At 41.6% G+C, this 57,671-nt stretch carries 47 protein-coding genes, 6 tRNA genes and 1 riboswitch (1 of these 54 running past the window's edge); of the genes, 23 read left to right on the plus strand and 30 right to left on the minus strand.

Going from position 1 to position 57,671, the window contains the following annotated elements; genetic code table 11:
• The first annotated feature begins 411 nt into the window (after positions 1 to 411).
• From FTT72_RS09925 to FTT72_RS09935, 3 genes are read left to right on the plus strand one after another with little or no spacing between them, the layout of a single operon-like run.
• A complete protein-coding gene (locus tag FTT72_RS09925) occupies positions 412 to 912 on the plus strand; it encodes a YfiR family protein (protein ID WP_180055830.1) in 501 nt (166 codons plus the stop codon).
• Positions 909 to 2,126, plus strand: a complete 1,218-nt coding sequence (locus FTT72_RS09930; RefSeq protein ID WP_180178295.1) for a diguanylate cyclase domain-containing protein — start codon at positions 909 to 911, stop codon at positions 2,124 to 2,126. Before FTT72_RS09925 ends, FTT72_RS09930 begins: the two co-directional genes overlap by 4 nt.
• An 8-nt stretch (positions 2,127 to 2,134) precedes the next feature.
• Entirely contained in the window at positions 2,135 to 2,614 is a 480-nt protein-coding gene (locus FTT72_RS09935) for an OmpA family protein (RefSeq protein ID WP_180059412.1), read from the plus strand.
• A 112-nt stretch (positions 2,615 to 2,726) separates the two neighbouring features.
• On the opposite strand, the gene FTT72_RS09940 is transcribed toward FTT72_RS09935, so the two are convergent.
• The 10 genes from FTT72_RS09940 to secA all read right to left on the minus strand — a co-directional run bounded on the left by FTT72_RS09940 (position 2,727) and on the right by secA (position 9,381).
• Positions 2,727 to 2,803: transfer RNA gene (locus FTT72_RS09940), tRNA-Pro, on the minus strand.
• Positions 2,804 to 2,820: 17 nt separating this feature from the next.
• Positions 2,821 to 2,896, minus strand: a tRNA-His gene (locus FTT72_RS09945).
• 105 nt (positions 2,897 to 3,001) lie between these two features.
• Positions 3,002 to 3,078, minus strand: a tRNA-Pro gene (locus FTT72_RS09950).
• 3 nt (positions 3,079 to 3,081) lie between these two features.
• Positions 3,082 to 3,157 (minus strand) — tRNA-His (locus tag FTT72_RS09955).
• 44 nt (positions 3,158 to 3,201) lie between these two features.
• Positions 3,202 to 3,278, minus strand: a tRNA-Arg gene (locus FTT72_RS09960).
• A 45-nt stretch (positions 3,279 to 3,323) separates the two neighbouring features.
• Positions 3,324 to 3,400, minus strand: a tRNA-Pro gene (locus FTT72_RS09965).
• 154 nt (positions 3,401 to 3,554) lie between these two features.
• Positions 3,555 to 4,622 carry a quinolinate synthase NadA gene (gene nadA / locus FTT72_RS09970; protein WP_180178296.1) on the minus strand — a complete coding sequence of 356 codons (1,068 nt, stop codon included), beginning with the start codon at positions 4,620 to 4,622 and terminating at the stop codon, positions 3,555 to 3,557.
• Positions 4,623 to 4,775: 153 nt separating this feature from the next.
• Complete coding sequence (argJ, locus tag FTT72_RS09975; protein ID WP_180178297.1) at positions 4,776 to 5,996, minus strand: bifunctional glutamate N-acetyltransferase/amino-acid acetyltransferase ArgJ; 1,221 nt, start codon at positions 5,994 to 5,996, stop codon at positions 4,776 to 4,778.
• Positions 5,997 to 6,156: 160 nt separating this feature from the next.
• Positions 6,157 to 6,513, minus strand: a complete 357-nt coding sequence (locus tag FTT72_RS09980; RefSeq protein WP_180055834.1) for a hypothetical protein — start codon at positions 6,511 to 6,513, stop codon at positions 6,157 to 6,159.
• Positions 6,514 to 6,657: 144 nt separating this feature from the next.
• Complete coding sequence (gene secA / locus FTT72_RS09985) at positions 6,658 to 9,381, minus strand: preprotein translocase subunit SecA (RefSeq protein ID WP_180089790.1); 2,724 nt, start codon at positions 9,379 to 9,381, stop codon at positions 6,658 to 6,660.
• A gap of 337 nt (positions 9,382 to 9,718) precedes the next feature.
• On the opposite strand from secA, the gene FTT72_RS09990 reads away from it, so the two are divergent.
• The 3 genes from FTT72_RS09990 to FTT72_RS10000 all read left to right on the plus strand — a co-directional run bounded on the left by FTT72_RS09990 (position 9,719) and on the right by FTT72_RS10000 (position 12,063).
• Positions 9,719 to 10,354 (plus strand): peroxiredoxin, encoded by a 636-nt coding sequence (locus FTT72_RS09990; RefSeq protein ID WP_111885391.1) that lies wholly within the window; start codon positions 9,719 to 9,721, stop codon positions 10,352 to 10,354.
• Positions 10,355 to 10,646: 292 nt separating this feature from the next.
• Positions 10,647 to 11,474: an MBL fold metallo-hydrolase gene (locus FTT72_RS09995; RefSeq protein ID WP_180118295.1), complete on the plus strand. Its 828-nt coding sequence runs from the start codon at positions 10,647 to 10,649 to the stop codon at positions 11,472 to 11,474.
• 49 nt (positions 11,475 to 11,523) lie between these two features.
• On the plus strand, positions 11,524 to 12,063 hold the full coding sequence (locus FTT72_RS10000) for a dual specificity protein phosphatase family protein (protein ID WP_373683458.1): 540 nt from the start codon (positions 11,524 to 11,526) through the stop codon (positions 12,061 to 12,063).
• A 20-nt stretch (positions 12,064 to 12,083) separates the two neighbouring features.
• Here FTT72_RS10000 and FTT72_RS10005 read toward each other — a convergent pair whose 3' ends face one another.
• The 4 genes from FTT72_RS10005 to trpA are packed head-to-tail and all read right to left on the minus strand — an operon-like array spanning position 12,084 to position 16,070.
• Positions 12,084 to 13,103, minus strand: a complete 1,020-nt coding sequence (locus FTT72_RS10005; RefSeq protein WP_373683938.1) for an SPOR domain-containing protein — start codon at positions 13,101 to 13,103, stop codon at positions 12,084 to 12,086.
• Positions 13,094 to 14,377: a bifunctional tetrahydrofolate synthase/dihydrofolate synthase gene (gene folC, locus FTT72_RS10010; protein WP_180065258.1), complete on the minus strand. Its 1,284-nt coding sequence runs from the start codon at positions 14,375 to 14,377 to the stop codon at positions 13,094 to 13,096. Before folC ends, FTT72_RS10005 begins: the two co-directional genes overlap by 10 nt.
• Positions 14,374 to 15,270 carry an acetyl-CoA carboxylase, carboxyltransferase subunit beta gene (gene accD / locus FTT72_RS10015; RefSeq protein ID WP_168378778.1) on the minus strand — a complete coding sequence of 299 codons (897 nt, stop codon included), beginning with the start codon at positions 15,268 to 15,270 and terminating at the stop codon, positions 14,374 to 14,376. The genes folC and accD overlap by 4 nt, the downstream gene beginning before the upstream one ends.
• Positions 15,267 to 16,070, minus strand: a complete 804-nt coding sequence (gene trpA / locus FTT72_RS10020) for a tryptophan synthase subunit alpha (RefSeq protein WP_078191221.1) — start codon at positions 16,068 to 16,070, stop codon at positions 15,267 to 15,269. The genes accD and trpA overlap by 4 nt, the downstream gene beginning before the upstream one ends.
• Before the next feature lie 363 nt (positions 16,071 to 16,433).
• On the opposite strand from trpA, the gene FTT72_RS10025 reads away from it, so the two are divergent.
• The gene (locus FTT72_RS10025) at positions 16,434 to 17,768 is read left to right on the plus strand and encodes a Na+/H+ antiporter NhaC family protein (RefSeq protein WP_180178298.1); all 1,335 of its coding nucleotides are present in this window, start codon (positions 16,434 to 16,436) and stop codon (positions 17,766 to 17,768) included.
• An 84-nt stretch (positions 17,769 to 17,852) separates the two neighbouring features.
• Here the strand turns inward: FTT72_RS10025 and FTT72_RS10030 are convergent, their stop codons facing one another.
• Positions 17,853 to 18,881, minus strand: coding sequence for an AraC family transcriptional regulator (locus tag FTT72_RS10030; protein WP_180074279.1), 1,029 nt, complete (start codon positions 18,879 to 18,881; stop codon positions 17,853 to 17,855).
• Positions 18,882 to 19,026: 145 nt separating this feature from the next.
• Between FTT72_RS10030 and FTT72_RS10035 the strand changes: the two genes are divergently transcribed.
• A complete protein-coding gene (locus tag FTT72_RS10035) occupies positions 19,027 to 19,902 on the plus strand; it encodes a metal-dependent hydrolase (RefSeq protein WP_078191325.1) in 876 nt (291 codons plus the stop codon).
• Between the two features lie 51 nt (positions 19,903 to 19,953).
• Here FTT72_RS10035 and FTT72_RS10040 read toward each other — a convergent pair whose 3' ends face one another.
• The 6 genes from FTT72_RS10040 to FTT72_RS10065 all read right to left on the minus strand — a co-directional run bounded on the left by FTT72_RS10040 (position 19,954) and on the right by FTT72_RS10065 (position 26,448).
• Complete coding sequence (locus tag FTT72_RS10040; RefSeq protein WP_180040652.1) at positions 19,954 to 20,946, minus strand: DUF2804 domain-containing protein; 993 nt, start codon at positions 20,944 to 20,946, stop codon at positions 19,954 to 19,956.
• Between the two features lie 139 nt (positions 20,947 to 21,085).
• Entirely contained in the window at positions 21,086 to 21,610 is a 525-nt protein-coding gene (locus FTT72_RS10045) for a DUF1543 domain-containing protein (RefSeq protein ID WP_180178299.1), read from the minus strand.
• Between the two features lie 22 nt (positions 21,611 to 21,632).
• Positions 21,633 to 22,358 (minus strand): CPBP family intramembrane glutamic endopeptidase, encoded by a 726-nt coding sequence (locus FTT72_RS10050; RefSeq protein WP_180009072.1) that lies wholly within the window; start codon positions 22,356 to 22,358, stop codon positions 21,633 to 21,635.
• Between the two features lie 209 nt (positions 22,359 to 22,567).
• Positions 22,568 to 23,794, minus strand: coding sequence for a tryptophan synthase subunit beta (trpB, locus tag FTT72_RS10055; protein ID WP_180024528.1), 1,227 nt, complete (start codon positions 23,792 to 23,794; stop codon positions 22,568 to 22,570).
• Positions 23,778 to 24,419: a phosphoribosylanthranilate isomerase gene (locus FTT72_RS10060; RefSeq protein ID WP_180022408.1), complete on the minus strand. Its 642-nt coding sequence runs from the start codon at positions 24,417 to 24,419 to the stop codon at positions 23,778 to 23,780. Before FTT72_RS10060 ends, trpB begins: the two co-directional genes overlap by 17 nt.
• Before the next feature lie 160 nt (positions 24,420 to 24,579).
• Entirely contained in the window at positions 24,580 to 26,448 is a 1,869-nt protein-coding gene (locus tag FTT72_RS10065; RefSeq protein WP_180178300.1) for a TonB-dependent receptor domain-containing protein, read from the minus strand.
• Between the two features lie 128 nt (positions 26,449 to 26,576).
• Positions 26,577 to 26,733, minus strand: a riboswitch (cobalamin riboswitch).
• 236 nt (positions 26,734 to 26,969) lie between these two features.
• Here FTT72_RS10065 and FTT72_RS10070 point away from each other — a divergent pair.
• From FTT72_RS10070 to FTT72_RS10080, 3 genes are all read left to right on the plus strand, one after another.
• Complete coding sequence (locus FTT72_RS10070) at positions 26,970 to 28,823, plus strand: TonB-dependent siderophore receptor (protein ID WP_180178301.1); 1,854 nt, start codon at positions 26,970 to 26,972, stop codon at positions 28,821 to 28,823.
• Between the two features lie 47 nt (positions 28,824 to 28,870).
• Positions 28,871 to 29,455, plus strand: a complete 585-nt coding sequence (locus tag FTT72_RS10075) for a cob(I)yrinic acid a,c-diamide adenosyltransferase (protein ID WP_111885379.1) — start codon at positions 28,871 to 28,873, stop codon at positions 29,453 to 29,455.
• A gap of 185 nt (positions 29,456 to 29,640) precedes the next feature.
• Entirely contained in the window at positions 29,641 to 30,354 is a 714-nt protein-coding gene (locus FTT72_RS10080) for a glycerophosphodiester phosphodiesterase (protein ID WP_180005543.1), read from the plus strand.
• A gap of 66 nt (positions 30,355 to 30,420) precedes the next feature.
• Here the strand turns inward: FTT72_RS10080 and FTT72_RS10085 are convergent, their stop codons facing one another.
• Positions 30,421 to 30,954, minus strand: coding sequence for an META domain-containing protein (locus FTT72_RS10085; protein WP_180160323.1), 534 nt, complete (start codon positions 30,952 to 30,954; stop codon positions 30,421 to 30,423).
• Positions 30,955 to 31,144: 190 nt separating this feature from the next.
• Here FTT72_RS10085 and FTT72_RS10090 point away from each other — a divergent pair, with 190 nt between their 5' ends.
• The 5 genes from FTT72_RS10090 to FTT72_RS10110 all read left to right on the plus strand — a co-directional run bounded on the left by FTT72_RS10090 (position 31,145) and on the right by FTT72_RS10110 (position 37,114).
• On the plus strand, positions 31,145 to 32,305 hold the full coding sequence (locus tag FTT72_RS10090) for an acyl-CoA desaturase (protein ID WP_180055849.1): 1,161 nt from the start codon (positions 31,145 to 31,147) through the stop codon (positions 32,303 to 32,305).
• A 121-nt stretch (positions 32,306 to 32,426) separates the two neighbouring features.
• Positions 32,427 to 33,872 carry a YdiU family protein gene (locus tag FTT72_RS10095; RefSeq protein ID WP_180178302.1) on the plus strand — a complete coding sequence of 482 codons (1,446 nt, stop codon included), beginning with the start codon at positions 32,427 to 32,429 and terminating at the stop codon, positions 33,870 to 33,872.
• Between the two features lie 112 nt (positions 33,873 to 33,984).
• Entirely contained in the window at positions 33,985 to 34,590 is a 606-nt protein-coding gene (locus tag FTT72_RS10100; protein WP_180178303.1) for a murein L,D-transpeptidase family protein, read from the plus strand.
• A gap of 36 nt (positions 34,591 to 34,626) precedes the next feature.
• On the plus strand, positions 34,627 to 34,998 hold the full coding sequence (locus tag FTT72_RS10105) for an MmcQ/YjbR family DNA-binding protein (protein ID WP_168378763.1): 372 nt from the start codon (positions 34,627 to 34,629) through the stop codon (positions 34,996 to 34,998).
• Between the two features lie 196 nt (positions 34,999 to 35,194).
• Complete coding sequence (locus tag FTT72_RS10110) at positions 35,195 to 37,114, plus strand: acyltransferase family protein (RefSeq protein ID WP_180178304.1); 1,920 nt, start codon at positions 35,195 to 35,197, stop codon at positions 37,112 to 37,114.
• Between the two features lie 658 nt (positions 37,115 to 37,772).
• On the opposite strand, the gene FTT72_RS10120 is transcribed toward FTT72_RS10110, so the two are convergent.
• From FTT72_RS10120 to baeS, 4 genes are all read right to left on the minus strand, one after another.
• A complete protein-coding gene (locus FTT72_RS10120) occupies positions 37,773 to 39,128 on the minus strand; it encodes an amino acid permease (RefSeq protein ID WP_180022415.1) in 1,356 nt (451 codons plus the stop codon).
• Between the two features lie 357 nt (positions 39,129 to 39,485).
• A complete protein-coding gene (locus FTT72_RS10125; RefSeq protein WP_180022416.1) occupies positions 39,486 to 41,183 on the minus strand; it encodes a carboxypeptidase regulatory-like domain-containing protein in 1,698 nt (565 codons plus the stop codon).
• 233 nt (positions 41,184 to 41,416) lie between these two features.
• Entirely contained in the window at positions 41,417 to 42,103 is a 687-nt protein-coding gene (locus FTT72_RS10130; RefSeq protein ID WP_111885370.1) for a response regulator, read from the minus strand.
• A 12-nt stretch (positions 42,104 to 42,115) separates the two neighbouring features.
• Positions 42,116 to 43,792, minus strand: coding sequence for a sensor histidine kinase efflux regulator BaeS (gene baeS, locus FTT72_RS10135; RefSeq protein WP_180135743.1), 1,677 nt, complete (start codon positions 43,790 to 43,792; stop codon positions 42,116 to 42,118).
• Positions 43,793 to 43,926: 134 nt separating this feature from the next.
• On the opposite strand from baeS, the gene FTT72_RS10140 reads away from it, so the two are divergent.
• From FTT72_RS10140 to FTT72_RS10150, 3 genes are all read left to right on the plus strand, one after another.
• Positions 43,927 to 44,556, plus strand: a complete 630-nt coding sequence (locus tag FTT72_RS10140) for a hypothetical protein (protein ID WP_180040673.1) — start codon at positions 43,927 to 43,929, stop codon at positions 44,554 to 44,556.
• A 318-nt stretch (positions 44,557 to 44,874) separates the two neighbouring features.
• Entirely contained in the window at positions 44,875 to 46,677 is a 1,803-nt protein-coding gene (locus FTT72_RS10145) for an acyl-CoA dehydrogenase C-terminal domain-containing protein (protein WP_078194152.1), read from the plus strand.
• A gap of 193 nt (positions 46,678 to 46,870) precedes the next feature.
• Positions 46,871 to 48,652, plus strand: a complete 1,782-nt coding sequence (locus FTT72_RS10150) for an acyl-CoA dehydrogenase C-terminal domain-containing protein (RefSeq protein ID WP_078194153.1) — start codon at positions 46,871 to 46,873, stop codon at positions 48,650 to 48,652.
• Between the two features lie 44 nt (positions 48,653 to 48,696).
• On the opposite strand, the gene FTT72_RS10155 is transcribed toward FTT72_RS10150, so the two are convergent.
• On the minus strand, positions 48,697 to 49,332 hold the full coding sequence (locus FTT72_RS10155; RefSeq protein WP_180022436.1) for an FMN-binding negative transcriptional regulator: 636 nt from the start codon (positions 49,330 to 49,332) through the stop codon (positions 48,697 to 48,699).
• Between the two features lie 170 nt (positions 49,333 to 49,502).
• Between FTT72_RS10155 and FTT72_RS10160 the strand changes: the two genes are divergently transcribed.
• Positions 49,503 to 50,000: a phosphate-starvation-inducible protein PsiE gene (locus tag FTT72_RS10160; protein ID WP_180026737.1), complete on the plus strand. Its 498-nt coding sequence runs from the start codon at positions 49,503 to 49,505 to the stop codon at positions 49,998 to 50,000.
• 68 nt (positions 50,001 to 50,068) lie between these two features.
• On the opposite strand, the gene FTT72_RS10165 is transcribed toward FTT72_RS10160, so the two are convergent.
• Positions 50,069 to 50,542, minus strand: a complete 474-nt coding sequence (locus FTT72_RS10165; protein WP_373685278.1) for an RcnB family protein — start codon at positions 50,540 to 50,542, stop codon at positions 50,069 to 50,071.
• 183 nt (positions 50,543 to 50,725) lie between these two features.
• Between FTT72_RS10165 and FTT72_RS10170 the strand changes: the two genes are divergently transcribed.
• Positions 50,726 to 51,184 carry a hypothetical protein gene (locus FTT72_RS10170; protein WP_168378753.1) on the plus strand — a complete coding sequence of 153 codons (459 nt, stop codon included), beginning with the start codon at positions 50,726 to 50,728 and terminating at the stop codon, positions 51,182 to 51,184.
• A gap of 89 nt (positions 51,185 to 51,273) precedes the next feature.
• Here FTT72_RS10170 and FTT72_RS10175 read toward each other — a convergent pair whose 3' ends face one another.
• Both FTT72_RS10175 and znuD read right to left on the minus strand, forming a co-directional pair.
• Complete coding sequence (locus tag FTT72_RS10175; protein WP_180178305.1) at positions 51,274 to 52,740, minus strand: phospholipase D family protein; 1,467 nt, start codon at positions 52,738 to 52,740, stop codon at positions 51,274 to 51,276.
• Positions 52,741 to 52,849: 109 nt separating this feature from the next.
• Positions 52,850 to 54,934: a zinc piracy TonB-dependent receptor ZnuD gene (znuD, locus tag FTT72_RS10180; protein WP_180178306.1), complete on the minus strand. Its 2,085-nt coding sequence runs from the start codon at positions 54,932 to 54,934 to the stop codon at positions 52,850 to 52,852.
• Positions 54,935 to 55,081: 147 nt separating this feature from the next.
• Between znuD and FTT72_RS10185 the strand changes: the two genes are divergently transcribed.
• Both FTT72_RS10185 and aspS read left to right on the plus strand, forming a co-directional pair.
• A complete protein-coding gene (locus tag FTT72_RS10185) occupies positions 55,082 to 55,861 on the plus strand; it encodes a DUF4184 family protein (protein ID WP_180004577.1) in 780 nt (259 codons plus the stop codon).
• Between the two features lie 160 nt (positions 55,862 to 56,021).
• A protein-coding gene (aspS, locus tag FTT72_RS10190) for an aspartate--tRNA ligase (protein WP_180178307.1) crosses the window boundary here: on the plus strand, positions 56,022 to 57,671 show its 5' portion. 135 nt of this gene lie beyond the right edge of the window; only the first 1,650 of its 1,785 coding nucleotides appear in the window; it begins with the start codon at positions 56,022 to 56,024; its stop codon lies off the right edge, out of view.

Consider the following 57,671-nt stretch of genomic DNA (forward strand, 5'->3'; position numbering starts at 1 on the left):
TCGATCAATCAGTAAAAATCCACACAAGTTGTTCTTCATAATCTCTTAATGATCTTCTTGTTGGTTCGTCACCAGCAAGCTAGGTCGGCTATATTACTCTTTATTTCTAAAGAGTCAACCGGTAATTCAAATTATTTTAAACTTATCAAATAAAACCCAACTTAATCAATTCAATCAAGTCATTGTTTTATCAGAAGTTTTAATCTTCATCACCGCCGATGGATGTGCATTCTACAGCATTTCATATTCGTTGCAACACCTTTTTTATGATTTATTTTACGCATGTCGCTTTTTTAAACACATAAACATTCTTTTGTATTATTATTGGGCTATATACGCCCTATTTCATATAATAAAACGTATATACACCCAATTTTCTTTCCATTTAATTTAAGACTTTTTTGATTTCGTATGGTTGTTTTTAAAAAAACTGCCTATTTAATAATGGCGTGCTCTATTTCCCCCTTATTATATGCAGCTCCCACAGCAAATATTTTCACAACCACTTTCTCTATTTTGAGTTATGCCAAGTGGGAAACCACTTCACCCAAATTTTGCGTAATTAATAATTCAAGTTTAGTCAATGATTTTAAAAAACTTGCGCCAACCCACAGCACTTATAAAATTACAGCCATCAATGTGAATGACATCAAATCCAGTCATTGCCAAGTTTTATTTTTTTCCAACCTAACAGCAAAAGAAGAACAGAGCATTTTAAACAATCATGTCAATTTCCCTGCCCTCTCTCTAAGTAGCAACAATAGTGAGTGTGAGTCGGGCAGTGCATTTTGTTTGTATAAAAAAAATCAGAGTTATTCGTTTAAAATTAATATGGAAAGCTTAACGCAATCACAAATACATATTGATCCACGGGTTTTATTACTGGCGAAGTCATCGGAGTCAGCTGAATGAAACAACTCTATAACCCAATTACATTACACCAATTATTTACACGTTCGCAGCTCACCATCTTTGCTTTAACTTTTACGATTTGTTCTGCGATTTTTTTGGTGATTTCCACCTATACCATGCATACATATGCAAAAAACAGCTTAACGATTTTATCGAACGCGATAAACGAACGCGTTCAACCTGCTGTGGTCTTTAATGACCAAACAACGATGCGTCAAATTTTAAATGAATACACCCAACTGTATCCTATTCGCTCTATTGAAATTACAAACCATCAAAATGCATCGCTTGCTCATGCCGAGCAACAAGAAATTTCAACATTTTCCAGCCAAGCGATTTTAGATTATTTCTTTTTTAGCCAACCGATTCGTTTAGATATCCATCATGATCAGAAAAGTTATGGCGAACTGATCGTATATGGAAACTCTTCAGATTTAGTTAGTTTCTTCCATAAAATTTTGCTGGGTTTATTTTTAGGTTTTATTCTTTTATTGGCTACTGTGTTTTGGTCGGTGAACTCTGTTTATCAATACTTAATGCAATCCGTTCGCTCTATTGTTGAATCAGCTCAAACCATTAGTATTAAGAAAGATTATAAAATGCGGGTTTCAAACTCTGATATTCAAGAATTACACGCACTCAGTACCGCCTTTAATGGTTTACTTAGTGAAATTGAACAGTCAAATAAAAACTTAATTTCAGAAAATGACAAGCTAATTCATCTAGCACGTCATGATGCATTAACCCAATTACCAAATCGCAATTATTTTTATGAAAAGCTGTTTGAGCTATTTGACTTACAAGCGAACGCTGCCGTGTTCTTTGTCGATATTGAAAACTTTAAACATGTGAATGACCAATATGGACACTTAGCTGGGGATGCTGTACTGCGCGCCTCATCACACTGTTTAAAGCAAGCACTGCCAGATGATGCTTTCGTTGCGCGACTCGGTGGTGATGAATTTGCAATTATTATCAATCGTTTAAATTTCTTGACAGAACTCGAAGTCTTTTGTCACAAAATACATGAATGCTATGGTTCCACATTTGTTTATGAGCAACATAATATTGCATTACAAGCTAATATTGGTGTGGCACTGATCCAAAATGCGAAATCACCAGGAGATCTGATCGCAGATGCGGATCGCGCCATGTATGATGCTAAACTTTCGAATAATCATTGGTGCATTGCACCACAACTCCCCAACTCATAGGATTTGCTATGTTAAAGAACGCATTTAAAGTTTTATTTATACTTGCATTCACGGCCACTATGACAGCCTGCATGAGTTTAGGTAATTTAAGCTACAAACAAGCACGCATGCTTAAAAAAGAAGGTTTTGTCTTAACCAATGATGGTTGGACACTTGCCTTACCAGAACGTCTTTTATTTGGTTTTGATGATTATCAAATTCAACCGCACCAACAAGGCAAGTTAAATACACTCGCCACTCAACTGATTAAATATGACCTAAATAAAATTAAGTTTATTGGTCATACGGATAATGTTGGACAAGCCAATTATAACCAACAACTGTCAGAAAAACGTGCGCAAAGCGTCGCAAACGTCTTCTTAAAGCAAGGTTATAACAGTTCAAATATTCAAATTATTGGTCGTGGTGCTGAACAGCCGATGGTCTCTAATGACACCGAAACAAATCGTGCCATCAACCGTCGTGTAAATATCACCATCGTTCCATAAATAGCGAAAAATAAAAAAGCCACCATAAGGTGGCTTTTTTATTTTTTATAAATTTCAGGCATAAAAAAACCGCTAAATGCGGCATCTTTTACAGTATTGCTTTTGAGATAAATGGTCGGAGCAGTAGGATTCGAACCTACGACCCCCTGGTCCCAAACCAGGTGCACTACCAGGCTGTGCTATGCTCCGCTTTCAACCTTAAAAGTTGGGGTGAATGATGGGATTCGAACCCACGACAACCGGAATCACAATCCGGGGCTCTACCAACTGAGCTACATCCACCATCATGTTCTTGCTTGTGAATAACCAATATAACGCATTTTAAATTACAGGCATAAAAAAACCGCTGTATGCGGTATCTTTTATCGACCGTTTTCTTTAAGAAAATGGTCGGAGCAGTAGGATTCGAACCTACGACCCCCTGGTCCCAAACCAGGTGCACTACCAGGCTGTGCTATGCTCCGAATTGGGGTGAATGATGGGATTCGAACCCACGACAACCGGAATCACAATCCGGGGCTCTACCAACTGAGCTACATCCACCATCACAACAAGTTTCAGATTCTAGTATCAGAACACCATTAAAATGGCGCGCCTGACAGGATTCGAACCTGTGACCATCCGCTTAGAAGGCGGATGCTCTATCCAACTGAGCTACAGGCGCATTACCGATGACATAGACTATCACGCGATTTTTGCCTTGAGAAATTGGTCGGAGCAGTAGGATTCGAACCTACGACCCCCTGGTCCCAAACCAGGTGCACTACCAGGCTGTGCTATGCTCCGTTTCATCTCAGCTTTCGCTGTATCGCATATCGTGCGGTACGGTGTGCATTCTAGGCGTGACGTTGATTAACGTCAACACCTATCTTCAAAAAAACATAAAAAATCATTTCAAGCGATTATTTATCAAGCACTTTAATCATTTTTCAAGCAAAAATTAACGTTTTAAACTGGCACTGAAATTCAACATCCGATCTAAAGGCAATTTAGCACGCTCAGCCAATGCCGGATCTACAAAAATTTCCTGATCACCTTTTTGTAAAACTTCCAGAATGCCATCCAATTCATTCATCGCCATCCAAGGGCAATGCGCACATGAACGACATGTCGCTCCCTCACCTGCCGTCGGTGCTTCGATGAGAATTTTATTCGGCACAGCTTGCTGCATTTTATAAAAAATACCGCGATCTGTTGCCACGATTAAACGTTCGTGTGGCAAGGTTTGTGCAGCCTTGATCAATTGCGAGGTGCTACCGACGGCATCTGCAATATCCACCACAGATTCTGGTGACTCTGGATGCACCAAAACTGCTGCATCGGGATACAGCGCTTTCATATTGGCAATACCACGTGCACGGAACTCTTCATGGACAATACATGCCCCATCCCATAGCAACATGTCTGCACCGGTTTTCTTTTGAATATAGCGACCGAGATGCTGATCGGGTGCCCAAATAATTTTTTCACCTAAACTATCTAAATGCTCAACAATTTCAACAGCACAGCTCGAGGTTACCACCCAATCTGCACGCGCTTTCACTGCTGCCGAGGTATTGGCATATACCACAACCGTATGATCCGGATGTGCATCGCAAAATTTGGTAAATTCATCGACCGGACAGCCCAAATCAAGTGAGCATGTTGCCTCCAGAGTAGGCATCAGTACGGTTTTTTCAGGAGATAAAATCTTCGAGGTCTCCCCCATGAATTTCACTCCTGCAACCACCAACGTCGTTGCTTGATGGTCACGACCAAAACGTGCCATTTCAAGTGAATCCGAAACGCATCCACCGGTCTGTTCTGCTAGTTCCTGCACTTCAGGATCACAGTAATAGTGTGCAACAAGGACAGCGTTACGCTTTTTGAGTTCCGCTTTAATTAATTCAAACTTTTCAAGCTTTGCAGCTTCCGTTAAGTGATGCTCTTTTACATCGCCCAAACGATCCAAATGCGCTTGTACAATTGATTTTGCTTCATTTGCAATTAAGTTGTTTGCATTATTCATCACAACGTCTTCTCTATCCTTAATGCCTGCTACTACACAGGTGCTTCACAACTGACCCATAAATATGGCACTTGGCTATTTTTTACCGGTCATTAAAAAGTTCCACTTATAAAAAAGCCTCACAACGGAGGCTTTTCAAAAACATCAAATATCTTATGAACGGTAATCTGCGTTAATCTTGACATAGTCATACGACAGATCACAGGTATACACAGTATCTTGAGCACTGCCACGCCCTAAATCTACACGGATCGTGATCTCAGATTTTTCCATCTCCGCAGCCCCTGCTGCTTCGGTATAATCTGCTGCGGCACCACCGTCTTTACAGATTTGAACATCACCCAACCAGACCTGAATTTTTTCAACATCTAAGTTTGGCACACCGGCATAACCAATTGCTGCCAAAATACGACCCCAGTTTGGATCTGATGCGAAGATTGCAGTTTTAACTAACGGTGAATGTGCAATGCTATAAGCAATATCACAACATTCTTGAGTATCTGCACCGCCTTCTACCGCCACAGTAATAAACTTCGTCGCACCTTCACCATCACGGACAATGAGCTGTGCAAGACGTTTCATCACACGTGTTAACACATCTAAAACAGCAGCATAACGTGAATCAGCTTCTGAAGTAATTTCTACGCCACCAGCTTGACCCGTTGCAATCAAAATACATGAGTCATTCGTTGAGGTATCACCATCCACCGTAATACGGTTAAACGACAGGTTAACAGTGGTTTTCAAAAGCTGTTGCACCATCTCACGGCTAATGGGTGCATCAGTTGCTACATAACTCAACATGGTCGCCATATTTGGACGAATCATGCCTGCACCTTTAGAAATACCCGTCATGGTATACAGAACCCCATCTAGCTCAAACTGCTCAGATGCACCTTTAGGTGTGGTATCTGTGGTCATAATGCCTGTTGCCGCATCCAACCAAGCATCTTCTTGTAAACTATCTAATGCGGGTTGCAAGCCTTGAACCAAACGATCAATAGGTAATTGCTCGCCAATTACACCCGTTGAAAAAGGAAGGACTTCTGTATTTTGAACACCTGCCAGTTCCGCCAGTTTCGCACATGTCGCTTCAGCATTTGCCATACCGATTTTGCCAGTACCTGCATTGGCATTTCCGGTGTTAATCACTAAATAACGTGGATTACCTGCTAATAAGTGCGCTTTCGAAATATGGACCGGTGCTGCACAAAATGCATTTTGAGTAAAAACGCCTGCGACATTAGAACCTTCAGCAAATTCAAAAATGACAAGGTCACGTCGGTTCTGATAGCGCACATACGCTTCAGCCGAACCGATTTTTACACCTTTCACCACATGCATCTGTGGCATAGATACGTCACCAACTGCCATTTTTCAACGTCCAACTATATGAGTTATAAAAAATACAGCTTAGTGCAAAATCTATAAAAAATCGAGCAGAAGCACGGTTTTGCTGTAATTTTATTGTGCATTTCTTTTGCACATAAAAAAACCAGCCTTTCGACTGGTCTTTATCGCTGTTCGTCGTAAATTAGTTACGCGCAAGCTGAGTTGCTTCATCAAGAAGCACTTGTTTCGCTTTTTGTTGACTCGCAGCAGAAAGGGCTGGGTTTTCAGCCACAATACGGTCAGCATTCGCCGCATTGGCTGCTGCAATTTTTGCAGTTTGCAATACGATTGGACGATTTGGATTGGCAAAGGTATAACGAATACCCGTACGCGGGCTTGCTACAGTCACTTGACCGTCAGTACCAATCTGTACTTGAGTTGTTGTTGGACCAACTGCTTGTTGAACTTTCTCGACAGAAGTCGTCTGAGGAGCGTTTGCAAAGGTAAAAGTTGGCAAAGCCAAAGCAGCAATCATGAACGGTTTTAGTACTTTTTTCATTGTCTTTTCCGTCTTACGGTTATTGATAGAAACTAAATAACATTTAATCCGCTGCACTGCAAATACTATTCAGGTCAGATCAGCTGAGTAAATAAAAAATCAGAGCGCGATGGCTCTGATTTATTTGAAATTAAACAATGCTGTTTAAATTTTACCGTGACATTGTTTATATTTTAGACCTGAACCACATGGGCACGGTGAGTTACGACTTTCTGGCGGAACAATCACTTGCTCTGCAGGGGTATATTGCGCATCGATAACATCATTACCGTTGGCTTCAGCCAACAAATTATCAAAGTCATTGTGTGACAATTGAAGATTCATTGATTCAGCTTGAGCCTGTTTTTGAGCTTCCATTTCTGCAAGCTCTTCGGCTGTAGGCACATGAATACGAGATAAATCTGTCACGACATCTGACTTAATCACAGCAAGCATGTTTACAAATAAATTAAAGGCTTCTTTTTTGTATTCTTGCTCAGGATTTTTCTGCGCATAACCACGTAAATGAATCCCCTGACGTAAGTAATCCATTGCTGCCAAATGCTCTTTCCAATGGCGGTCCAATGAATTCAACATAAAGTGACGTTCGAGCATTGCAGCCGTTTCGTCACCCATTTGCGTACGACGTGAACGGTAGTGCTGAAGAACTTCATCAGTAATACGTTCAACCAAAGCCTCTTCATCCAAACGACGATCTTGCTCTAACCACTGCGAAATTGGCAATTCAATCGATAGATCTTCACGTAGCGCCTTTTCAAGACCTTCTATATCCCACTGATCGTGAATAGACTCAGGTGGAATATATATTTCGATCATGCCTTTAGTCACATCCTGAATCATCGTTTCGATGTAATCTTGTAAAGACGGTTCAACAAGAATTTCATCACGCTGAGAGTAAATAATCTTACGTTGTTCGTTGTTTACGTCATCGTATTTCAATAGATTTTTACGAATATCGAAGTTACGTGCTTCAACTTTACGTTGTGCATTTTCAATCGAGCGTGAAACCATTTTATGCTCAATGGCTTCATCTTCTTTCAGCCCCATGGCACGCATCATTGCAACTACGCGATCACCTGCGAAGATACGCATCAAGTCATCTTCAAGCGACAAGTAGAAACGTGATACACCTGGGTCACCTTGACGGCCCGCACGACCACGTAACTGGTTATCAATACGACGAGATTCATGACGTTCTGAACCAATGATGTGTAAACCACCAGAGTTCAGCACCATTTCATGATTTTGTTCCCACTCTGCTTTCAAACGTGCTTCATCTGCTTCAGTCGGCTCTTCAATCTTCGCCAGCAACGCTTTCCAGTTACCACCTAACAGAATATCAGTACCACGACCGGCCATGTTGGTAGCAATCGTCACTGCACGAGGTGAACCCGCTTGCGCAATAATATCCGCTTCACGCTCATGTTGTTTCGCATTGAGTACTTCATGTTGAATACCAGCTTCTTTCAGCTTATCTGATAAAATTTCAGAGGCTTCAATGGTTGCTGTACCAATCAGGATCGGTGCAACACCCGCTTCATGAACACGTTGAATTTCTTGAATGATGGCGTTGTATTTACCTTCACGATTTAAATAAATTAAATCGTTTTGGTCATTACGAATCATCGGGCGATGGGTTGGAATCAGTACAACATCCAAGCCATAAATTTCTTTCATCTCTGCAGCTTCAGTATCTGCAGTACCCGTCATCCCTGATAATTTTTTGTATAGACGGAAATAGTTCTGGAATGTAGTCGTTGCTAGTGTTTGGTTTTCAGGTTGAATTTCCAAACCTTCTTTTGCTTCCACTGCTTGATGCAAACCTTCTGACCAACGGCGACCCGGCATGGTACGACCAGTGTTTTCATCGACAATGATCACTTCACCTTCGTGGATGATGTAATGCACGTTGCGTTGGTATAGGTAATGCGCACGAATGGCCGCAGAAACATGGTGCACCAAGTTTAAATTAGCAGATGAATATAGACTTTCACCTTCAGCAAGCAAGCCCATTTGAATCAATTCAGCTTCAACAGTTTCATAACCGACTTCGGTCATTTCTACAGAGCGCTGTTTTTCGTCAATCCAGAAGTGACCACCATCTGGTACCTTCTCTTCTTTTTGTGCATGAAGTTTTGGTGGAATGCTGTTAATTGCAGCATACAACTGAGATGAGTCTTCTGATTGACCAGAAATGATCAACGGTGTACGTGCTTCATCAATCAGGATCGAATCGACCTCATCGATGATGGCATAGGTTAAGCTGCGCTGTTTTTTCTCAGCAGCAGAAAACACCATGTTGTCACGCAAGTAATCGAAACCGAATTCGTTGTTGGTACCGTAAGTAATGTCAGCACGATACGCTTGAGCTTTTTCAGTTGGGTCTTGCATTGAGTAAATAATCCCAATGCTTAAACCTAAAAATTCGAATAATGGACGGTTTAACTCAGCATCTCGCTGTGCGAGATAGTCATTCACCGTAATCACGTGAACACCTTCACCACTAATCGCATTGAGGTAACAAGCAAGCGTTCCCATGAGGGTTTTACCTTCACCGGTACGCATCTCTGCGATCTTACCTTCATGCAAGGTAATACCACCAATCAGCTGTACGTCATAATGACGCATGCCCATGACACGCTTCGCAGCTTCACGACAAACAGCAAACGCTTCAGGTAATAATTTATCAAGGCTGTCGCCTTTTTTATAACGTTCTTTGAATTCTTCAGTTTTTGCAGATAAGTCTGCATCGCTTAGAACAGATATCGTCGGCTCGAGCGCATTAATCTTCTCTACGATTTTACGCATGCGTTTGAGTTCGCGCTCATTTTTGGTACCGAAGATTCCTCCGATCAGACTTGCCAACATGAATAGACTCTCTAAATCTTGCTTGTCAAATGAATATATTTTCTTAGTCGTTATTATGGTGCTAGAAATTCGAAGTACAAGGGTTTTGCACAAAAATCCCCTTAAATATTCTGCGCTCGGGTTCTAGCCCCGGAGACTTAAGGCAAGCTAATGTAACAAATTTTCTGCAGACAACATAGTGACTCTGTCGTGAGATATTTCGCATTTATCCCCCAATAAAACTGTTTTATATGAAATATATTCATAAAGAAATGAAAAAACACTATTTTTAATCATAAAAAAAATCCTTCATATTTATTTTCAAGTTAAACAAATTCAATAAATACGGGGATATTCCATGACGATTCGTTTAGGTGATACTGCACCAGACTTTACTCAAGACTCAAGCGAAGGCAGCATTCATTTTTATGACTTTTTAGGTGACAGTTGGGGCATTTTATTTTCGCATCCTGCCGATTACACCCCAGTCTGCACCACAGAACTTGGATTTACCGCAAAACTAAAAGATGAATTTAGCAAACGTGGTGTCAAGGCCATTGCCCTGTCTGTTGATGATGTTGAGTCGCATCATGGTTGGATTAACGACATTAATAATACTCAAAATACCACGGTGAACTTCCCGATCATTGCAGACAAAGACCGTAAAGTGTCCACCCTTTATGATTTCATTCACCCCAATGCCAGCGAGACATTAACTGTTCGCTCTTTGGTGATCATCGATCCAAATAAAAAAGTCCGTTTAATCATTACTTATCCTGCATCTACAGGGCGTAACTTCCATGAAATTTTACGTGTCATTGATTCTTTGCAACTGACAGACAACCATAAAGTTGCAACACCCGCTAACTGGCAACAAGGTGAAGATGTGGTAATTGTGCCGTCATTAAAAGATGAAGCTGAAATCAAACAACGCTTTCCTCAAGGGTATAACGCCGTTACGCCTTACCTTCGTTTAACGCCTCAACCTAAGTAAGGATAAAACGGAGCATTACGCTGTCCGAGCGCAAGATAAGAAGCTCTGCGGCGAGTGACCAAAGCGAAGGTACAACTTTAACTATTTTTAAGCGCGGCACCTGAGTCAACGATGGATCATAACCATAGTTAGTTTAGTTTTCCCCTCAGAACGAATGACGAGCCCGTTCTGGAATTCTCCAACCTGCTCATCTTCGGATGAGCTTTTTTTGATTACAAATTCCTCTCAGGGATTAGATTGGTTAAACCTCTCAAATCCGTTATAACTAAGAAAAACTTGAAAATAACAAACCGTGATTCATCAAATTCATCATTTACATTGTGGTAGTTTTTGTCCAACGTGTGCCCCTTTATTTGGACAGAAAGGCTTTCGCGCACATTTGGTTTGTCATTGCCTGCTCATTGAAACTGATAAAGGGCTCGTCTTAGTCGATACAGGACTGGGCTTACAAGATTATTTACATCCACAAAATCGTTTAGGTCGGTTTATTTCACGCACAGCGCAGATTAAATTTAATCCGCAACTAAGTGCGATTCATCAAATTCAAAAATTAGGTTTTAAGGCTCAAGATGTTCAACACATTTTGTTGTCACACTTAGATTTTGATCATGCTGGCGGGATCTCAGATTTTCCGCAGGCGACCGTGCATGTCTTAGCCAGTGAATATAATGCCACTCAAAATCTTCATAGCTTAAAATCACGACTGCGCTATCGACCACAGCAGTTCCAACAGCATCGTTATTGGAACTTTATCGAAAACATCGGGACGCAAGCATGGTTTAACTTAGAGCACACTGCCGGTCTATCTATTTTTCAAGAGGATATTTTAATGCTCCCACTTTTGGGACATACCGCGGGTCATGCCGGTATTGCGATTAAAAACAACCATCGCTGGTTGTTATATTGCGGCGATGCTTATTACTCACAGCATCAATTAAATCCAAATTTTCATTCGCGGGCCTTAAATCAGCTTGAGCGTTTATTTGCCACCGACAATACACAGCGACTGCACACACTTCATAAGATTCAGCAGTTAGCACAGCATCCGGACATCGATCTCATCTGCGCACATGACCCATTCGAACTCGCTCGCTATCAGAACACAAGCAATGACCGCTAAAATCCTGCCAATGATCCTCCTTAGTGTTAGCTTCAGCTTCACGGGTTGCATGACATCAAATCCATTACCGTTAAATGAACGTCCTAAGCATTGGGGAAAAGTCGTTCATCAACAGCATAATTTTTATCAGATCAGCCCAACAGTATTTCGCAGTGAACAACCTGATGCAGATCTCGCCCCTATTCTACGAGAACAGCACATCGATGTGATCATAAATTTACGTTCGCGGCATCATGACCCAGAACGCTTAGACAACGCTATTGATATGCAAAAGATTAATTTTGTACATATTCCGATACACACGTGGCAAATCGATCGTGAAGATTTATTGGCGGTGATGAAAACCATAAAAGTGGCTGAACAACAGCAGCAAAAAGTATTAATCTATTGCTACCACGGCTCAGACCGTACAGGCGCGAGTGCGGCCATGTACCGTATAATTTTTCAGCATTGGTCCATTGAGGAAGCAAAACGTGAAATGAAACAAGGTGGCTATGGCTTCCACCCTATTTGGAAAAATATTGACCGTTTATTCAGCCCTGAAAATATAAAATGGATTCAGCAACAACTACTGAATCCATCTTATTAAAGGTCATTTCTCAAATAAACTTAGCGTTTATCGAGAGGTACCCAATCAATCACCCAAGCCGATTTCATATTCAAACTTGCATCTGAATTGATCTTTTTACGTGTTGCGTCCGCAGCATCACGGTCCTTCGAAGGGCCAACCATAATACGAATGCCTTTAGATGTAGGACTCTTCGTCACTTTATAGCCTTTTGCACGTAATTTTGCAGCGACGGCATCTGCATTGGCTTCATTGGCAGCTAGAGCAACTTGTACCATCCATTGCTTATCGCCATTTTCCAACAGATCACGTGCTTTTTCAGCTTCAGCTTTTTTCTTGGCTTCGGCTTTACGCTTTTCTTCTGCCTTGTGTTTTTCTTCGGCTTTACGCTTTTCTTCTGCCTTGTGTTTTTCTTCGGCTTTACGCTTTTCTTCAGCCTGTTGCTTCGCTTCGGCTGCTTTCTTATCTGCTGCTTTTTTCTCAGCTTCAGCATGTGCTTTACGTTCAGCTTCTTTTTGAGCATCCGCTTTACGTTTTGCTTCGGCTTTTTGTTTATCTGCTGCGATACGTGCCTGATCAGCCTTTTGCTGCGCCGACTGAGTCTCTAACTTTTTTTGAGCCGCCAACTTATCCTCAGCTAAACGCTTTTGCTTGGCTTTTTCATCTTCAACCAATTCGGGAGGAATATTATCCGAACTTTGTTGAGCTGAACGATGTGCGTTTAAAGCTGCATATTCTTCTGCTGCTTTACGTGCTGCATCCGCTTCCGCTTGTTGTTGCATCGCTAAAAATTCTGCTGCACGTGCTTCTTGCTCCGCAACCGATTTTTCACGGGTACGTCGTTGTTCTTCGAGCAAACGCTTTTCAGTTTCAACATCAACAGTCAATGATGACATTTTACCCGCACCCTGACCTTGTTGCTCAACTTGAGCCATTTCAGGGGTTTGGCTTTGATTTTGATGTATTTCTTCTTTGCCTTTAAGTAAAAGTGCGGCCAGCAGTACACCACCACCTAATAAAACAACACCACCCATCCAGCGTTGTTTGTTATTCATTGACATTCTTCCAGATACTCCCATACCGCTTCTAAGGTATGAAATGAACCACATACCAGAATCAGCTGATTATTCTTTGTTTCTTCCAGCGCGGACTTAAAAGCTAATTGCACATTGTCATAATGTTCTACGACTTGATGCTGCAGTGCGCTATCCAATTGTGTGATAGATGCCGCACGTGGCACATTTAATTGTGCAATTTTCCACATTCTTACCGTATCTTTCAATAAGTTAACGACAGAATTTATGTCTTTATCAGTCAGCATGGAGAAAACGCTGATCACTTCTGTGTATTGTTTATTGTACTGGAGGAAATTTCGCAATTGCTTTAACAAAAATTCAACACCATGCGGGTTATGTCCCGCATCGAAAATCACCGTTTTACCTGCAATTTCTCTAACTTCAAAACGGCCTTGTAACTTGGCATTGATAATCCCCTGAGCGATCGACTGCTGAGAGACCACTAAACCACTGGCCAATATTGCTGCTACAGCCGTAGAGATATTTTCGAGCGCCAAAGAACCCACGGGCAGTTTTAAAGTTGTACCTGATGAAGCAAACATCCAAGATTGTCCGTCATCACTGTACTGATAAAAATAATCACGATTGAGTACATGTAAAGCAGCTTGGCAATCTTCTGCTTTTTGACGAATGGCTTCAGGCAAAACTTGCTGCCCGCCAAAAATTACGGGAATATTTGGACGAATAATTCCTGCTTTCTCAAAAGCAATTTTTTCAATGGTGTCGCCCAACCAATCGGTATGGTCTAAACCAATATTGGTAATCACTGCAACATCTGGATCGACGACATTGACCACATCAAGTCGACCACCTAGGCCTACTTCAAGTACCCATACATCGCAATGTTGCTGTTTAAAAATAACAAAAGCGGCCAAAGTGGTCGCTTCAAAAAAAGATAAACTTAATTCACATTCACGACGCGCCTGATCAACGGCTACAAAAGCATCAATCAGGATTTGGTCGGCCACTTCAACACCTTGAAGCTTTACACGTTCATTGAATCGATAGATATGCGGTGATTGGTATAGCCCCACGTTATACCCTTGGGCATTTAAAATCGCAGCCAAAGTGGTCGTGGTTGAACCTTTACCGTTTGTTCCCGCGACCGTCAGCACTTTCGCATCAGGCTGGGTTACACCGAGTCGTTCTGCAACAGGAATCACCCGTTCCAAACCTAAATCAATACCCGTAACATGAACATGGCTCCAATAATCGAGCCATGTACTTAAAGAATCAGATGCAAGTGGTGCTGTGTTCAAGTCAAATTCATCAATTTCGCTACAATACGATAAACTGTATCACGTAATGCATGACGGTGGACAATTTGATCGACTACACCATGATCAAGCAAATATTCCGCACGTTGGAACGGTTCGTCCAATTTTTCACGTACAGTTTGCTCAATCACACGCTTACCAGCAAAACCAATCATGGCTTTTGGCTCAGCCAAATGAACATCACCGAGCATTGCTAATGATGCAGTCACACCACCATAGACAGGATGTGTCAATACCACTAGATAAGGCAAGCCTGCATCTTTCATTTTTTGGATGGCAGCAGAAGTACGCGCCATTTGCATTAATGACAACATACCTTCTTGCATACGCGCACCACCAGAAGCAGCGAAGCAAATAAGCGGTTGTTTAGCTTTAATCGCAAGTTCAGCCGCTTGAACAAAACGGTCACCCACCACAGTGCCCATTGAACCGCCCATGAAATCAAATTCGAAAGCAGTCGCAATCATTGGAATGCCTTTCAGCGTTCCTTGCATTACCACTAAAGCTTCTGTTTCACCGGTTTTTTTCTGCGCTTCAGACATACGGTCTGGATACGCTTTGCTATCTACAAATTTAAGTGGATCTTTGGCTTTAAATTCTTGACCCAATTCTTTTTGTACTTGGTCAAAGAACCAGTTCAAACGATCACGCGCTTTCATTCGCAAGTGTTCATCACACTGCGGACAAACGTAGGCATTAAATGACATTGCAGTACGAGTCACAAGTGCATGACACTCAGGACATTCAATCGTCGGCTCAGTAAATGTCGCCTTTAATGCTTGCTGTTCATCAGGTACATGAATACCTGGTACCGCACGCTCTGTCCATGGCGTAGATGCACTCAGAATTTTGCCTGTTTTTGCGTCTTGACTCATACTAACTCATCGAGCGCAGCTCGAAGCTCCTTCACTTTATTCACTGTTTCGATTACAGCTTGTTCTGGCGCTAAGTTTGCAAATTGTTTAACAAAAGCACTACCTACAATCACCGCATCCGCAGCAACACCCATGGCTTTCGCCGATGCTGCATCACTGATACCAAAGCCAACGCCGACAGGTACCTGAGTATACGATTTGATTTTTTGAATACGTGCCGCAGCTTCAGCAACGTCTAAAGTCGCTGCACCTGTCACACCTTTCAAAGAAACATAGTAGATAAATCCACTAGCTTGTTTCACCACATGCTGAATACGTTCGTCAGTGGATGTTGGCGCAAGTAAGAAGATTTGATCCATGTCGTATTTTTTCAATACTGCATCTAGATCTTTTGCTTCTTCTGGTGGAAGGTCCACCAAGAGCACGCCATCTACACCGCATTCATGTGCATAGGCAACAAACTTTTCATAGCCGATTACTTCAACAGGGTTTAAATAGCCCATCAGTACTACTGGTGTTTCTGTATCGTTTTTACGGAACTCTTTCACCATGTTCAAGGCATCTAGAGTATTGGTTCCTGCAGCAAGCGCACGCTCAGCGGCAAGTGCAATAACAGGACCATCCGCCATTGGGTCTGAAAATGGAAGACCCAATTCGATCACATCTACACCTGCCTCAACCATTTGATGTAACAAAGGTACCGTTACTTGTGGATGAGGGTCACCAGCCATAACATAAGAAACCAAGGCCTTACGCTGTTGAGATTTAAGCGTTCCAAATCGAGTGGCTAAACGTGACATAGGGTTATACTTTCCTTGAATGAATCAAAACTATGATGTGGGTTTTGTCGAAATACAAGACATCGCATTGTAACGCTATTTTTTACCCATTGAACAGGGTATACAATCCTCCGTCGGCATTTCTCATGCAAACATAATTTTCCAGAACAACCCGAAAGCATCATTTACCGATATTTCAGTTTTTTTCACAATGATCAAAGATGCCTAATTTTAGGATCTGGCAAAATTATAAGGTTTTAGATTAACTTAATTTTATCATCAAAAAAATGTTAAAAATAACAGGCTTAGCATTTACATTTTAATTTTCCTTAAATTGCAAAACCTGCTTTATACTAGCCGCATACTTTTATTTTTTTATCTCCTATGTCCTCCGATTCACAAGTGAAAGTGCCTGCTCGGGCATTTGCACTGCTCCCGCTTATTGTTTTTCTGACCATTTTTTTGGGCAGTGGTATTTACCATTCCATCATTGGAACTGAGTTTGCGTTCTATCAAGTGAAAGCCCCAGTCGCTGCTCTTCCTGCAATTGTATTGGCAATTTTGCTCTATCGCGGCAAGATCAATGACGCGATTGATACCTTTATGAAAGGTGCTAGCCACCCGAATTTGATCTTAATGTTCATGGTCTTTATGCTCGCTGGTGCTTTTGCCAGTGTCAGCAGTGCCATCGGTAGTGTCGATGCAACAGTGCAGTTGGGACTATCGATGATTGCGCCTGAGTTCGTGCTGCCCATGCTGTTTATTATTGCGGCCTTTATTGCCACAGCGATGGGAACCTCCATGGGCACCATTGCAGCCTGCGCGCCAATTGCCTTTGGTTTTACACAAGTCACCGAAATTGAAGTGGTGTATGCCATTGGTGCTGTGGTCGGTGGTGCTATGTTTGGTGATAATCTGTCGATGATTTCAGATACCACCATTGCTGCAACGAACAGTCAAAAAGTTCAACTTCGCGATAAATTTAAGGTCAATGTCTGGATTGCTGTTCCTGCATCGATCGTCAGCATCTGTATCTATTTAATTATGAGTCAAGGTTCACAAGCGATTGAACACAAAGCTTATAATGCGTGGCTAATCCTGCCGTATTTAGCCGTATTTATTTTGGCCTTTTCACGTTTGCACGTGCTTGCTGTGCTGACTATTGGTGTCTTACTGTCTGGTTTGATTGGTTTGGTGATTCAACCTGAATTTAATTTTTTAAGCTTAAATAATTCTATTTATGAGGGCTTTACCGGCATGTTTGAAGTTGCCCTGCTTTCTATTTTCTTAGGTGGTATTTCTGCCATTATGCAAAAAGAAGGCGGTTTAGAGTGGCTGATTCAACGTATTTACAGCATTACACGCTGCTTTAAAGTTGGTGCTGAACGCGCAGGTGAAATTGGTATCAGTTTCTTGGTGATTTTCTCTAACCTATTTGTAGCAAACAACACTGTCGCAATTATTTTATCTGGTGACATGGCACGTGAAGTCGCCAAAGAATATGGTGTAGACCCTAAACGTGCTGCTGCGCTCTTGGATATTTTCTCTTGCGTAGTCCAAGGTCTCATTCCTTATGGCGCACAGCTGTTACTGGCTTGTTCGATCGCAAAACTTTCGCCTGTGGAACTGATTGGTAGTGTGTATTACTGTTGGGTCTTGGCAATCTTTGCCATCCTTGCCATTTTACTTCGGTATCCAAAATTAAAAGCTGCGGCATAAGTTTGGCTTTAAAGAAAAGCGGTCGTTTGACCGCTTTTTTTAATGTTGTTTGAAAGGCTTTTCTTAACGAGCAATCTGCACGTTTTATTCTAATCTCAAGGCTTTTTTTCGCGCTAATAATGTCTCTCCGCTATATGCCTTAAAAGCACGTGCCAAAGCAGACTGATCTGAATAACCTAGCTGTAAAGCGATATCTGTCAAATGGGTTTGTTGTGAAAGTAGATATTCACAGCGTTTCATCCGTTCAATCTCCAAAAGTCGTTTAAACGAGGTGTCTTTCTCCTGTAGCTGTCGTTGCAGGGTTCTCACTGACAGATGTAACTCTTCTGCTAACCACTCTATTTTAGGGGCTTGCTGTTGTAATTTGAGATAATCTGCGATGCATTGTTGCATCTGTAGAATTGGATCTGCATGTTGCGGACGCGCGGCTATCGCCTCTTCGGCCTGACGTAATAACAATTGCATCAGCGATGGGTCAGCAAGTTCTGACTTTAAATCCAAACTGTCTGCATGAATCACAAATGAATATTTAAGGGTCGAAAATTCCATTTGGCAGCCATAAAACTTTTCATAGTGATAACGTGCCATCCGCGGCGCATGGGCAAAATGAATGCGGAGTAACTTTAAAGAATCTGGAAAAATTTGCTTGGCCAAATGTGCCATACAGGCCATGGTCAACTCATTCACCAAAGCATATTCATCATCATGCTGTGGCCAAGACAGAATAATTTGATGATCTTGATGGCTCATATTCATTGGCACAATTTGCGCCCCATCAATCACCAAACGACTAAATCGCATCACATATTGCAAAGCATCTGCAACGCTATTACTCAGTGTCGCCATATAGCCTAACACCCCAAAATGCTCCGCACGAATATACTTGGCCATTTCAAAAACCAATTGCGGACAATCCAGATGCTGCTGAGTCAGTTGCATGATGCTGTTAAAAAAAGAATTCGGCGATTGAGAGTCGATCGGCAAAGACAGCACATGCTGAATTTGCGCAGCATACGGCGCAATCCATTCGAGCTGTGTATAGTTTAATTCACGCTCAAGTAAGACCATATTCCATAGTTGGAAGTAACCATTTGGGATCTGAATTTCAGCCATCTCGCCCCTCTTTCTGACCTGCCAATTCTGACATTTTATATTTTCTTCATGGCGTAAAATGTATAAAAATTGGCAATATCTGTCAAAACAAAGTGCAATTTCTCCGACATACTGCAATCAATACGACTCGCACAGAAAAAATATCATGAATGCTATCGTCAAATATCAAGTCGAACCCATTGTTCGCACAAAGCTAAATTTTAAGTTAGAAGAAATCCCGCGCTATTGGTTTGGCGGAGACCCCTTTTTAACACGTATGTTTGATGCCTTGAGCCTGACCTTTCCTGATGGCGAGCGCTATTTTATTGAATCTGTACGTCTGTTCCGCAGTCAAATTCAAGACCCTGATTTACAACAACGTGTCGCTGACTTTATTCGTCAAGAAGCGCAGCACGGTATGGCGCATGACAAAATGAATATGTTGATGAAACAACAAGGCATGCCTGTCGATGCGTTCATTAAACGTCTGAATAAAATTTTTAAATTTGAACTGAGCAAGCGCTCACCAGAATACAACATTGCCATGACGGCTTCCGCCGAGCATTTAACTGCGCTGATGGCTGAAACGTTCTGTAGCCAAAAGTCCGTCTTAGAATCTGCGCATCCTTATGTCCGTGCATTATTTATTTGGCATGCGATAGAAGAAATGGAACATCGCGATGTGGCTTTTGATGTGATGAAAGATGTGGCGAAGGTCGATGAAAATTTAAAGAAATTCACTTTGGTTTGGACCAGTGGATTGATGCTCGGCTTTACCTTATACCGTGCTAATGTGATGCTGAAACATGACGGGTTCAGCTTCACTGAACGTTTAAAATTAAATATGAAAGGCTTACCGTGGTTCTTTGGTAAAAATGGCACCCTCACCCGTATGAGCAAGCCATATCGAGATTGGTTTAAAAAAGACTTCCATCCGAGTCAGCATCCCATTGTGCAAAATTATGATCTTTGGTTAAAAACTTATGAAGAAACCAATGATCCAATTCAAGCTGCAGAAGTGTTTTGGCAAGCTGCAAAATAAAAATTGAATAAAAAAAGCCGCATCGATTGCGGCTTTTTTATAGGCTTAGACTTACCATTTTGCATAGTGCTGCTCAAGTAAACCATATTCATTTAAGAATACAATTTCTTCGCCATCACGTTGAATTGTACCGCTAATTTTTGCCTGCCATTGACTGAACTGACTCCCGACCAATCTTAAATTCAGGTTTTCATAGCGCCGCCAACCTGTGGTGACGATCAAATTTAAGCTGTTGTCTAATGAACTAATATTCCATTGATTATCGCCTTGTTGCTGGAACAGCACATCAGACATGGCATACAGATGTCCATTGACCCACAGACAATTTTCATTGCCAAAGCTTTCATTTACACCAGAGGCAAGATTGATCCCAACGCGTCGATTTTGACTGTCCCAAAAGTTACACGAAAGCCAAAACCATGCGGTTTCAGGACGAAGAAAACCACAGGTATCATCTAAAGACACCAATGTCCGGTCATGGAATTGAATGGTTTTGCCTTGCTTATTGATAAAGAAACCTTCACAGCCTAACGTCGTCAATTTTTGAGTATAGGTCCAACCATTAATCCCTGTGGGGCTACACATACTCAGCGGATCAGTCCCCGCACAAAACACTCGAGCGCTCAGTTTGAGTTCGCCATGTTTCGACATTTGAATGTATCGCACACCATTGGCATGCTGAATGTCCAGTTGAATCCCTGACTTAATAAAATGACTCTGATTAAATAAAGGTTGTTCATCTAAAACGGTATTGCGTGACAGGAAATTAATCGAATTCCATTCCAACACTTCATTCGTAATATGGTCATACACATAGACAAAACCGTGCCCTGCCCACGCGATATCGGCAATTGCTAGACCAATCGTATAATGTTCATGCTGAATACAACAAAATTTAAATTTTTTATATTTTAAACGCTTACGCCAACCTTCAAGTCGTTTTCCATACGGTGTCTTATATTCATACTTACTTAAATCGATGCGATTGGGAAGTTCACTAAAACGCCCATAATGCGGCTGTCCATTCGGCCGTATTAAATCCATATACGCCATTCCATTGAGGTTTAAGGTCTAAATCCTGAATGTTATTATGCCTATTATTTAACGCCTGAAAAGACAATCCATCTGATTTCAGGCGAATATCACAAAAAAATATAAAAGCTGACATTTCAGCTCTTAATCATCACAAATGTTCATTTATTAAGATGTAATCATTTTTCCATGAATTTTGCTGGCTATGCGGCGTTTCAACCAATTTGATATAGCGCCCATACACATGATCAATCGTAATAAAATCATCAACATCTAGGGTTCGGTCGGTATGCTGTTTTTGCCAATGTGACTCAAAAAAAGCCTTGCCTCGTTGTTTTGCAACAACGGCATTTTGTCCTGTCACCAAAACATAACGATGTAATTCACCAAATTCGCGGGCATCATATCCCCCGAGATTAATCAGCCATAATTTTTCATCTTCAGCTCGGGGCGCGGCATCACAAAATTGGATGCGATAATGCCGATTTTCAGTGCTGACTGTATGTACTTGTGCCCAAGCATCAATATGTAAGCCTTTTTGCTCACCAAACCATGCCGTTCTCAGTTGCGGATAAACCTCTTCTAATGCGTTACCCACTGCAAGAATGACGTCATGCACTTCAATATTTGCTCTTGGATGGCGTCCGCCGAGCATCACCATAAATAAACTGGACACAATCTTCCCCCTATTTTTGACTTCAACTGCCCACATAGGGCTGAAGCAATTTCAATAAAATCACGCCGCCTAAAGAGAGTACTGCATTGTTGACGAAATGAATGAGTAAGACATGCCAAATGTTACGCGTCCACAAATAGATGAGGTTGAGAAATAGACCTGCAACCATAAAACTGATGGTCGCAATCAAATCGCCATCGAAATTATGATAATGAATCAAGCCAAATAAAATTGAGTTCAGTAATACCAATATCAATCGCCATAGCCACGGCTGTATAAATAGCTTTTGTAGCAAGGTATAGCGGAAAATAATATCTTCGAGCAATGCGGTAAATAATGGCCCAAGGCTGATGATCAGCAAGCTAAAAAACGCAATCGTATTGGGATCAATGGTCGATTCTTTTTCAATGTTCTCACCAACGGGCAACAGACTGCGTGTAAAAGAAATCACCACTTGTAAGACGACTGCACCGACAACCACCAACAGGCTTGAGCGCCAAAAGGCCTGCTTATACTTTTGCCAGTGCGTATACAGCATCGTTTTATAGAGCCAACATACAGCAATAAATAAAATGCCGCGAAAAATCGAATCGCCCAAAGCAACTTGAACCGACGCACCGAACAATTGATCCAAGACAAAGCTATTCAGCAAAATCAAAGGAATGATGAGTACCGCAAAAGTATCCCGTGCATTCCAACTGATTTTTTGAGGAAATGATTCAGCACGAACCAAGTGTGTAAATGTCATTATTATTGAGTCTTTCAACGCTATAAATTTCAGCAATATTGTGACTTATCTCACTCTTTAACTTTGCTTGTTTTTTGTAGGCCTTTTTAGACTTACATTTATGGTCATAAAAAAAATCGCGCGGAATTGCTTCTGCGCGATTTTTTAATCCTCACCTTTAACAAAGCAGGGCTTTTCCCCTCTTTATTAAAGAGGGGTTGGGGGAGATTTTACATCTCAACCATTTCCACGCCATCAATGCGGGCAACGGTCATTAAGTCTTTATCACCACGGCCTGATACAGTCGCAATAATGATTTGGTCTTTGTCCATGGTCGGCGCAAGTTTCGTCACATAAGCCATCGCATGTGAGCTTTCCAATGCAGGGATAATACCTTCAATTTGGGTTAAATCACGGAAGCCTTGTAGCGCTTCAGTGTCATTGATTGGCACATAGTTCACACGGTGCATATCTTTGAGGAAACTGTGCTCAGGGCCTACACCTGGGTAGTCCAGGCCTGCAGAGATTGAATGTGTTTCAATGATTTGACCTTGATCATCCGACATCAAGTACGTACGGTTACCGTGAAGTACACCGACATGACCTGCGTTTAATGGTGCAGAATGCTTGCCCGTTTCAATGCCGTAGCCTGCAGCTTCAACACCGTACATTTTCACATCTTCATCATTTAAGAATGGATAGAATAAGCCCATTGCATTTGAACCGCCGCCTACACATGCAACAAGCGCATCTGGTAAACGGCCAGCTTGTTCCTGAATTTGTTTACGCGCTTCACGACCAATAATCGATTGGAAATCACGAACCAATTGCGGATACGGATGCGGACCTGCAACGGTACCAATCACATAATAAGTTGAATCAACATTGGTTACCCAGTCACGCATCGCTTCGTTCATGGCATCTTTCAATGTTTTTGAACCGCTTTCTACAGGTACAACTGTCGCGCCAAGCAAACGCATACGGTACACGTTCATCGCTTGACGTTTTACGTCTTCTGCACCCATGAACACTACGCATTCAAGGCCTAAACGCGCTGCAATTGTTGCCGTTGCTACACCGTGCTGACCTGCGCCAGTTTCCGCAATAATACGTTTTTTACCTGAAAGCTTAGCCAGCAAAGCCTGACCAATGGTGTTATTCACTTTATGTGAACCTGTATGGTTCAGGTCTTCACGTTTTAAATAAATTTGCGCACCACCCAACTCTTTCGACCATCGTTCAGCATAATACAAAGGACTAGGACGACCGACGTAATACGCCAAGTCACGGTCGAATTCTGCCAAAAACTGGGCATCATCTTTCATGCGGAAATAGAGCTTTTCTAAGTCCTTAAGTGCTGCCATTAGAGTTTCTGACACAAAACGCCCGCCATGAATACCGAAATGCCCTTGTGCGTCAGGGAATTGGGTATAGTCAATCTTATTTTGCTGATCCACGATGGACTCCTTGCATAAAGCGTTCTATGAGTTGTTGGTCTTTAATACCTTTTGCCGATTCTACACCACCACTCACATCTACGGCGTAAGCACCTGTGGTTTGAATCGCTTCTTCAATATTGTCAGGCTTTAAACCGCCCGCCAAAATTAAAGGAATATCGAGTTTTGGGAACTGTGCCCAGTCAAAGCTATGCCCTGTACCGCCTTTCAACTCTGGATGCCATGCATCCAATAGTACGGCACTTGCCCCTGCCTGCTGAAAAGCTTGGATTTCTGCAATCACATCCAATTCAGGTTTCATTTGAATGGCTTTATACCAACGGCGTCCAACGGACTTCGCAATCGTTTGGCACTGTTCAGGGCTTTCATCGCCATGAAACTGCAGTATGTCTACAGGTGAAATTTTTAAAATAGCCTGTATGTCCACAGCCGACGCATTCACAAATAAACCCACGGTCTGCACGTACGGCGGCACATGCTGAATCAGTTCAGCGGCCTGCACTGCCGTTACACTGCGCGGGCTGGGCGCAAAGAATACAAATCCTATCGCATCTGCACCAGCTTGGACGACAGACTGAATATCTTGAGTACGTGTAATTCCGCAGATTTTGGCACGGGTTCGCATGTTGTTTTGGCTCTGACTCCGCCCTATTCATAGCCTATCTATGAATATAAAGGCGAATCATTGTAATGCAATTTTCATGCATTGCGTGGATTTTCAGCATGATTACTGCGCAAAAATAAAAAGCCCTGAATGTTCAGGGCTTTTTGAATTATTGAATCGATTATTTCATCGCATAACGTAAAGTTACCCAAGCAGTACGGCCATCTTGGTTATATAAAGTGCTATTGCTGTAGTTTGTCGAATATTCTTTATCAAACATATTGGCAAGCTTGGCTTGAACACTGAATTCAGGCGTGGCTTGATAAGTTACTCGCGTATCCACTGTGGCAAAAGAGCCCAATTCAGCAGTATTTGCAGCATTGGTATAACGCTTATCTTCGGCATGAACTGAAGCACCGACAGTCCACTTATCCATTGTATAATCTGCTGAAGCATTAAAGATTTGCTTTGGTTTTAAAAACAACTGCTTGCCATGAAGTCCTGCTGTCTCGTTTTCAGGCTCTTGATAGGTATAATTGATATTCCAAAGAAAATTATTCAACTGCTGAGTAAGTGATAGTTCAGCGCCTTTAATTTTGGCTTTATCTATATTGCTTGGAACATAGTTCCCCGATGCATTTGGTGCCCATGCGATCATGTTTTCAATTTCATTATGGAAAGCGTTTAGCTCCCATTGAACATTGCTGACCACGCCCTTGAAACCAACTTCATAGTTTTCAGATTCCTCTGGAACCAATGTCGGGCTTTCACTTCCTGGCCAATACAAATCGTTGAATGTCGGGGCTTTGAATGCAGTGCCATAGCTGACATAAGTTTGTGTGGCATCATTGAAGCGATATCCTAAAGTTGCGCTTCCAGTCGTATGATTACCAAACTGCTCGTTATCTTCCTGACGGACTGCACCTTGCACATCGAAGTTACCAAATGAACCTAGATATTGCGCAAAATAAGCTTTGTTATCACGCTCTTTAACAGCATAAGCTTTAGTACCTGAGACTTCATCATTCTGATAATCAAAGCCAAGCATCAATGTATTTTGCTGATTAAAGTTCAATGTATTCAGCCAAGATAAGCTGTCCCGCTGAGTGTTGATCACTGATGGATAGCCATCTCGGCTATCTAACTTGTCTTCAGAGCGACCTAACTTTAATCCTGTAGTCCACACATCAAATGGCTTGTAGGTAGCACCAATGCTGTAAACATTTTGCTCGATTTTACTATGCACATTTTTTGCATCAATATAAGGAGAACCCCAGTCATCCCTATTATCATATTCATTTTCACCATCAACAACTAAAACACTTGCATCAATATCAAACTGATCATTGAATTTATGCCCCATACGTAAAGATGCTGACTTGTTTTCATAGCCATCTTTATCAAGGTCATAAGGCTCCGCAATATTTGTCGCATCAATGCCTTGAGTTTTTGTTCCTGCAACATTCAGTGTTGCCCAAGTATCATTTTGGCGAATATTTAAACCAACATTCCCTTGATACGTTTCATGCGAACCATAGGTAAAAGATGCAAATGGTTTTATGCCGTTTTGCGTGCCTTTACGGGTAAAGATTTGAATCACACCACTAATGGCTTCTGAACCATATAAGCTTGAACGCGGACCGCGTAAAACTTCTACACGTTCAATTTGATCAATTGGGAAGTGTTCAAAAGCAGTTTCACCAAGCGTTGCTGAACCTACCTTTTGACCATCCACCAAGACCAATGCATGACGATTACCCGTACCGCGAATTGAAACACTTGTAACTTTACCTAAACCGCCAGTATTGCTATACGTTACGCCCGGCACTGTACGAAGCAATTCTTGTAAAGAAGTAAATTGCTTACGTTCAATTTCTTCACGGTCAATTACAGTCACTGCTGCCAAAGTTTTTTGTGTGTCTTGCTCAACAATATTGGCAACCGTGTTGGTAATCACTGGAAGCTGATGAACTTGGTCTGCTGCCATCGCAGCAGAAAGTGGAGATAAAACAAAAAGCGACCCGATAAGAGTCTTAGAGAAAGAATGCATGCTGTATTCCCCGATCGCACCGCCCGTGCGAAATAAAAGTTGGATAACGCGAGGCGGTTTTGGGGTAAGACAAGGCTTGCCATTTTTCAGACAAAAGCATGCAATCCCGCTATAACGCCCGCCGCATTATGAATAGGTCTGCATCAGGCCGGTCTCCGGACTTACGTTATGAATAACGATTCACCGTTGCGGGGGCAGTGTCAGATAACAACAGCTCTATACTGCTGGACTGACTTCCCAGTTTCACTTCTCAATTAAGGAAGCACCTGAAGCATGGGCAGATTAGTTTCTGCCCCACAGCAAGTCAAGCTGAATATGCAGCAACACTAAAATGCCCGATAGATTTGATTGTTCGATAAATCGGAGTTCTCTATACTTAAGCCATTCACAACAGTTGGCATGGGAAGTTTCCACAACACTGCCCCCGCAACGGTGCGCAAGCAATGCCTTGCCAGTCCGATACCTGCTCACTGTGTTCTATCACTCAATCATTTACGTGGGGTAAATGCATGGAGCTTTGTATGCCTTTTCCTTTTCAGCCGACTGCTCTTGCAGCTGGCATATCTGCCCTTTGTATTTTTAGCTCCCAAATATCTGTTGCAGCAGATTCCATTGCACAACCTAAATTGGACACCATTGTCGTCACGGCAACACGCTCACAAGAAAAATTAGAAAATGTGCCAGCACGTATTTCCATTATTGATGAGTCGCTCATAGATCAATCACCAATTGCATCATTTCCACATTTATTAATGAGTGATGCTTCTATCAATATGGTGCAGCTGGGTGGCTATGGACAACAAGCTTCATTTTTTTTACGTGGCACAGAGTCAGACCACACTTTGGTATTGCGTGACGGTGTCCGTTTAAATAATGATGCCAGCGGTTTAGCGCCAAATAATTTTATAGATACCACAGACATTAAGCAGATTGAGGTTTTAAAAGGCCCAGCATCTGTCCTTTATGGCACCAATGCCATTGGTGGTGTGGTACAAATCATTAGCAAAACCCCTGAAAAAAATGCAGCTTTTATCAGCGCTGAAATAGGTGGAAATCAAACCTATAAAAGTACTGTCGGGGTAGACCTAGCCAAGCAAGGTTTTTATGCGCAAATTCGTGGACAGCGTTTAGAAACCGACGGCACATTGATTCATGAACATGAAAATGCCAGAGCTTCTAGCTTTAATCAAAAAGGCGTGTCTACCAAATTTGGCTATGAAGAAACACGCTTTGGCACTTCATTGGATTATTCTGAAAACCAAGGTAATGCTCAATATGAGCAATACAGCTGGAATTCACTGCAATATGAGCAAAAGTCGCAAGATTTTAAAAATCAAATTGCAACCCTGAAGTCACACTTCAACCCCACAGATCAGCTGACCCTGAATGCTCGCGTGTCTTATTTTAAAGATGAGTTGGAACAGCTCAAAATCTTTGAACAGACCCATTATGAATCCACTGAATATGAACTGACCGCAAAACAGCAAATGACGCCGTCTCAGAACATCATTGCAGGCATCACCCATCGGCAGCTAGAAACATCAACGCTAAAAACTGCAGAGTCTTTTCATCAAGACTTAAACAGTACGGGTTATTATCTACAGCACCAATATCAAACTGATAAATTAAAAACTCAAGCGGGTATTCGTCGTGAAGACCATGAAAAATATGGTCAACACACGGTCGGACAAGTTGCTGCGCGTTATTTTTTCACGCCGTTGTTTAGTAGCTATGCCAATATTGGTACAGCATTTAAAGCGCCAACCATGAACGACTTATATTATGGCGACTATGCAAACCCTGACTTAAAACCCGAAGAAAGTCAATCCTATGAAATTGGGCTAGACCTACAAATGACACCACAACTAAAAACTGGTTTGTCTATCTACAGAACTGAAATTGATAACCTTATTGATTCTGATCCCAACAATAACTGGAAGTTTGCCAATATTGATGCAGTGACCATTCAAGGTTCAGAAGTCTATGTGAATTGGAGCAATGAGGCATTTTTTACAAAGGCCAGTTATAGCTACAATCAAGCAAAAAATGATAAAACAGGTTTGGATTTGAGCCGCCGCCCACGTCAAAAACTGGCATTGTCAGCTGGTTGGGCTGATGAACATTATGGGCTGTCAACAACACTGAGTGCGAACAGCCATTCAGACAGCAGTAATTATGATGAGGATGTGATCCCTGGACATGCTCAGATTGATTTCAATAGTTATTACCAACCCAACGAGCAACTGCGCTTCTTTGCCAATATTCAAAATGTCGGCGATGTTCAATATAAAACGGCTTCTGCTGGCAATTTCGACGGCAAATTCTATTTAAATGGCGGCCGTTTGGCTTCCTTTGGCATCACAGTTAGATATTAATTTCACACTGATTTATTCAACTTTTAATCAAAAAATGGACAATTAAAATGGGCCACCGCTTAAGTAAAATTTATACCCGCACAGGCGATTCAGGTACGACAGGTCTTGGCGACGGATCACGCGTAGCCAAAGATGATTTACGTATTGAAGCCTTAGGAGATGTCGATGAACTCAATTCAAGCATTGGTATTCTGCGTTCGCACATCGCACTAAGCAGTATTGAAGACAAAGCGGCTTGGGATAAATCGCTCAGCCTGATTCAGCATTGGTTATTCGACCTTGGCGGTGAAGTTTGCATTCCAAACTTCAACTTGGTACAACCTGTGTCAATTGAGTTTTTGGAAAATGACATTGACCGTATGAATGAAGCACTGCCAATGCTCAAAGACTTTATCCTGCCATCAGGAACATTGGTGTGCAGCTTTGCCCATCAAGCGCGTGCAGTTTGCCGCCGTGCAGAACGTCGTTTAATGGCTGTACATAACCGTGACCAGAACATTCAAGCACCGTCATTGCAGCTACTTAACCGACTCTCTGACTGGTTATTTGTCGCATCGCGTACATTACAACGCGCTGAAGGTGGTTCTGAGGTGCTGTGGCAGAAAAATATTAACGACACGATTGATCAATAAGTTTTGGATTCAAAAATTGCTCAAATCCTTTGACCAATTAAAAGTCTATTTTACATTGAAATAAATCGAAACATTTCGTCCGATCATTCTTGTATTTCAGGATGATCGGATCAAAATAACAGTGTCATCTCCCTGTCATTCTTACAGGACACTATGTTTTTATCTTTCAATTTTGCAGGCCCTTTATGCGCATAATCGGTCACCGTGGCGCTCGTGGTGAAGCACCTGAAAATACCCTAGGTGGTTTCCAATATATTCAAGATTTAGGCATACGCTCAGTTGAATTTGATGTGCGACAACTAAAAGATCGCGCCTTAATTGTGATGCATGACGATCAATTCATCCGTACCACCGGCCAAGATAAGTATCTTTATGAATGCGAAAGTTCTGAACTAGAACCGTATAACCATGCAGTGACATGGTCAGAATGGAATAAAGTTGAGCCGACGCCACTGCTCGAACAAACGCTCAAAATTATTCATAACTTCGATCATATTGAAGTCGAAGTGAAAGCAGTGAAGACACAGACTGAAGCTGAAGCGCTGACTGAAACCTTGGAACAACAGCTCCAAGGTTTCGAACATTCCGCGGTGATCACCAGTTTTGACCCTAAAATTCATCTTGCTTTGCAACAAAAAAAATCCGGCTTCAAACGCGGGCTTTTGGTTGAAACAGACGTAAAATTTAAAGCGATTGAACAAGCACTTGAATTAGGTTGTATCCAAATCGGTTGGATGAACCAACTCGCCAATTCAGACATTATTCAGGCCACGCAGCAGGCAAAATTAAATGTGAGCGTATGGACTGTCAACGACGTTGATCGTGCTAAACAGCTTAAAGATTGGGGCATTAACGGCTTAATTACCGACTATCCTAAATTAATGATGCAGCATTTTTAATGCTGCTTTATTCACCTAGATTTGTGTAATTCACTTCTCGATCAACACGTCGATATTTCAATCGGTCTATTTTCTTTCCAAAACCAATACAGTTTGTCCCCGACTGTTTTGCATCGTCATGTGTTTCCCTTTTATTTGGAATTGTGTTGCGGCTTGCAAGGCATCTGAAAGTTCAGCCTCTTGAGCCAAAGCCGAATCACAGCTGAAATAACCTGCTCGGGCATTCAGATCAATGCTGTGTTTTAAGGTATCAATCACATAAGTGCCACTGATAGTGTTACATCCCGTATTTCCCTGAATTTGTCGAAATTGCGAATTGAACTGAAGATAAGGTTGATGATGAAAGAACTTAGCTTTTTGTACAGCGATTTTCACAATCGTCCATGGAATATCTTGTATCCCATCGTTCACGCGAATAAGTTTTAATGGCTGCTCAATACTGTTGCCCAGTGATTTTCCGTGTGACTTTGTAGTCACTGTCTGTGTAGGAGAATTTTGACAAGCCATCAGTCCAAGACAACTGATCAGAAAGCCGCCACAGATACAGTGTTTGACAAAAAATTGCGGATTATTTTGACGATTTTGCTGTTTTTTTAGCATCTTTTTTACCCCACAAAAAGTCAAATAACTTCAGTCGTATTATGTTACTGTTTAGAACAATACAACTGTACAATAACAGTGGTGAAAACGGGTTTTCCCGTGCTACTATTCTGTACGTTTAAAATCCCTTAAAAAATTAATGGGATTAGTCCTATCTATACCTCCCAAGGTTTCAGGAGTGCTGTTGGAGATGAATGCTCCCCTACCCAAAGCCCCAATGAACTGGATTGCTATTTTTGCATTGGTGTTTTTACCTATTGTCGCAGTTATTGCAATTCCGTTATATGCCATTAATCATGATTTTAGTGCCGCTGCTTGGATCAGTATGTTTGTTTTACTGGGTGTCAGCAGTTTAGGTATTACCGCAGGTTATCACCGCTTATGGGCACACCGTGCTTATGAAGCAACCTTGCCTTTAAAAATCATTTTAATGCTCATGGGTACTTTTGCTGTTCAGAACAGTATTTTGTTCTGGGCTTCTGGTCACCGTACACATCACCGTCATGTAGACGATATTGACCAAGATCCATACTCGATTAATCGTGGTTTCTGGTATGCCCATATCGGGTGGATGCTTCGTGATTATCCAGCAGCAGAACCGAACTACAAAAACGCGCCAGATCTTTTAAAAGATAAAGTCGTTTTGTTCCAAGATAAATACTACATTCCACTGGTGATTGCTGTGCATGCAGCGATTTTAGTGCCAATTGGTTGGGCTGTTGGCGACATGTGGGGCGTTCTATTATTGGGCGGTTTAATGCGTCTAATCTTGAGCCATCATGTGACGTTCTTTATTAACTCACTGTGCCACATGTGGGGTAAACGTCCGTATACTGACGAAAATACCGCTCGTGATAACTTCTGGCTCGCTATTGCTACTTGGGGTGAGGGTTATCATAACTATCACCACATTTTCCAATACGACTACCGTAATGGTGTGAAATGGTGGCAATACGATCCAACAAAATGGTTAATTTGGAGCTGCTCTAAATTAGGCCTTGCCAAAAATTTACGCCGTATTCCTAGCTTTAATATTAAAAAAGCTGAGTTGGCTATGAAGTTCAAGTATGCGGAACAAGACCTTGCGATCTATGGTCTCAACATGACCGATGATATTGCGACCGCTAAGCAACGTATTTCTCAAGAATATGATGCGTTTTCGCAAACTTTGAATGACTGGGCAAAATTAAAAGAACAGGAAATTCAAGCGAAGAAAACTGCAGTTGCTGAAAAAATTCATCAGATGGATGACAAACTCAAACTTGAATTCCTACAAGTTGAACAGCGTTTGTCACAGCACCGTGAAGCATTGAATCAATTGATGCGTAATTTGAAAAAGAAAACTGCTTAATTCTTTTAAGCCTCTCAAATGTAAAGCCTCCCTTGTGGAGGCTTTATTGATTTTAAGCTACAGTTTTTCTATCTGGTCTTTGCTATAGTTCCAACATAACTTGAATTTTTTAAAGATCATTATGCAGTTCAATGCCCGCTATAACACCCTGCCGCCTCGCCTGTACCACCATCAACAGCCTGTACCCTTAAAAGGCACAAAAGCTGGGCATTTTAATGCGGCTCTTGCAGATGAGCTGCAATGGTCTGAGACAGATAAACAGGCTTGGGTAGACATTTGCAGCGGTCAAAGAACCTTTGCAGAATTTGAACCTTTGGCCATGGTCTACGCAGGTCACCAGTTTGGACAATGGGCCGGCCAATTGGGCGATGGACGCGGCTTATTGATTGGGCAAATCATCGATAAACATGGGCAAACCATTGACCTCCATCTCAAAGGTGCAGGTTCTACGCCTTATTCACGCATGGGTGATGGCCGTGCAGTGCTACGTTCAGTAGTTCGTGAATATCTTGCAGGACATGCGCTGAACAGCTTAGGTGTTGCATCAAGCAATGCCGTGGGTTTTACCAGCTCTGAACAAGGCGTACAGCGTGAAAAACTCGAGCTTGGTGCGATGATGCTACGTACATCTGACTGTCATATTCGATTGGGGCATTTTGAATGGATCAATCAATATCAAAGCGATTTACTACCTGAATTCACGCAAAAATGCATTGAATGGCACTACCCTGAATGCTTGGATGCCGAACAACCGATTTTAGCTTTTGCCACTCAAGTCATTCAGCGTACCGCAGTGATGATTGCCAAATGGCAGCTCATTGGTTTCGCACATGGCGTGATGAATACTGACAATCTGAATATTACTGGTTCAACGCTCGATTTTGGACCTTATGGATTTATGGAGCGCTTCCGCCCAAACTGGATCAACAACCATTCGGATTACCAAGGCCGCTATACCTATCAGCAGCAGCCAAGTATCGGGCATTGGAATCTCTGGCAGTGGCTGAATAATCTCATTCCGCTCTGCCCTACGGACTATGACAAAGAACAGTGGAAAGAAGATTTAGCTAAGTGCTTAGAGCATTTTGAACTGACCTTCTTGGAACATTATAAATTGGGCTTAAGCCAAAAAATGGGCCTGCCGAGTTTTCATAAAGACAGCTTCGACTGCGCCATGGCCTTTTTGCGTATTCTGCAAAGTGAGCAACTGGATTACACGCAAAGTTTTATCCGTCTGCAAAATCATGAATATGAAGCCATTAAAGATGACTGCTTAGACCGCCGCGCCTTTGAAGGTTTCTTGGCACAATATGAAAGTATCCGTGAGCATCAGGACACCGATGTTTTAGATGCGGAAATGGCACAGGCCAATCCGCATTATATTTTGCGAAATCACATGGCGCAAAAAGCGATTGAGCTTGCTGAACGCAATGATTTTTCAGAGGTAGAACGTTTATTTACATTGCTCAGTAAACCATTTATTAAACAGCCTGAACTGGAAACAACAGAAGATTTAGGACCTTTGCCAAGTGATGTGCCTGAAGTGATGGTGAGCTGCTCGTCTTAAACATTTATCCACAAAACCACACTTTAATCGGGTCATAATTGTGGATAATTTAAACATTATCCACAATTCAGAAATCGATGGACTGCGAAAGCACTTCATCCTCTAAAAAATAATGACAAGAAAAAATATCACGATCTTAAGCTTCGCTACCCTCTTCTGTATTGCGGTAGCCTACTTTGCCTATCAAAAATTTGAAAAATATCTACCTACATCTGCCAATGCACTGGCCTTTCCACCTGAATTAAGCGATTTGCAAATTCAAAAAATTCGCATAGAAACGCCGATCGACAATATTCAGGTACATAAGGCTCAGCGTTATTTGGAATTAAAACATCAGGATCAAGTCATTCGGCGTTACCCGATGCGTCTGGGTTTTCAACCGCTTGGACATAAAGTTCAAGAAGGTGATGGCAAAACGCCTGAAGGCAGCTATATGATTGATTGGCGCAATCCGCAAAGTTCATTTTATAAGTCTTTGCATATCTCTTACCCCAATGCGACCGATAAACAAAAGGCTAAAGATTTAGGTGTTTCTGCAGGTGGTGACATTATGATTCATGGTTCGGCAACCAGTTTACAAATGAAAGCTGCACCACAACTGATGACTTATTTCCCACAAAAAGATTGGACTTGGGGCTGCATTGCTGTGCGTAATATTGATATGGATGAAATTTGGCAATTGGTGAATAATGATACCGTTATACATATTCGTCCCTAGGCTTTAAAACTCAGGCTTATTTTTAGGTTATCCCCTATGATTGCATTACACACTGTAGCTGCTAAGTCGGCCTTAGCCCTGCCTGAAACCACCTGTAGCCAGCCTTTTGGTGAAGGCTGTGATGTGTTTAAAGTGATGGAGAAGGTCTTTATGCTGAGTTTTCATTTGGAAGGCAAAGCGGCCATCAACTTAAAGGTGCTGCCAGACAATGGCTCAATGCTCAGAGATATTTATCCTTTTATTCGTGCGGGCTGGCATATGAATAAGCAGCATTGGATTTCTGTTTTTACAGATGAAGAATTAGAAGAAGAACTTCTGCAAGATTTGGTGCTGAACTCTTATGAATTGGTGGTATCGAAGTTAAACAAAGGACAGCGGCAGAGGATTGAGCTCCTCCAACGTCTATAGCTTAATTTTTAACTATTATTTTCTAATTCAAAACTCAAAATAAAAACAGCACCTCACTGATCTAAAATCATTTCAAATCAAATTGGAAAACAGTCTGCCTGTTTTGAACAAAAAATTAAAAAAATGGAAATTTTAATCGATCACTCTCCAATTAAAGTTAGAATCATCCAAAATTAAATGATTAGCTATTTTATTTATGCAATTCAGACACGATATCAATGGATTACGGGCCATAGCTGTATTGGCAGTTGTACTTTTTCACTTTTGTCCACACTGGTTAACTGGTGGTTTTGCTGGTGTAGATGTCTTCTTTGTCATTTCTGGCTTTTTGATGACAGCCATTATTTTTATTGGAATTGAAAAAAATACATTTAATCTATTTAAATTTTATACCGCACGTGCAAACCGAATTATTCCTGTTTTAGCCACGATGACTATCGTTTTAGTCATATTTGGCTGGTTCTATCTAGCCCCTGTTGATTATAAAGATTTAGGGCGACAAATCGAAAAAAGCTCTTTCTTTATCTCCAATATTCTTTTTTCAAAAGGTGGGGGCTATTTCGATACTGCTGAGCATACTAAATGGTTGTTACATACATGGTCTTTGTCTGTTGAGTGGCAATTTTATATATTTTTTCCACTTATCATTTTGATTCTAAAAAAATATTTAAGCCTTCATAATTTAAAACGTGTAGTGCTTGGGCTGTTTTTAGTCAGCTTTATTTATTGTATATATGCAACCTATAAAGACAGCAAAACTGCCTATTTTTTACTGACTAGCCGTGCATGGGAAATGCTCATAGGTGGTTTAGCATTCCTCTATCCTTGGTCCTTAAACACCAAAAAATCACAGCTTATGACCCAGTGCTTAGGGCTCGTGCTGATTCTAGCATCGTATATCTTTATCTCTAAAGATACTCTTTGGCCAGGTTATATGGCGCTTATTCCCGTCCTTGGTGCGTATTTAATTATTGTGAGTCAGTACCAACAGAATGTTTTCATTAACAATCCTGTTTTTAGTCACATTGGTAAATGGTCTTATTCCATCTATGTTTGGCACTGGCCCTTGGTTGTTTTGGGTTTCTATCTTGGCATCGAAAATTGGTGGATATACGGAATCCCTCTGTCAATTTTATGCGGTTTCTTAAGTTATCACGCTATTGAAAAGCATCGTTTCCAACGCTATTCATCTTGGAAAGAAATTTATAAAGTGAAAGCAATTTATCCCGCTTTATTCCTTTTAGGCTTTGGCCATTTCCTCAAATCTAATGATGGTGTCGATTCGCGACTTCCAGAAGCAGCTAAAATAGCCAACGAAGAAATCAATAACACCAATCCTTATGATTGCGACCAACAAGAGTTGCATGAATGTATTATAGGAAACCCAACTAAAATTAAAGCCATTGTTATTGGAGATAGCCATGCTGATGCAATGACCACCTCTGTGGCAACCACTTTTAATTTGAAAGCTGACGGTATCATTTCATTTACAACTTCTGCCTGCCCATTTATTCCCAATCTACAGTTTTACAAAGATAAAAGTCCTTGCCCAGAAATTAATCAGAAACGCTTAAACTTAATTGCATCCAAAAAATATGAAAATATTCCAATGGTTTTCATTGCAAGGTACCCAAGCTATTTAATTGGAGAAAATGACCCTGATATCATGGATGCTAAGAGTTCTAAACCTATTGTTTATTTTGATGATAATCCAAACATCACTCAAAAGAATCGAATGATTTCATTTCAAAAGAATCTAACTGAAGTTTTGTGTCAGACCTCTAAGACCAATCCTGTTTATATCGTGCAACCCATTCCAGAAGTTGGTTTCAATTTACCGCAAAGAATCATTAAGAATGTATTCTACAAGCGTAATGAAAAAATATTTATTTCACACGACACATATTTAAAAAGATCAGGAGAGATTCGCAAAATTATTCAAGAAAGTGCAGAGCAATGTCAGGCCAAAGTCTTAGACCCTGCATTACATCTATGTAAAGGAAATGAATGTATTTCTGAGTATAAAGGACGCCCGATTTATCGTGATGGTAATCACTTAAGTGAATATGGAAATAAGCTTTTAGTTCCAATGTTTAAAGAAGCCCTCAATCCATAAAAAGTGAAAGTACGCCTAAATGACTTTAATTTTTTGAAGTCATTTAGGTGAATTTAAAACTAAAATTTAAAATCTTTTCTGCTTCCATTATTAAATATTTTAATATAATTCAAATAAATAAATAAATAAATAAATAAATAGACTTAATGTAGTATGCTTCATTTTTATTACCATCCATTAGGTAATAAATCGATCATCATGAAATTCATGAGTAGCAATGAGTGTTAAATAGGTATAAGACTTACTCGCCACTTGATCATCCACTTTAAAAAATTCTTGATAGATTCCCCCCGTCATTTGACTCCACAGACACCAAAAACATAAGAATCCTAAAGTACTTGAAACTCCTGCTAAAGCAAGCTCCTTTGATAGCCCAAAGAAACTTAAAGCAACCAAAGTAAAACTAAGATTTAACCCAGCGAGAATTAGGAGAGTTAATTGATAAATTATTCATTTTACTTATCATTCAAGAAAATAAATGAAATTTATTGATTCTAAAATCAACACAAATCACATATTTTAACTTACATTTTAATTACTTAAATAAACCAAATTATTAATTCAAGCAATTTAATAAAACTCTTTCAAAATCGTTGTTAAACAACTTTAAACCAAGAATTTAAAACTTCAAAAGGCTCTTCCCTAAGCCTTCATGGTATTAAACCTTCTTTGCTTGCATCACTTTAAACAGCACATACAGCAGTAAAATCCATAGCGGCTGCATCAACACCGATAGCATAAAGCCCTGATTCCACATGATGTACAAAATCATCAGCATGAACACTAAGACAAAGTAGTTGGTAAACGGTGCAAATAAAGCAGGAAACTTGGTCTGTATACCCTGCTGCTGCATCGCTTTTCTAAACTTCAAATGAATCAAGCTGATTAACATCCAATTCAGCACCGCAGCACTCACCACGATATAAATCAGGTAACTTAAGGCTTTTTCAGGCAAGAAATAATTCAGCAGCACGCAACCAAAAATCAGCAAAGCAGAAAATAAAACCGCGGCAATCGGCGTGCCGTGTTTATTTACCTGTTTAAACGTTTTTGGCGCATTGCCCTGTTCTGCCAAACCGAGCAGCATGCGGCTATTGGCATACATGCCGCTATTACAGACCGAAACGGATGCAGTCAAAATAATAAAGTTCAGCAAATGTGCCGCCCAATCAATCCCCATCTGATTAAAAATCATCACAAAAGGACTATGATCCAAACCGCCAAGTTTCAACTGATTCCACGGCACCAGCGACAGCAGTACCGCCAAGGAACAGATATAAAATAAGAACACGCGGATCACGGTCTGATTCACCGCTTTCGGGATATTTTGATCAGGATTTTCAGTTTCAGCCGCCGCCATGCTGATTAATTCAATGCCGCCAAAAGCAAACATCATAAAGGCTAGCATGTAGAATAAGCCTTCAAAACCGTGCGGGAAGAAGCCGCCATGTACCCATAAATTACTAATCGAAGCGGTAGAGTCTGCGCCTGCTGTAAGTAGCAGATATATACCAAAAATAATCATGGCAACAATCGCCACAACTTTAATCATCGACAGCCAAAATTCAGATTCTGCATACAGTTTGACATTGGCTAAATTGGCTAGCGTAATCACAGCAAAAAACACCAAAACTGAAACCCAAGCAGGCACATGCGGCCACCAGTAATTGACATATTTGCCTATCGCGGTCAGCTCGGTCATCACTACTAAAATATACAGAATCCAGTAGTTCCAGCCCGTTAAAAAGCCCGCAAACTTGCCCCAATACTTAAAAGCAAAATGACTGAATGAACCTGTGACTGGCTCTTGTACAATCATCTCGCCCAACTGGCGCATAATCAGAAAAGCAATCAAACCACCAATCAAATAGCCCAGAATTATCGATGGTCCAGCCGACTCAATAATATGCGCAGAGCCTAAAAATAGCCCTGTCCCGATTGCGCCACCCATTGCAATCAGCTGAATATGACGGTTCTTTAATCGGCGCTGCAATTGAGGCATTTCGCTGCTCACAACACGTTCTCATCTTATAAAAAAGTGGATTGTAGCCTGTGCAGCTCTTTGCAGCCAAATATTCGCAAATCATTTCTGTATGAATCATTATGGAATACAGTGCGTGAGCTGCATCAATCTATAGCACATAGTCAACTTGATAGGATGGACAATATAGGCCATATGGTTCTATTAGAACAGCCAGAAAATTTAGCTGCCAGCATACTTAAGTGGCTGAATATATTGTCCCTTTAAATATAAACAGCCCTCAATAGAGAGCTGCTTTTTAGCATTCACTTCACTTGATGGATGATTGATAGTGAATACAGTACGTCTAAACCTATTCTAACCATTCATACTGCACCACCATGTAAATCGTTATTTACGCTGTGGAACTTCAGCCCACCGTGCATAACTCTTCGTGCTTTTCAGCACAGTGTCCGCTTGTTTTGCAGCGACGCCACTATAGTCCTGAGAGAAACTATCTGAATTTTCATCAAAACTCGCACCATCAAATAATGGGAAAGTACCGGCTTTTTTCTGAATCACCACATCATCAATCATCCAACCGCGGAAACCGTTATAAAGTTGATCGACTGTTCTGAATTGGAATTTCAGCTGAACATTGGCCTTGCCTGCATATTCATCTAATGAAATTGCTTCTTGCTGAACAGCAGCCGGTGCGAGGTTAAAGCCTAAATTACTGTATGGAATCGGCGCGCGCTCATATGCCGAGGATGGATCTGCCAGCGGGTTTAATCGAGCCAAAGTCTTGAAGCTGTTACCGCCGTCGGTAGAAACTAAAATATTCATCAAATCGAATCCCTGATTATTTGGATTGACCGACTCAATTTCCCACCATGTTTTAAAGCTTAAACTCAAAGGCGCCTGATACTGGCTTAGATTAATGGAAGGTGAAATCAATTCACCCCTATTGTCATACTGCGAGGTGCCGCCATCAAACTCTGGAGCCGTAGATGAATCACTTAAAGCACCAATAAAGTTGCCATTTACTTTGTCACCATACCAATATGCCGTATTACCTTGCAGTGGCTCAGGCACCTTGCCTTGGCTCTGATCATTCGGCGCTAAGCGCACACGCTGATTTACTTGATTATTACGAATGTTGTGACCTTTGTTTAGCAACTGCCAATCGACATTAGCCACACTTGGCTGCGACCTTGTCCATGCATTGCGAGTAGCAGAATCCGCTTCAAAAGTTTCACGCCATACCGCATCTACAGATGCTGTTTCAGGCAGCACTTCAAATTGATAGCCCGATGCAGAAGAAGCAATGACCATAACTTTTTTCGTAATAGTGTTAATTCCTGCACCGTTAATGGTGAGCGTGGCATTTTTCAATGCTTCAAGCAGATCATTGCTCACATTAAATGAAAGCGTGAAATATCCATTGGCATCAGTCAAAGCACTAACAAATGCGCCATTGGTCGCTGTACCGCCAGACAATGACACTTGCGCATTCGCCAAAGGTTTCCCTTTAAAAATCACTTGACCAGACAATGTTCCGACCACTGCATCATTGACTGGTGCATCACTTAGTGTCTGACAGTCTTGATCTAAGCAGTTGAGAACCACATTCAACACAATGCTCTTATTGGTATTTTTAGGATGGATCAAGAATGCCGAAACTGTAGACTGTCCATTTTTAGTGACCAAAACATAATATGTGCCTGCAGCCAATTTAGGCAGTTTAACGATGCCTTGAGCATTGGCAAGATAACTTTGACCTTTAAAATGAGTTGCTGTCGGTAAACTATTGATCGGTGGAAAGAACTGCTCAGAATCATCCGCTATAATTGTATTCGTTGCTATTTTCAGACTGCCTGCTTGTACTTTTTGCCATTCTTCATCAGTTAAAATCTGAATCGATGCAGCATTTAAAGCAAGATTATTCACATCTAATAAAGTCAGCTCTTCTACGCTTTTTTGAACCATAGCATCGGCAACTGCCTCTGGCGGTACACTCCCTGTCTCGTCACGATCACTACCGCCACATGCCGTTAAACCCAAGACACCCGTGACCATTATTATTTTTACAAAAGCGCTATTTTTCATCTGTTCTGCCCTCTAATTTTCCATTTTTAAAATTGTTATCTCTACATTGAACTCTGCCAGCCCAAACATACTGGTCAATATTCAAGCAAAATAATACCCAATTTCCACTAAATGCGCAAATTTCACATTTTATGTTTTTATTGCTTTGTTTTTCTTGTTTTTAAAATTAATTTAGCTAGGTATGTACAAAAAAACAGGCCAAAGCCTGTCTTTTAGAATTTACAATCTATGTTTTAATCCTCTGGATATTCAAAACGGTAGCCGACGCCATACACAGCTTGAATCCACTCATGGCGGTTGCCAGTTTCAGCAGCATCCGAAATTTTACGGCGCAGGTTTTTGATATGGCTGTCAATCACACGGTCAGCCACTTCAAAACTGTCTGGATTGATATGATCCAGTAACTGCGCACGTGAATACACCTGCCCCACATGCTCTAAGAACAATTCCAGTAAGCGAAACTCCGTTGGCGTTAAGCTCAATGCTTTTTGTTGATACCAAATGCGCTGCTGTGCTTTGTCCATACGGAATAAATCATTCACCTCTGGTTCTGCTTTACGCTCTAAACGACGTAATACCGCTTGCACACGTGCCACCAACTCTTTCGGACTAAACGGTTTGCAGACATAATCGTCAGCACCCATATTAAGCCCCAATACACGGTCAATTTCTTCAGTGCGTGCAGTCACCATAATAATCGGCAAATCAGACTGCTCACGGACTTTACGGCAAATGGTTAAGCCATCCATACGAGGCACCATCAGGTCTAAAATCATCAGACTCGGTTTACGTTGTGTGAAGCTTTCATAGGCTTCTTGCCCATCATGAAACATGCTGACTTCAAAGCCTGCAGCCTCTAGATAATCACGCACTAGCTGTGCAAGTTCCACTTCATCTTCAACCAACATGATATGTTTCATGCATGCTTCCTTTTAATGTTTCATCTGTTTGGGAAATGTCAATTTGCAACGCAAACCGCCCAATGGAGAATGATCAAAACTCAATTCTCCGCCCAATGCTCTAGCTATTTTTACGGATAACGCCAATCCTAATCCTGTACCACCGGTTGCACGCGTGCGCGAATCATCCACGCGATAGAAACGCTCACCTAAACGTGCCAACTGTTCATCAGTTAAACCAAATGGGCTATCATCGACATACACGGTCCACTGGGTTTCATCCTGCTCAGTATGTACATGCACTTCACCACCAGCTTCCGTATAACGAATACTGTTGCCCAATAAGTTGACCATAATCTGTTTAAAACGGTCTATATCTAATTGTAATGAAGTCCCTTCGCCCGTTGCGGTAATTTTCAAATCTGCTTGCTCAAACTTCGGCTTAAAGCTTTCAACTTCTTGCATCACTACATCCCACGGATTGAGCGTGGTCAAATAACAATTCAGTTGTTGTGCATCGGCTTGCGCCAAATCCGCCAAATCTTTGGTCAATTTTTTCAAACTACTCACTTGATTGAGCATTGAGGCAAAATGCTCTGGCGTTGGCTTACGAATACCGTCCTGCATCGCCTCAATTTGAGCCTGCAACACCGCCAATGGGGTTTTTAATTCATGTGAAGTATCGGCCACCCATTGACGACGTGACGTTTCATGCTGATCAAGAATCACAGCCAACTGGTTCAATTCATTTGATAAATCGCCGAGTTCATCATTACGGTTCACCGCGACTTGATGTTGATAATTGCCCTTTGTTAACTCACGTGTTCCCATTAACAAACGCTGAATCGGTTTTTTAAAGTAGGTCGCCAATAACAGTGCAGCAATTAAACTTGCAATAAATGTCAGCACATAAACCAATAACAAATAACGTTTTTGCTTACTAAAGAAGTTAATACTGATCGCATCATCTTGCTCGAGGACAGGTTTGAGCCCCAAATACCCCACGATTTGATTATTTACCATAATCGGACGATAAGAAATCTGTTCATCTGTCGGCTCACCCACCACAAATTGGCGCTGTGCATCATATAAAGATAAACGTGAACTCAAGCCCAAGCGGTCAGGCATTTGAATAAACTGTTTTTTACCACCATTGTTGGTATTGTTTTGAGAGGATTGACCGGCATCTTTATCTTTTTCATCCGCATTCGACTCTTTGGGGCGGAACACATTTTGATTCGCGCTTAAAGGAAATTTTAAACCTTCAAAAGGTTGAAACTCAGACGGTAAGTTTTGTTCAAGCCATTTTAGCTCTTCAGTTTTTTGTTCTGCCGTTTGCTGTGGCGTTGCCAACATCGATGCTGCATTCAAACTATGATCTTGGAAATAGCGCTGCTGCAATGCAATGTCATATTGACGACGCAGCCACCACCGAGAGAGACGATCATAGTCATCTGGCGCAGCCTGCCCTTCAATTTGCAAAATTTGCGCCTGAATCGCATTGCCCCAATCATGATAAACCGTATACACATCGGCTAAATTTTCAATGACATGGTCAAGCTTTTGCATCTCGACATCGGCCACATATTTGGTGAAATTACGCTGCATATTCCAATGCAACACGCCAAGACTTACCGTTGTGATGACGAGCGTCGTCAACAGCACAGTCAGAAACAAGCGTAAGGCAATCGGGATACGACGTATTTTCAAAAGAGAACTCTCATTTTTCTTCTATATTCATTATTGTAGCGAACACGCTACTAAAAAACTCTCCATTGTTTCTACATCTTTATTATTTAATCTTTAACCATTGAAAAAATATCTAATCTGGTGGGGTATAGACTATGAAACAAATGACCAAAATGGCTTTAATCGGTGCAAGCGTATTGAGCATGGGTGCATTGACGGCTTGTCAATCGACAACCGCACCAAAAGATAACGATCATGGCCGTATGATGAAACAACATCATGGTGATCAAGATCGTCGTATGTCACCTGAGCAACGTGAACATTTTAAACAAATGCGTGCCGAGCAACGTCAAGTGTTTGCTGATATGCAAAAAGCCTGTGATGGCAAGACTACAGGTTCAACAGTTCAAGTAAAAGCTGGCGATAATAGCATTGATGGTACATGTACCATGGTGTTCAAAGCAGACCGCCAAGACATGAAAAAAGCACGTGGTGAACACAAACCAATGCGCGGTGAACACCGTCCAATGCGTGGCGATATGCGTGGTCAGATGCAACGCGGTGAGCCACTGACTGATGCAAAACGTGCAGAACTGACTAAACAGTTTGATCAACGTTTAGCAGAACGCCAAGCGAAGCAACAAGCGATTATGAAAGCATGTCAAGGCAAGACTGATGGCAGTGCGGTTGCCATTAAAGTTGGCGAACAGCAAATCAATGGTAAATGTGAAGTGCGTTTCCAACCTAAAGCCCCTGTTGCCCCAACGCCAGCACCAGTAAAATAATCCAAACTTAGATCGCAATATCATTGCGTAAAAAAAGGCACTCCCAGGAGTGCCTTTTTTATTGGACATATCTTTTTACGCTTTTTGACTATTTGTGTCATTCATTTTCAGCCAAAAGTGTTTACACTCAATGCACTTAGCATTTTCAAGGGATATTTCTTTGACTTTACAGTCACCAACAAATCGCCCTGAAATGCTTGTACCCAATAAGAAGATGTTGCACGATTAGAACCATTCCAATACGTGTCATTGAAGACACGTTCAAATGTTTATTTAGGATTACTAACGCTGGTAGAAACCAGTATTGAGGAAAACGATATGCCACAATACAAAGCGCCCTTACGTGATATGCAATTTGTTCTGCATGAACTTTTAAAAGCAGAAGATCACTATGCACAACTGCCTGCATTTTCAGACACCGTAAGCCGTGAGTTGGTTGACCAATATCTAGAAGCTGCTGCTGACTTCTGTGAAAATGAACTTTCTCCTCTTAACCAAGTCGGCGACCGTGAAGGTTGTACTTGGAATGATGGCGTTGTAACAACACCAACTGGTTTTAAAGAAGCGTATCAAAAATATATCGAACTCGGTTTCCCATCTTTATCTGCTGAAGAACAATACGGCGGTCAAGGCTTACCGGTTTCTTTAGGCAACATCATTTCAGAAATGGTGGGTACGTCGAACTGGGCATGGGGTATGTACCCTGGTCTATCTCATGGTGCTGTCCGTACATTAGAACATCACGGTTCTCAAGAGCAAAAAGACACTTACCTTCCTAAACTTGTTTCAGGTGAATGGACTGGTACGATGTGCTTAACAGAATCTCATGCAGGTTCTGACTTAGGTATTATCCGCTCTAAAGCTGAACCACAAGCAGACGGTAGCTATGCAATTTCTGGCGAGAAAATCTTTATCTCTGCTGGTGAACACGACATGGCTGAAAATATCATCCATATCGTCCTTGCTCGTCTTCCAGGTGCACCAAAAGGCACGAAAGGTATTTCATTATTCATCGTACCTAAATTCAATGTAAATGCTGATGGCTCAATTGGTGAGCGCAATGCGGTACGTTGTGGTTCGATTGAACACAAAATGGGTATCCATGGTAACGCGACTTGTGTCATCAACTTTGATAACGCAAAAGGCTTCTTGATTGGCCCTGAAAACCGCGGTCTAAACTGCATGTTCACATTCATGAACACTGCACGTATCGGTACTGCTGTACAAGGTCTTTCAGCTTCTGAAGGCGCTTTCCAAGGTGCACTTGCTTACGCAAAAGACCGTTTGGCAATGCGTTCACTTTCAGGCCCTAAAGCACCTGAAAAAGAAGCAGATCCAATTATCGTTCACCCTGCAGTACGCAACATGCTGCTTACGCAAAAATCATTTGCTGAAGCTGGTCGTGCTCTGGTTTACTTATTGTCTTTCCATGCCGATATCGTGGAACAAGGTGCAACTGAAGAAGAACGTAAGTTCTCTGACAATATCTTGTCATTATTAACTCCAATTGCTAAAGCATTCTTGACTGAAACAGGTTCTGAATCTGCAAAACACGGTGTTCAAGTATTTGGTGGCCACGGCTTCATTTCTGAACATGGTATGGAACAAATTGTACGTGATACACGTATTTCATGCTTGTACGAAGGTACGACTGAAATTCAAGCAATTGACTTGTTAGGCCGTAAAGTATTGGGTACTCAAGGTGCAATGTTGAAAGACTTCACCAAGATCATCCATAAATTTGTTGAAGCTAACAAAGACAACGCTGCCATGAAAGAATTTGTTGAGCCGCTTGCTGCGCTAAACAAAGAATGGGGCGACTTAACCATGCAGATTGGTATGAAAGCAATGCAAAACCCTGAAGAAGTAGGTGCTGCTGCAGTCGATTACCTCTACTTCTCTGGTTATGTAACGCTTGCTTATTTATGGGCTCGCATGGCACTAGTTGCACAAGAAACTTTAGCTGCAGGAACAACAGATGTTGATTTCTACAATGCAAAAGTAACGACTGCTCGCTTCTACTTCAAGAAAATCTTACCACGCGTTCGCTCTCATGTAGAAGTGATTGCAGGTGGCCTAGATCCTCTTATGGCATTGGATGCAGAACACTTTGCATTCTAATGTGAATATCTAAAACATATTCAAAAAATTGTACTCGTGAGTGCAGAAATAGAGAAAGGACGGTCATAGCATTGGCAGTCCTTTTTCTTTATAAATAGTCCCATAATTTTACTTTGGTCAATTTTCTCCACGCTTTGTGTCGATACAAATTGCCCCAAGTCCATAGATTCAAACAATAAACAGGTGAACGAACATGCCAATTTATAATGCGCCGCTTGCAGATATGAAATTCATCTTAAATGATGTTTTTAAAGCAGAACAATTCTGGCAAAACAACGAAAATCTTGCTCACGTTGATGCTGCTACTGCAGAAGCCATTCTTGAAGAAATGGCAAAATTTGCGCAAAACGTCACTCATCCATTAAACCGCACTGGTGATGAAGAAGGCGCAACCTATAGCAATGGCAATGTCACGACTCCTGCTGGTTTCAAAGAAGCATTTAAACAATATGCTGAAGGCGGCTGGATTGGTCTAGGCGCAGATGAAGAATGGGGCGGTCAAGGCATGCCAAAAATGCTGACTGTTCTGTCTGATGAAATGCTGTTTGCAACCAACCCATCATTCATGCTCTACCCGCTTCTTTCTGTTGGTGCAGGCATGGCGTTAAACAGCTATGCATCACAAGAGCAAAAAGAAACTTATTTGCCAAAAATGTATACAGGCGAATGGTCAGGCACCATGTGCTTAACTGAACCGCATGCAGGTACAGATTTAGGTATTATCAAAACTAAAGCCGAACGTAATGAAGACGGTACTTATAACATTACAGGTACGAAAATCTTCATCACTGGCGGTGACCACGACCTTTCTGAAAATATCATCCACTTAGTTTTAGCGAAAACGCCTGATGCGCCTGCGGGCTCACGCGGAATTTCACTATTCATCGTACCTAAATTCTTGGTGAATGCAGATGGTTCATTGGGTGAGCGTAATGCTGTAGGCCCTGGTTCTATTGAACATAAAATGGGGATCAAAGCGTCTGCAACATGTGTGATGAACTTTGATGGCGCGAAAGGCTACCTGGTTGGTAAAGAAAATGAAGGCCTTGCAGCGATGTTCGTCATGATGAACTACGAACGTCTGTCTATGGGTATTCAAGGCCTAGGTGCTTCTGAATTTGCTTATCAAAATGCAGCGCAATATGCGACTGATCGTTTACAAGGCCGTAGCGCTTCTGGCGTTCAATCGCCTGCAAAACCTGCAGACAGCATCTTAGTTCATGGTGATGTACGTCGTATGTTGCTGAACGCACGTGCCAACAATGAAGCGTCTCGTGCATTTGCGGTTTATGTTGGTCAACAACTGGACATTACCAAGTTCTCTACTGACCCAGAAGCAGTCAAAGCAGCCAATAACCGTGTTGCGCTATTAACACCGATTGCGAAAGCGTATTTAACTGATACAGCTTTCCAAGCAACACTCGATGCGCAAATGGTCTTCGGTGGTCATGGCTTTATTCGTGAATGGGGTATGGAACAATGTATCCGTGACCTCCGTATTGCACAGATTTACGAAGGGACCAACGGTGTTCAATCGCAAGACTTAATTGGTCGAAAAACCATTAAGTGCAATGGTGAATTCATTGCTGAATATATCCAAGAAATCCGTGATTTTGCCAATAATTTAGATGCCAGCTTGAACTACATCAAAGATGCAACATTAGATGCAGCAGCTGAAGTTGAAGCTGTGACTCAATATGTACTTGAAGCTGCTCGTGAAAACATTGAATTCCCGAACTCAGCAGCAGTTGATTACTTACATGCTGTAGGCCTACTCAGCTTTGCCTATATGTTTGCCCGCATTGCAGATGCAGCAAAAGACAAAGATGGCGAGTTTTACCAAAACAAACTTGCACTAACTCTTTACTTCACGCAGCGTATTTTGCCTGAATTGGCTTTACGCATTGCTAAAGTGAAAGCAGGTTCTGAAGTGATCATGAACTTCTCTGAAGATTACTTTACCAACCAAGCTTAATTAGTCGCACAAAATCAAAAATGCCCGATTTATCGGGCATTTTTTTATTCATTGTAGTGATAATATTTCCTGACTGACCTAGCCATTTCAGAATTCGCATTTTCCAAAGCTTTTGCCACATTCATCGCATCTACAGCACTTCGGTTTTGACTGACTTTAAATTTCCCGATCATCGACTGGATATCGACTTCAATCGCCACAATTTTCTCTAACTGTTCAGCAATAAAATCATTAGGCGCATCGCCCATTTTCCACGGCACGGGTTGGCTAGCTTCATGTTGTCGAGTCAACCGAGCCAGAACCCCTCGTAAATATTTTTCATCGTCAACTTTACGAATTGTGCCTTTGACATGCACCACACGGTAATTCCATGTCGGTACAACGCGATGATGCTCCTGTTTTCCTTCATACCAGCTAGGCGAAATATATGCATCATCGGCATGAAAAATCACATAGGCGTGCGCTGACTGATTTAGCAATTCAAACATTGGATTGGTCTTGGCAATATGACCGCGCAATATACCCAATTCGCCTGACTCAGTGTCATATTCTAGTGGTAAATGATTCACTTCCAACTCACCATTGGGTGCCGTCAGTATTACTGTCGCCAAAGCATGCTTACGCATAAGATCAATCAGATCAAGGAGTTCATTCTGTTTAAAATGCGTTGGTTGATACATCGTCGCTTCATTCTTATAGGACAAAATTTAAGCTCAAACTTAACATTAAAGACTTTATTTAACCTAAAAAATATTTTTGTCATATGCGCTTCATGTGCATGAAATTTGCTTGGTATTTAATGACTTGTTCTTGATTGAATATTCACGCAATTTACACAGGAGGAAGATATATGAAACACCGTGATCCTAAAGTAGAAAAAATTGAAGCCCTCCTCGACCGACTTGGCAATCTTGCTGTAGAAGGTTTTCATTATCTTGCGCTGTTTGTCATCGGCTGTATGATTTTATGGTCTGCGGGTCATACCATTTTTGAAATTATTACAGTTAAGCAATTCGCCACGATTGACGATATTTTATTATTGTTTATTTACCTCGAACTCGGTGCCATGGTTGGTATTTATTTTAAAACCAACCACATGCCTGTTCGCTTCCTGATTTATATTGCTATTACTGCCCTGACCCGTTTACTGATTTCGGACATTCAGCATGACCATAAAGCGGATATGGGCTTGGTCATTACTACAGGTTCGATCCTCATCCTTGCTGTGGCCATTTTGATTGTGCGCTATGCCTCTTGGACATATCCTTCGGTTATTCGAGATAAGCATTCCGAGAAGCCACTGCCTGAAGGAAAAACCCCACGTCCGCAAGATGATGAATTGGCTTAAACACTAATTCGTTCCTTCTCCTTTTAGGAGACGAGTAGCACTACTACGCAAGAGAGAGGTTATAAACCTTATCGATTAGGCACCAATACATAGCGACCATTTTCAAAGATCCAGTACATTCCATTGGGTGGTGCTGGTAAACCTAAACGCTGCCAATCACTGATAAAAGTATAGGTTGAACTGGAAATACTCGCGCTGGCAGGATCACCATTTACCCAGCTATAACTTTGTGAATTTTGGATAATCGTAGTCGGTGCTTGATATTGAATACTTATGCCATTTTGCACCTGTGGTGGATATGGACGGTTTGGATAATTGGGATATTGAGGGCGATGAGGATAGTTCGGGTAATGCTGCGGGTAATTGGGAGCATGCTGTGGATAGCTTTGACCATGTTGGGGATAACCAGGCCGATTCATAGTAGGTGGACGCTTAGTGGTATCCACACCTTGATAGTTTGACCATTTGTTTTCCGCAAAAGTACTGGCTGAAGTCATTATCAGCATCACACCTGCCATTGCATAGAATAATGTTGCTTTCACTCAAGCTCTCCTTCACGGTATATAGATTAAGTATAAAACCCATTTTAGGAGAAAAAATGAATAAAAATCCATCAAATGCAAGAATTTGTTAATTTTCCGACCAAGCTGATCGCACCTTCAAGCTAGCCTGTTTTTCATTGGATTATGCTAAGATTGATTTTATTTCGTAGTGGATCAAATGCTGTGTCTGAATTAAGTTTTGACCGACTTCATCAATTTTTTTCGAAAGTACCAAGTATCCAAGAAGCCTTAATCGACTCCTACGGCACCGATGGTAAAACTGCTTGGTGGTTTAAATTTCAAATTAATGTAGATCACCCTTTAGCATGGCAAACTGTTCAAGAATTGGGCCATGTATTGAACTATATTTCTAAAAATGAACGCTTACCGACTCAATTTTTACCGGTTTCTCCGCCACCATATATGAATGGCGAAGCAAAACAATTCTTGTCTTGGGTGATTCAATGTAACCACGCCGATTTTCCACCAGATGTCATCTGTGACTGGTTAGAAGCTCGTTTGCCACAACCAGTAGATGATGCCGATAAATGGAAAATCAAAACCGATATTAAAGAATTGGATCAAATGACGGATAAAGATTTAGATCAAATCGTTCCGCCGAATCCTGTACCGAAGAATTAATAATTGCTAAATACACCTCTCCCTAACCCTCTCCTGAAATGAGAGGGAATTCCTTCCCCCTTTGGGGGAAGGTTAGGATGAGGGGAAAATTAAAAAGTAGATATTCCGCTCCATTCCATAAAGCGATACAACACATATTTCAACTTAGATTCATCGGCATACGTATCGTAATCCACACTCATCTGCTTACCATCACGGTTTGACCACGCCGTATTAAAATACTGATTTGCCTCTTTAAAAACTTGAGCATCTTTCACACCGATCACTCGTAAATCAGTTTCTAAATTATAATTTTTCAAGTTACGCGCCGTGAAATTGGCAGAACCTAAAATCATATCGGCTTGATAAGCAGTACGTTTTAAAATCATCTTGCTATGGCACTGCTCACCTTGGGTATTACACCAACGTACATCAATACCCGCCTCATGTAATTCGGATGCTACAGGTCGATTTGGAATGCCATTTTTGGTACGTCCAAAAGCATCCTTATTCGGATCGAGTAATACACGCACTTTCACGCCACGTTCATGCGCAGCAATGAGTGCCTTGATAATTTTACGTTCTGACAAGTAGAACATCGCAATATCAATTTCTGTACCCGCTTTCTTCGCGCTATCAATTAAGTCGAATGTGGCATCATAAATGGCTTTTTCAGTTAGCACTTGAACCTGTGGCTGAGTTTTCGCCGCTTCAACATCCTTAATCACCACAAATGGAATATTAGCTTTAGACATCATGCCTACGGCTTGCTCGGTCTTTAACAGATCAATTGCAGTCATTCCCTTTACAGTCAGGGCAACATTCGAATGTCGCGAACTACCATCATGCGGGTTCATTGAAGTGACTAAGCCTTTCCACCCATCTACGGTATCCACCACCAAAGTTTTTCGGTGATTCGCTTTAAAGTTAAACAGATCCATATAACTTCGAATCGTCACTTTCTCGGTTCCCAATGGGTTCGGTAACCAGCCTTGTTCAGGATTATTGCCAATATCTTGACAGCAGATATACCAAAAGCCTGACCATGCAGGATTGGAAGCACGAAGCGGTACCAAATTGGTTTCCATCAACTCAATGCCCCCTTGTCGTAATTGACGATAATGCTCGGGTTGAATGCCGCCATAGACCGAATTGACCGGGTCAGTAATCACAAAAATTTCCACTTGAGGAGATAGTCGACGCTTCAAAATCAGCGCATCGGTCAACTCCTGTGTTAATTGTTCATGTTTTAATTGAGAGTCGCCAACTTGCGGATTAAAGAGAAACATATCCAACACAATGGTCGACTGTGCTTCTTCAATCATTTTCAGCATTTCTTTAAAAATGCGATGTTCCTGTTGCTGCTTTCCTTGCGCATCGATATAGGTTTCATCCACTAAAAAGTTCACTTCGGCATGGCGAAGTTTTCCCGTGTAGTTCAGCCCTTCCGGCAGTGGTTTTAGCGTGTGATAGGTTGCCGATGCCAAATAACCTAAAACCAATAAACCAATGACCACACCCACATAGCGACGACGGGACCAATTGAGCTTGTGATGTATTCGTTGAATGATGCGCATAAGAAAAAACCTAGTCTAATGCGCTCAGACTAGGTTTTATTCATTGATTTTTCAAGAGGATTTCTGTGACTTTACCTAGACTTACTTAGAAAAGTCTGTGCAAATTCAATTAGAAACCAAATTCAAGACCAACTGTAAAATTACGACCGACTTGTGGAATATTGGCAAGGAATGACGTGTGAGAATAAACATCTTCATCCAATAAATTGTTGGCTTTGAAATAGACTCGATAATCATTTTGATCTTTCAACTGACCACTATAGGCCACACCCAAGTTCACCATGTTGTAGCCATCTGTTTCACGCTCAAATGCAGTGATTTTGTCTTGTTTGAATACATGTGAATATTCTGCAAGACCTGACCAACCATCAGCAAAGTCAACATCGACCTTGGTTCCTAAGCGCCCTGCAGGCACACGTGGCGCATTTTCACCATCAATTTTGCCGCGTACATAATCACCAAAGACACTAAGTTTATACATATCATTAATGGCATAACCCACTTGAGCTTCCGCGCCATAGAACTTGGCTTTGTCTTGGGTGTAATCAACTAAGCGGAAGTTTTCAAAATTATCTTTAGTTGCAGCATAAATGTAGTTGTCATACCAGTTGTGGTACACATGAACGTGATAATCCAACTGATCTTTTTCATAATGGAAACCTAATTCTAGATTATTAGATTTTTCAACATCTAGATTTTCATTCCCACGTTCATAGGTATTGGTCGCAAAATGCTTGCCATCTGCATACAGCTCTTGCGCCAATGGCAACCGCTCTTGATGAGAACCCACCAAGGACAATTTATAATTGGGTGCAAACGCCCAGTTCACAGCACCTGAGTAGGAAATACCATAATCATCATAGTCTTTTTGTGCAGTATCGATTTGAATTTTCTGCTGATCGACACGGGCGCCCAGCTCGACATGAAAATCACCAAATTGTTTATGCTCTAAACCAAACACACTCCATTTTTGGGTTTTATTTGGATTCATCAGTGACTCTTCACCACTGATATTAAGCTTTTGTTGATTGTATTGTGCGCCAATCACCCCTTCCCAATCCGCAATCGGGTTATGCACCAACTCTAAACGACCATCATAGCCCTGACTTTTAAAGGTCGTTGCCGCTGTATCACCTTCAATTTCGTCATGTTGATAATCGGTATAACTTGCATGTGCACGGAGTTTTTGGAAGCCCGCAAACGGATTCGCAAGTTCGGTACGGAAATCATAACGTTCTGACTTTAAGTCGACCCATGGGCCTGCGGCATCATGATCGTGATCATGTTCGTCATGCGCTGAATGATCATGTTCATCGGTATGCCCATGGTTATCATGACCATCACAGTGTAGATGGTCATCATGTGGATGACAGCTTTCATATTCATGACTATGACCCGGCAGGCCATATTGGTCTTGTCGGTTGCTATAAGACAGTCCAGCAAAACCACGATCATGAATCCATGACGCGCCCACACTGACATTTTGCCCTTCTGCAAAAGTGTTGCCAACGCGGCGTTCTTTTTCTAATTCACCATCATGATCATGAAAATAATTGGGTGCAATATAATCATTGGCTTTGCGTTTCGAACCTTCTACACGGATGGCAAATTGCTCACCTAAAGCAGCCGTCACACCGGCACTCGCCAATTTTTCATCACTGCCTGAGTTATAACGAACCCCAACTTGCCCTTCATAACCTTTATCAGGAATAGAGGTAGGAATCTTTTGATCCGTCACATTAACCAAACCGCCGACTGTGCCTGCCGCGTATAACAGTGTTGATGGCCCACGGATCACTTCAATTTGTTTTGCCAAAATCGGATCTACCGTAACCGCATGGTCAGGAGATAAAGTCGAAACATCTGCAGTTTCTGAGGCGTGTTCTAAGACTTTGACACGAGGGCCATCTTGACCACGCAGCACAGGACGACTTGAACCTGCACCAAACTGATTTGAATATACACCCGGCTGTCCGGCTAACGCATCACCAATTGTGACGCCACCTTGTGCAAGGGCTTTATGTTGAATGACATTATCGGCAACAGCAAAATCTGCCGCACTTTGATTTAAGGGATGGACCTGAACATTAATGGCTTCGAGCTTTTGTACCTGTTGTTCTGGGTCATCGGCATAAAGGTTGGGTGCAATCACTGCAAAAATTGAGATTGTGATTAAATTCTTATGAAAAGACATGTTGGAGAGACTCAAATCAGGCTATTTTTGAATAATGTTATAATATAACATTTCATTCGTTTTGCAATAAAAAACATTCTAATTTGCCCAAATCATATACACTCACCTATACCACATTGTATTTATTCATATATTTATTTTAATTCAATGCCTTTTACCATATCCCATGCTGTACTCGCACCGCCTATTTCCAAATTAAGCGGAAATCGCCTGCCTATTGCAGCACTCGCAATTGGTAGCATGGTGCCAGATTTATTCCGTTTATTTACTAATGCTGACTATGCAGGTTCACATCAATGGTCGGGGTTAATTTTTCCAAACTTAATCCTTGGTTTGCTGTTTTGTGTGCTGTGGTATGTGCTCTATCGCCCGATGTTATTTGCTTTTTTTGGTTTAAATAAGCCGCTGCATCTACAGAGTCTTAATCAATGTTGTGGGTTTATCCTCAGCCTCATCCTCGCACTCATCATTGGAACTTCGACGCATATTGTTTGGGATGGCTTGACCCATGTTGACTTTCGCACCTTTGCTTTTAAGGATCTGTTAAGTCTGCCGATTCAATTTTTCGGTCATTCATATCCCCTACATCGTGTGTTGCAAATTGGATTATCTGGCTTGGCCCTCCCCGTTTTGGCATGGATGATTTATCGTCATCATCTTCACTATCGAAGTATAGTAAGCGTCCCCGCATCCATCAAAGTCTATGTATATGGTTTAGCGGCCCTGTCTTTAGCTGCGGGCATCGCAAGTTATTTTTATTTTGCTGACAGTATTTATTCAGATGCATTTGTGCATGACTTGTATGCCTATGTCGGCAAAGCCATTAATTATTTTTTCCGTGCATTTTTAGCCACGTTTAGCCTCGGTAGTCTGATATTTCTGATCTTAAGCAAGAGCACCAATATTTTTTCAACGTCATCGGCTTAAGCCCATCATTGACCGAAAATTTGCTGTAAATTTGGCTGTTTTAGCAATAAGTCCTTGTGACAAAACAGCCAAAAAGAGGCATAATCCCCTATTCGAATAAAAGCGGTACGCTGTTTACGTATTCGCTGACCTTAACCCATATAGTTGGATTTCTAACGCTATGATGCGAACTCATTACTGCGGCTCACTTACTGAAGCCCAAATCGACCAAACCGTTACATTATGCGGTTGGGTTCACCGTCGCCGTGACCACGGTGGTGTAATCTTCCTTGACATGCGCGACCGTGATGGCCTTGTTCAAGTGGTGATTGACCCTGATACTCCTGAAGCTTTCGCGACTGCTGATAAATCACGTTCAGAATTCGTATTAAAAATTACAGGCCGTGTACGTCGTCGTTACGCAGGTACTGAAAACGCGAATATGACTAGCGGTCAAATCGAAGTTCTTGGTAAAGAAATCGAAGTGCTTGCTGGTTCAGAAACTCCGCCATTCCCATTGAATGACGACAACACAAATATTTCTGAAGAAGTACGTTTGAAATATCGTTTCCTCGATATTCGTCGTCCAGAAATGTTAGAACGTCTTCGTTTCCGTTCTAAATTGACTAACCTAATTCGTAACTACTTCGAAGAAAATGGTTTCTTAGACGTTGAAACACCTATTTTAACGCGTGCGACTCCTGAAGGTGCACGTGACTACTTAGTACCAAGCCGTGTTTCTAACGGTAGCTTCTATGCGCTTCCACAATCTCCACAGCTATTCAAACAGTTGTTGATGGTGGGTGGTATTGATCGTTACTACCAAATCGCGAAATGTTTCCGTGATGAAGACTTACGTGCTGACCGTCAGCCTGAATTCACACAAATCGACGTTGAAACATCGTTCATGAGTGACGATGACATCATGGATTTAATGGAACGTTTAACGGTTAAGATGTTCAAAGAACTTCTAAACGTTCAGTTCGACAAGTTCCCACGTATGACGTATGCAGATGCAATGCGTGACTATGCATCTGATAAACCTGACTTACGTATTCCTTTGAAATTGGTTGACGTTGCAGACATGATGCAAGACGTTGAGTTCAAAGTATTCGCAGGTCCTGCTAAAGATCCTAAAGGCCGTATTGTTGCGCTTCGCGTACCAGGTGCTGGCGCGCTTCCACGTAGCCAAATTGACGAATACACTAAATTCGTTGGCATTTATGGCGCGAAAGGTTTGGCTTACATCAAAGTCAACGAACTTGAAAAAGGTATTGAAGGTCTTCAATCTCCAATCGTTAAATTCATCGAGCCAATCGTACTTGATCTATTGAAACGTGTTGGCGCTGAAAATGGCGATATCGTATTCTTCGGTGCAGATAAAGCGAAAATCGTAAACGATGCGATGGGTGCTTTACGTATTAAAGTCGGTCACGACATGAAACTTGCAACTTGCGAGTGGGCGCCACTTTGGGTTGTTGACTTCCCAATGTTCGAAGAAACTGATGACGGTAAATGGACGTCTGTTCATCACCCATTCACGCTGCCAAAATCAAGCGTTGAAGAAGTGAAGAACAACCCAGGTGCTGCACTTTCTGTTGCTTACGATATGGTATTGAACGGTACTGAAATCGGTGGTGGTTCATTACGTATCTTCAATCTAGAAATGCAAAAAGCGATCTTTGAAGCGCTTGGTATTTCTGAAGAAGAAGCAGAAGAGAAATTCAGCTTCTTGCTTAACGCCTTGAAATTCGGTGCGCCTCCTCACGGTGGTTTAGCATTCGGTCTTGACCGTTTAGTGATGTTGATGACTGGTGCATCTTCTATCCGT

The sequence above is a fragment of the Acinetobacter sp. YH01005 genome, from assembly GCF_013420465.1.
GTDB classification, from domain to species: Bacteria; Pseudomonadota; Gammaproteobacteria; order Pseudomonadales; family Moraxellaceae; genus Acinetobacter; species Acinetobacter amyesii.

Excerpts from the sequence above, each read along its gene's own strand:
- FTT72_RS09925 (WP_180055830.1), top strand. The coding sequence starts at position 412 with ATGGTTGTTTTTAAAAAAACTGCCTATTTAATAATGGCGTGCTCTATT.
- FTT72_RS09930 (WP_180178295.1), top strand. The coding sequence starts at position 909 with ATGAAACAACTCTATAACCCAATTACATTACACCAATTATTTACACGT.
- FTT72_RS09935 (WP_180059412.1), top strand. The coding sequence starts at position 2,135 with ATGTTAAAGAACGCATTTAAAGTTTTATTTATACTTGCATTCACGGCC.
- nadA (WP_180178296.1), bottom strand. The coding sequence starts at position 4,622 with ATGAATAATGCAAACAACTTAATTGCAAATGAAGCAAAATCAATTGTA.
- argJ (WP_180178297.1), bottom strand. The coding sequence starts at position 5,996 with ATGGCAGTTGGTGACGTATCTATGCCACAGATGCATGTGGTGAAAGGT.
- FTT72_RS09980 (WP_180055834.1), bottom strand. The coding sequence starts at position 6,513 with ATGAAAAAAGTACTAAAACCGTTCATGATTGCTGCTTTGGCTTTGCCA.
- secA (WP_180089790.1), bottom strand. The coding sequence starts at position 9,381 with ATGTTGGCAAGTCTGATCGGAGGAATCTTCGGTACCAAAAATGAGCGC.
- FTT72_RS09990 (WP_111885391.1), top strand. The coding sequence starts at position 9,719 with ATGACGATTCGTTTAGGTGATACTGCACCAGACTTTACTCAAGACTCA.
- FTT72_RS10000 (WP_373683458.1), top strand. The coding sequence starts at position 11,524 with ATGACATCAAATCCATTACCGTTAAATGAACGTCCTAAGCATTGGGGA.
- FTT72_RS10005 (WP_373683938.1), bottom strand. The coding sequence starts at position 13,103 with ATGTCAATGAATAACAAACAACGCTGGATGGGTGGTGTTGTTTTATTA.
- accD (WP_168378778.1), bottom strand. The coding sequence starts at position 15,270 with ATGAGTCAAGACGCAAAAACAGGCAAAATTCTGAGTGCATCTACGCCA.
- trpA (WP_078191221.1), bottom strand. The coding sequence starts at position 16,070 with ATGTCACGTTTAGCCACTCGATTTGGAACGCTTAAATCTCAACAGCGT.
- FTT72_RS10025 (WP_180178298.1), top strand. The coding sequence starts at position 16,434 with ATGTCCTCCGATTCACAAGTGAAAGTGCCTGCTCGGGCATTTGCACTG.
- FTT72_RS10030 (WP_180074279.1), bottom strand. The coding sequence starts at position 18,881 with ATGGCTGAAATTCAGATCCCAAATGGTTACTTCCAACTATGGAATATG.
- FTT72_RS10035 (WP_078191325.1), top strand. The coding sequence starts at position 19,027 with ATGAATGCTATCGTCAAATATCAAGTCGAACCCATTGTTCGCACAAAG.
- FTT72_RS10040 (WP_180040652.1), bottom strand. The coding sequence starts at position 20,946 with ATGGATTTAATACGGCCGAATGGACAGCCGCATTATGGGCGTTTTAGT.
- FTT72_RS10050 (WP_180009072.1), bottom strand. The coding sequence starts at position 22,358 with ATGACATTTACACACTTGGTTCGTGCTGAATCATTTCCTCAAAAAATC.
- FTT72_RS10060 (WP_180022408.1), bottom strand. The coding sequence starts at position 24,419 with ATGCGAACCCGTGCCAAAATCTGCGGAATTACACGTACTCAAGATATT.
- FTT72_RS10065 (WP_180178300.1), bottom strand. The coding sequence starts at position 26,448 with ATGCATTCTTTCTCTAAGACTCTTATCGGGTCGCTTTTTGTTTTATCT.
- FTT72_RS10070 (WP_180178301.1), top strand. The coding sequence starts at position 26,970 with ATGCCTTTTCCTTTTCAGCCGACTGCTCTTGCAGCTGGCATATCTGCC.
- FTT72_RS10075 (WP_111885379.1), top strand. The coding sequence starts at position 28,871 with ATGGGCCACCGCTTAAGTAAAATTTATACCCGCACAGGCGATTCAGGT.
- FTT72_RS10080 (WP_180005543.1), top strand. The coding sequence starts at position 29,641 with ATGCGCATAATCGGTCACCGTGGCGCTCGTGGTGAAGCACCTGAAAAT.
- FTT72_RS10085 (WP_180160323.1), bottom strand. The coding sequence starts at position 30,954 with ATGCTAAAAAAACAGCAAAATCGTCAAAATAATCCGCAATTTTTTGTC.
- FTT72_RS10090 (WP_180055849.1), top strand. The coding sequence starts at position 31,145 with ATGAATGCTCCCCTACCCAAAGCCCCAATGAACTGGATTGCTATTTTT.
- FTT72_RS10095 (WP_180178302.1), top strand. The coding sequence starts at position 32,427 with ATGCAGTTCAATGCCCGCTATAACACCCTGCCGCCTCGCCTGTACCAC.
- FTT72_RS10100 (WP_180178303.1), top strand. The coding sequence starts at position 33,985 with ATGACAAGAAAAAATATCACGATCTTAAGCTTCGCTACCCTCTTCTGT.
- FTT72_RS10105 (WP_168378763.1), top strand. The coding sequence starts at position 34,627 with ATGATTGCATTACACACTGTAGCTGCTAAGTCGGCCTTAGCCCTGCCT.
- FTT72_RS10110 (WP_180178304.1), top strand. The coding sequence starts at position 35,195 with ATGCAATTCAGACACGATATCAATGGATTACGGGCCATAGCTGTATTG.
- FTT72_RS10125 (WP_180022416.1), bottom strand. The coding sequence starts at position 41,183 with ATGAAAAATAGCGCTTTTGTAAAAATAATAATGGTCACGGGTGTCTTG.
- FTT72_RS10130 (WP_111885370.1), bottom strand. The coding sequence starts at position 42,103 with ATGAAACATATCATGTTGGTTGAAGATGAAGTGGAACTTGCACAGCTA.
- FTT72_RS10140 (WP_180040673.1), top strand. The coding sequence starts at position 43,927 with ATGAAACAAATGACCAAAATGGCTTTAATCGGTGCAAGCGTATTGAGC.
- FTT72_RS10145 (WP_078194152.1), top strand. The coding sequence starts at position 44,875 with ATGCCACAATACAAAGCGCCCTTACGTGATATGCAATTTGTTCTGCAT.
- FTT72_RS10150 (WP_078194153.1), top strand. The coding sequence starts at position 46,871 with ATGCCAATTTATAATGCGCCGCTTGCAGATATGAAATTCATCTTAAAT.
- FTT72_RS10155 (WP_180022436.1), bottom strand. The coding sequence starts at position 49,332 with ATGTATCAACCAACGCATTTTAAACAGAATGAACTCCTTGATCTGATT.
- FTT72_RS10160 (WP_180026737.1), top strand. The coding sequence starts at position 49,503 with ATGAAACACCGTGATCCTAAAGTAGAAAAAATTGAAGCCCTCCTCGAC.
- FTT72_RS10175 (WP_180178305.1), bottom strand. The coding sequence starts at position 52,740 with ATGCGCATCATTCAACGAATACATCACAAGCTCAATTGGTCCCGTCGT.
- znuD (WP_180178306.1), bottom strand. The coding sequence starts at position 54,934 with ATGTCTTTTCATAAGAATTTAATCACAATCTCAATTTTTGCAGTGATT.
- FTT72_RS10185 (WP_180004577.1), top strand. The coding sequence starts at position 55,082 with ATGCCTTTTACCATATCCCATGCTGTACTCGCACCGCCTATTTCCAAA.